Origin of the sequence: Yoonia sp. SS1-5 (genome assembly GCF_038443705.2) — a bacterium.
Lineage (GTDB): Bacteria > Pseudomonadota > Alphaproteobacteria > Rhodobacterales > Rhodobacteraceae > Yoonia > Yoonia rhodophyticola.
Window position 1 is genome coordinate 806,905 of sequence record NZ_CP151767.2, and the last position, 56,024, is coordinate 862,928.

The window sequence follows — 56,024 nt, forward strand, 5'->3', positions numbered from 1 at the left end:
GCCCCACCTATTTCCGCACCGTCAACCCGGCGCCCTGGACGTACGGGGTCATCGAAAGCGCCTCCTCCGCCGCCATAATCATTAACGAGGACGGAACGGAAACCTTCACGCAAGGAGACGCCTGGGAAAAGTACGGCTATTTTTACGCGACGCGGCAATCCAGCCTTTGGGAACGTTTATGGACATTGGCCGAGATTGATCTGGAAGGCGAAAACATCGTGCAGCGCCCCGGCAACTGGGTCCCATACGCCCTGCAACGGCGCGATTTTGAACGCGACTGGTGCAAGACCGAAGGGGTGGCCGATTGCGCCTATAGCCCCGCACAAGCCAAGCAGATGAACGATGAATTCTGGATCCGGCAACGCGCGGCCCTGTCCAGCCTCAAACGGCCCACCTGGCATCGCGTAGACCGGCGCAAACCCGACCTGCGCGGGGCCAACCTGACCGGCGCATTTCTCGCCGGGATCAATCTGAATGGCGCGCGGCTTGATGCGGCACGACTGAATTCTGCCGTGCTGGTTGCGGCCGACCTTCGCGCCACGACCGGGCTGGAGGCAGAGTTGGACTTTGCCGACGCGCAGGGGGCCAATTTCAGCGATGCTGACTTTTCCCTTGCCCGGTTCGCCAGTGCCGGATTGCAACATGCAGATCTAAAACACGCAACCCTGGAACAAGCCGTTTTTGATAAGAGTCTTCTTGGTTTCGACCAATCTATACCTACCAATCTGACCGGCGCGGATTTCGGTGGCGCCAAATTGCGGGATGCCCGCTTTGATGGGGCCATATTGACCGGCAGTACATTTGAAGCCGCCGAATTGGACGAGGTGAATTTTTTCCAAGCAGACCTGCGCGGCGTCAGTTTCCTTTATGCCACCCTGCGCAATGGATCGGTTGCCGAGGCCAATCTGGCGGGCGCCAATCTGTCAGAGATCGTTCTGGATGGGGCAGTCCTGCATGATACCAATCTGGCCGGCGCGAACCTTGCAGGTATTCAGGCCACAGGCGCCGATTTCGCAGGCGCTGATATGACCGGCGCCGATTTCAGCATCGCCTACATCTCCGGACCATCGTTAGCAGGCGAAGAACCGCTGCGCGATGCGATCGTGACTGGCAGCCGCCACGCCGGAGCATTGCGCAATATTGATTTGTCACAAATCCATGAAATGGGTCAACTGGATTGGCGAAATGTATTTATTGATGGCAGCGTCAAGGGCCGCGATAGATTGATGGACGCACTCGGCCTGGATACCCCGCCTTGCCAATGGGCGGACGAGGTGCTTGACAACCAGACATTCCGGGGCCGTTGGGCAGGCTGGATGAACACCGCCATCGAATATGACGACGGCATTTATGTCTCGAACTTCAATGTCGTGAACTTCAATGACCTGTTGCCAAGCGATGTTGCCCCCATCCCCCCGCCCGATGGCTGCGTCTGGTATGATGAGCCGCTGGAAATCATCGTCTTGGAATAGGGCCGCCCTGATCACGGATATCGGCAGTCTGGATCACCCTACTTGCCTTGACGCCCTTGGCGGTTCAGCCTGCCGGGTATGAGCGATGATGCTACGACCCCGCAGGTTTCGGCGGAAGATGCGATTGCCCGCATTGCCGAACTGACCAGGAACACCCGCACGACCTGGTTTTCGTTGCTGGGTGTTTTGTTGTTCGTGGGTGTCACGCTGTTGGGGTTCGACCATATCGACTTTTACGGCTATGACCGACAGACCCAACTGCCCCTGATCGGCGTGTCGGTGCCGACCCGCTTCTTTTTCTGGACCGCTCCGATCCTTGTGGCGGCCAACTACATTTACTTTCACCTCTATTTGATCAGGCTTTGGGATGCGTTGGGCGATGCGCCCCCACAGGTCAAAGGCGCCCCGCTTGGCCGTGCCATCCCACCCTGGCTGGTGGTCGATGCCGCCCTGTGGCTGCGCAACCAGCGGCGCGCGGATGGATGTACAGACCGGCGCCCATTGGAAGGGCTGGCCGCCTTGCTGAACTTTCTGCTGACCTGGGGGCTTGGCCTTGTGATTGGTGTGATGGCCTGGTGGCTTTCGGCGGTGGCCCGGGATCTGATGATGACCGGTCTGGCTGCCATGGCCCTTGCCGCCATGACCTTGACGGCGATTGCCAGCCTTGTGGCCATGTGGCATCGGATGGTGCGAAACCAACCGCCCGGTCGGCCCATTCTGGCCGGATCCGTTGCCGTCCTGATCGCTTTGGCCCTTGCGGCCCCGACCTATTTCCGCACAACCGATCCAGCCCCGTGGATGACCCAGTTGGCAGAGCTGCAGGTGCGCAGCGACGATGGCGACCGCATGGTCAGGAAGTTGCGCGCGGTCCCGACATATGCGCAGCAATCATCCCCGCTTTGGGACCGGCTGTGGACGCTGGCCGAGATTGATCTTGAAGGCGAGGAACTGGTCGAGCGGCCACGGGACTGGTTGCCCTATGATCTGGTCCGCGCTGAGGCGCTGCGCGACTGGTGTGGCAAATCGACTATGCCGGGCTGTGGGACAACGGGCGAATATGATCGGGATTTCAATGCAGAGTTCTGGGACAGGCGCAAATCGGTGCTGGCCCCCCTACGACGACCCGAATGGCACCGGCCCGGCCGCGATAAACCTGATTTGCGTGGTGCCAACCTGCGCAGCACCTTTCTGGCAGGGCTGGATTTGTCACAGACTAATCTGGAAGGGGCCGATCTGCGCAACGCCGAATTGCAGGCCGCCAATCTGCGCGATGCAAATCTGCGATTGGCCGATCTTGGGTCTGCGCAGATGCAAGGCGTTGATCTGGATTGGGCAAACCTGCGTCAGGCGGATCTGCGAAATGTCGCGCTGCACTGGGCGCGTCTGAACCGGGTCGAGGGGCAAGGCGCTTTCTTCGGGGGTGCAAATCTGCGCGGTGCGATGCTGGAATTTGCGGCATTACGCGGCGCGTCATTTCATGGCGCGAAACTGCGCTGGACCCATTTTGACCGCAGCTATCTGACGGATGCCGATTTCGGCCGCGCCGACCTGCAGCTTGCCCGCCTGTCCTCTTTTTCCATGGAAAGGGCAGTATTTGCCCATGCCAGTCTGGAACAAACCTTGATCGAAAAGACGCTACTGGATGGGGGGGACCTTTGGCATCTCTATTCCAACGCACGGCTGAATGGCAGCATCCATCTGGGTGGCGCGTTACGAAACCTTGATTTGCGCCATATTGATCCGCAAAGCCGGGGTTTTGACTGGCGCACTGTGTTTGCGGATGGCAGCGTTCAGGGCCAGACGGCATTTGCACAAGCCATGGGACTGGCCGGACCGCCCTGCCATTGGACCAGCGACATCCTGGACGACGCTACTTTCTTTGGCCATTGGCGCGGCTGGATCGAAGCCGCACCTGAGGACTTCTACCCCTCATGGGGCACGGCCAGCCCGGCTGACTGGCAAGAGGTTGCACCCATTCCACCCCCTGCCGGATGCGTATGGGCAACGACGCCACAGGCGGTTGCAGCCCTGCGCGGGTCGCGCTGAGCACGAAACGCGACACGCCCCTCCCCTTTACGCCGTTCCCTGCAATCCCTATATCTTCACTCAGGAATAAGGATGCCGGATACATGACCGAGACGAATGCCCAGATGGAAGGTGCGCCGCTGATTGCGCCCTCGACCACCGATCATCCGCTGTACGAGGATATCGTGCAGGCCTGCCGTTCTGTCTATGACCCTGAAATTCCGGTGAATATCTACGATTTGGGATTGATCTACACGATTGATATCAAAGAAGATAACGCCGTGAATGTCATCATGACCCTGACCGCACCGGGCTGCCCGGTCGCAGGCGAAATGCCGGGCTGGGTCGCGGATGCGATCGAGCCCTTGCCGGGGGTCAAGATGGTGGATGTCGAAATGACGTTCGAGCCGCAATGGGGCATGGACATGATGTCAGACGAAGCCCGCCTTGAACTGGGGTTCATGTAGCCCCGCGCTATTGGTCACACCGCGCCGGTAACCGGCAGGCAGATAGTCACATCTGCGCGCGATCCCTTGTGCGGGTGCCCACCCTGCCCTAATTACATGGCAAAGGAGATTGGATATGTTCGGCATTCCCGGCAAGCAGGCCGTCAGTATTACCCCAAAGGCGGCGGCACAGATCGCCAAGCTGATGGAAAAGGATGGCCATCAGGGCTTGCGCATCGGCGTCAAGAAAGGCGGCTGTGCGGGGATGGAATATACCATGGACTACGTGACCGAAGTCGACCCGCATGACGAGGTTGTCGAAACCGACGGTGCCCGCGTCATGATTGCGCCAATGGCGCAGATGTTCCTGTTCGGCACCGAAATCGACTATGAAGTGTCCTTGCTTGAGGCTGGTTTCAAATTCCGCAATCCGAATGTCGTGGATGCATGCGGCTGCGGTGAATCCATCAAGTTCGATGAAAGCATCGCCGCAAAATCATGAGCGTCTCTGACGCTGATATTGCCTTTGCTACGGATCTGTTCAGTGACCTGGGTCAAGTCACAACCCGCAAGATGTTCGGCGGGCTGGGCCTGTATCACGCCGGTACGATCTTTGCGCTGGTCAGCAGCGAAGGGCGTATTTATGTCAAGACGACGCCTGACATGGCACAGGCGCTTGCCGAACAAGGCTCTGCGCAATTTCACAATATGCCCTATTGGTCCCTGCCGGATGACGCGCTGGATCAACCGGCCGAGGCCTGCGGCTGGGCGATCAGGTTTCTGCAGCAGGACTAAACGGTGCTGAGATGCACGTATGTTTCCGCGTATCGGGCATCGAGATGCGTGCGTGCGTCAATCACCCGGCCCGAGCCGAGAGGCGCCACATTTGCATCATGATCAGGATTGAAAAATAGCGGAATGGATATCCGTTCAGCAGATGTGCCCACTACCCGGTGCGGCGTGGCCTTGATCCGGCCATTGGTCCACATCTCAAGCATCTCGCCAAAATTGATGATGAACGCGCCCGGTGCTGCGGCAACAGGTATCCAGCCGCCGCCACGCTTGCGCACCTCCAGCCCGTCCGATCCATCTGTGGCCAGCAATGTCAGGCAGCCATAATCGGTATGGGTCGCAATTCCGAAATCCTTTGCGCCGGCCCAGGCAGGACGGGTCGGATAGTAATTTCCCCGCAGCAGCGCCATGGGCGTGCCGAATTTGTCCCGGAAATAGCCCTGATCTTCACCAATCGCCTTCACGATGGCGCAGAGCACATCAAGCGAAAAGGCGCAGGCATCGGTGAAATAGGTCTGCAGCAATGCCGCAAACCCGTCCGGCATTTCCGGCCACTGATTTGGCGCATAGCAGCTTAACGCGGTCAGCGGATCACCCGCCGGCAGTTCCAGCCCACAATCGAAAAACTGTTTGTAGTCGGGGTTCGCGTCAGGATCGACCTGTTCGGCGCCAGACGCCCCCCAGCCCCGGTTTGATCCGGTGCGCGCAATGTTCACCGCCTCTTTCTGCGCTGATGGCAGCGTAAAGAACTGGTGATAAGCCGATAACAGGGTCTGCATGCGCGCCTTTGAGAATGGCGTATTCTCGATGATCAGAAACCCCACATCGCTGGCCGCATCCGCGACAACCTGTTCGACGTCACGCGCGCCTGCCAACAACGCCTTGGCGTCGATCCGGGGGATCGTGGGATCAGTCATGGCCACCCTTTCCGTTCTGCTATGGAGTTGATAGCAAAGGGTGAACCGAAGAACAAAGGATCGCTGACATGCCTCGCAAACTTGCCGCCGGAAACTGGAAGATGAACGGGCTGCGTGCTGATCTGTCCGAGCTGGAAACGCTCGCCTCAGCCCATTCTGACGCGACGGTTGATATCCTGATCTGTCCCCCCGCCACGTTGATCGGGGCGGCACAGGGGACGTTGTTCGATATTGGCGGCCAGGACTGTCATGCAAATGCCAAGGGCGCCCATACCGGTGATCTGAGCGCTGCGATGCTGGCCGATGCCGGTGCCAGCTATGTGCTGACCGGTCATTCGGAACGCCGCACCGATCACGCCGAAACCGATGCAATCGTCGCGGCAAAATCACAGGCGGCCTATGGCGCCGAGCTGACCGCCGTGATCTGCATCGGCGAGACCCTCGCCGAACGTGAGGGCGGCACGACACTTGCCGTGATCGACACGCAATTGGCGGGCTCGGTTCCGGATGCGGCAACCGCCCGGAATACCGTCATCGCCTACGAGCCTGTCTGGGCCATTGGCACCGGCAAAGTCCCGACAGCCGCGCAGATTGCAGAAGTTCACGCCCATATCCGCGCCCGTCTGACAGACAGGTTCAGCGACGGCGCAGAGTTCCGCATCCTATATGGCGGCTCTGTCAAAGGCAGCAACGCGGCCGAGATTTTTGCCATTCCCAATGTCGATGGCGCGCTGGTTGGCGGCGCAAGCCTGAAGGCGGCTGATTTTTCGCCCATCATCAGCGCATTGGAAGCAAGCTGAGGTATCGCAATGCCGGGGACCCGCGCCAATGACGCGGGTCACGCGGTATCGTCAGTTCACAATGATTTCCGGCCCCATGAAGGTGATCGGCAGGAATGTTGAGATCGCCGGGATATAGGTGATCATCAGAAGGAAGACGAACAGCACGGCCAGGAATGGCAGCGCTGCCTTGACCACGGCCATCATCGGCATGCCAGCGACCCCGGATGTCACGAACAGGTTCAGGCCCACAGGGGGTGTGATCATCCCGATCTCCATATTCACCACCATGATGATGCCAAGATGGATCGGGTCGATCCCCAGCTCGATTGCAATCGGGAAGACCAGCGGGGCCACAATGACGATCAGGCCGGATGGCTCCATGAATTGCCCGCCGATCAGCAGGATCACATTGACCACCACAAGGAACATCACAGGTCCAAGACCAGCGGCCAGCATCGCCTCGGCGATATGTTGCGGGATCTGTTCGTCGGTCAGCACATGTTTGAGGATCAGCGCGTTGGCGATGATAAACATTAGCGTGACAGTCAGTTTGCCGCCCTCGAACAGGGTCTTGCGCGTGTCATTGTGGAAAAAGGCCGTCACCAGCGCCCAGGGCTTGCGGAACAGCGAAATCGGGCGTTCCCCCTCGGGCGTGGCCAGCGGCCCCATATCCCGGTAGATGAACGAGGCGACAATAAATGCGTAGACCGCGGCAACCGCTGCCGCCTCGGTCGGGGTGAAGGCCCCCCCGCGCCAGTAAATCAAGCTGCCGCCGTCAAAGCGCACCCAAGGATGGCCGTAGATGCCAGCCATGATGATGATGATCAGCAACAAACCCCAGGCCGCATCGCGAAAACTGTCAAAAATCTCGCCCCAGCCGCGCCATTCGCCTTTGGGCATGTTCCGCATCCGGGCGATGATATAGATCGCCACCATGAGCATCGTCCCGGCCAGAATGCCTGGGATGACGCCCGCCAGAAACATCCGCCCGACGGAAACATCCGTCGCAGACGCATAGACAACCATCACGATGGATGGCGGGATCAGAATGCCCAATGTGCCGGCATTACAGATGACCCCTGCTGCAAACTCCTTGGAATAGCCGACCTGTGTCATTGCGGCGATCACAATGGACCCGATCGCCACAACCGTTGCCGGCGAAGAGCCGGACAAGGCCGCAAACATCATACAGGCCAGAACACCCGCAATCGCCAATCCGCCTTGCAAATGGCCCACACAGGCGATGGCAAAGCGGATAATCCGCTTGGCCACCCCGCCCGTGGACATGAAAGACGAAGCCAGAATAAAGAACGGGATCGCCAAGAGCGTATAATGGCCGGCCATGGCCTGATAGAGCGACTGCGCCACAGAGGCGAGCGACGTATCAGAAAACGCCAGTTGAAAGATGATCGAGGCCAGCCCCAGTGCGACCGCAATCGGCACCCCGATCAGCAAAAGACCGATAATCAGGGCAAAAAGAATGACAACTTCCATTACGCTTCATTCCCCTTGTTCAGCTTTGCAGCCTCTTCAACCGCGTCCTCGGCCTCGTGGCTGACGATCAGGCTGCTTGCCGCGCCGGTCCACACGCGCCAGACCGCCTGACAGATCCGAAACAGGATCAAGAGGGCCGCAATCGGCAGGATCGTATAGGGGATCATCCGGGGCATTTTCGAATAACGCTCACCATAATTGATCCAGTCTTCCAGAAAGCGCAGCCATTCAGGCATCGGGATCTGATCCGTTTCAAAGAAACTGCGGCCTCTGGCGGCTGTGTCAAAACCGGTCGGGAACCAACTCCCTGTTGTGGGGGGAAGATCCGCAAATGGCGCCCAATAATCCCAGGCGCCTTTCAGAAACAACAGGGCATAGGCAATGCAGCACGCACCGGCAATCAGTGCCAGCACCTTGCGCGCGCCTTCGGGCAACAGGTTGGTGATGGCATCAACACCCAGATGCGCGGTGATCTTGAAGCCGTAGGAAATTCCAAAAAGCACCAGCCATGCGAACATGACCAGCACGACCTCCAAGCTCCAGATGATGGACAGGTTGAAACCGTAGCGCAAAACCACATTCACGAAGGTCAAAAGGGTCATCAGCCCCAAAAGAACGGCTATCGCGGTTTCCTCGAACGTATCAACGGCGCGGCCGATGGGACCTGCGGGTTCATATTTCGCGGCCATGTCTGTCCCCCCTTTTTGGATTTTCATACTGGCCCGGCGGTCAGACACCGGGCCAGCACATGCGTTACCGCGCGTTTAGTTGGCGTCGTTGATCGCCTGCGCCGCGTCGATATTCTCCTGCCCGACTTCTTCGGCAAATTTTGCCCAGACAGGTTTCATCGCCGCAACCCATTCGGCCCGCTGCTCGGCTGTCAGCTGGCGGACTTCGCCACCTGCATCAATGATGGCCTGCTTGGCCTCTGCATTGACCTTGGCGGATTCACCATTCCGGGTTTCGGTCACTTCGGCGAGGATGGTCAGGAACTGATCGCGGACATCCGCATCAAGGCTGTCCAGCCAGTCGACCGATGCCACCACAAGATAGTCGATGATCCCGTGATTTGTCTCGGTGATGCCGTCCTGCACTTCAAAGAACTTCTGACCGTAGATGTTGGACCAGGTATTTTCCTGCCCATCCACAACGCCGGTTTGCAAAGCGCCGTAAACCTCGGCAAAGGCCATTGGCTGTGGTGATGCACCCAGTGCTTCCATCTGGGCCACAAGAACGTCGGATGGCTGCACGCGGAACTTTAGCCCAGAGGCATCGGTTGGCGCCATCAGCGGAACATTCGCGCTGATCTGCTTCATGCCGTTATGCCAGAATTGCAGGCCCTGCAGCCCACGACGTTGCATGCTGTCCTTCATCGCCTGCCCGGCCTCGGATGACTGGAACGCATCAACGGCCTCGATGTCTTCGAACATGAATGGCAGATCGAACAGACGGTAGGCTTTTGTGATCGATTCAAACAGCGACAATGATGGGGCGGCAAGCTGAACATCGCCGCGCAGCATCGCCTCGATCACCTGCTCGTCTTTGTAAAGGGTCGAGTTTGGAAAGACTTCCATACACATCGACCCGTCCATTTCGGCATTCACCCGGTCCGCCAGCAAAGAGGCCGCGATGCCCTTGGGATGGCGGTCTGTATTTGTCACGTGGCTGAATTTGACGACGATCTCGCCATCGTCGCAGCCCGCGGCATGGCTGTCTGCCTGCGCAGATGTGGCGATCACGGACATCGCAGCCAATGCGGCTGCCGTTTTTAGAAATTTCATCAGGTCTCCTCCCAGAAGAATATTGTTGCCATAGACAGGCTAACAGAGCCTATCAAAGCGGCATGAAAGTCAAGCTGCAATAGACTTGTCTCGCCGAAAAAAGAATAGGCGCAAAATATTGGAATTATTGAATATTTTTGATGGCGCGTCCTGTCTCGCATTGCAAAACGGGCGGAAACCCACACAGTTTTGGCGCAATCAGACCCGGGAATCCCCGGGGTCAGGCCGCTAGTCGTCTTCGCTTGGGTCTTCGGTGAGAATGCTGCGCAATGTCGCCATGGCACCTTTGATGTCTTTCATCACCGCATCTGCCCCGACCAGACGCTGAATGTCCGGGTAGTGCTGCAGGATGCTGCCAGCCACGACAAGATGCGCCAATGGTTGGGTGATACGCAACGCCAGAACAAGACGAGTCAGCGGTTCGATCATCCGATCGGAATTTGCAACGAGAATGATCGCGCGATAGTGCCGATCCTCGCTTTGTTCGATCAGCGCGTCATGCGATGTGCCGACCGCCATATCAATATCCCAGCCCTCGCGGCGGAACAGATCGGTTGCCATTTCAATCCCCAGCGTGTGGGTCTCGCCGGGGACAAGGGCAAACAGGGCCGGGCGCATTGCACGCCCGTCGATCAGGCTGGATGCCACGATATGGCGCAGCCCGCGGATGATCCGGTACAGCCTGCCGGACGCCAGCGTGACATCCACGAAAGAGACCTGATCCTCTTCCCACATCACGCCCAGCTTGGTGGCGGCACCTGCCACATATCCCAGATAGATCGTCTCGATATTCACGCCGTCACGCCGGGCCGCAAGGATGATCCGGTCGGCGGCATCCTCGTCAGCTGACAGCAATGCGCTGCATAGCAGATCAATTTCGCTGCTGGTGGGTAGATCTTCCTTGCGTACAGTTCTGGGCATCCGGAACGCCAATCGCCTCACGACCTCACTCGCGAGCGCTTGCACAGCGGTCGCGGGCAGTTTTTGTTCGGCCAATCGAAACTGCTGATCAGCTTTGTCATACTCAGAGCGATCGAACGCTCCGTCGTCCATTGGCACGCGGGCCATGAACGCCCCTCCCTATTTGACACCCAAAATCAGCGCTATGGCGATGGCGAAACGCTTCTGACTGATCTCGTTCCCATCGCCATATCACATTTGCGTGCACGGTCGGGCGCGTCAGAAGGTCGCGGACTGCCCAATTTTCAAGCGGCCCTGCTGTGCGATGCGGCATTCGGCAAACCGGTGGTGGCCTTCAGCGCGTCATATCACGCTGATGACAGCTTAGCGGCGATACGCATCCGGGCGCAGCCCATGTTTGGCAAGCTTGTCATAAAAGGTCTTGCGCGGCAGCTGCAGGGATTTAGCGGTCTGTGTGGCCCGGCCCTGATGTCGGCGCAAGGCCGCCACCAGCAACGCGCGTTCCATCTGCGCCATTTGATCCGCAAGTCCCAGCCCCGTCTCAGCCGCCTCCCCTTCGATACCATTGACGAACCGCGTCGCAATATGTTTCAGGGCCAGCGCGTCGCCCTGCCAGTCCTGCATCATCAGATGGGCCATGTAGTCGGGCAGCACATCCGGCACGGACGCCCCCGACCCATCTGCGGCGATCTGCGCATAGTGCTGAAACAGCACCGGAATATCCGGTATCCGGTCTTGCAGTGGCGGCAACCGCACCTGGTGCATTTCAAGGTGACGCAGCAGCGCCGCGTCAAACCCGCCATCGGCCACGTTCTGTGCCAGATCGGAATAGGCCCCCGCGACCAGCCGCGTTGACGCCCCTGCGGTGAGCGCTCCAAGCAACGAAAGCTGCGCCGCGCGGTCCAGACTGGCGATATCATCGACAAACAGGGTGCCACCTGCCGCCGCCTGAAAGACATCCTGATCCCAGATAGCGGCAGAGATTGTCAGAAACGGCCCCTTGCATCCATCCGATAAGGCGTGAAGTGCTTCGGCCACGGTCTGCAGATCAGCGCCGGGGACACCTGTGATCAGAACCGCGCCCGGCATCCTTGCAGCACGCCGCACTTGACCGCGCAGCCCCTCTGCCGGGCGTGATCCCCCCGGCAGCAGGCGCGCCGCTGCGTCAGAGGCAGCAAGTGCCGCCTTGAGCTTGCGGTTTTCAAGCGCAAGGTGCCGGGCCGCCAGCGCCCGTCTGACGGTGGCTACAAAATCCTGCGGGGCGCAGGGTTTTTCCAGAAAGTCATAAGCCCCCGCAGACATCCCGCGTACGGCCATGGGGATATCCGCCTCCCCGGTCAGCAGGATCACCGGCAGGTCCGGGTCAACCTCGCGGACATAATCCAACAGATAAAATCCGTCGCGCCCGGGCATCCGGATATCGGAGACCACCACCCCGTCAAATCCGGGGGTCAAATAGTCCTTGGCCGCAACGAAGGATCCCGCAACCGTCGGGTTGAGGTCGGCAAGTTCAAGCGTCTGGCCCAGCGCTTCGCGAATATCGGCATCGTCATCAACCAAAAGGACCCGGGTGCTCATGCGGCGATCCTCTTGGCGGCGGCATCCAGTTCAATTGTGAATATTGCACCACCGTCAGGGTGGTTCCGTCCGCGGATGTCACCACCAAAGCTTTGAACCAAACCGTAGGAGATCGACAGGCCCAGCCCCATGCCTTCGGCGCTGCCAATCGCCTTGGTCGTATAAAACGGTTCAAAGATTTTCTCGGGCGCGTCAATCCCCGGCCCGGTGTCGCGGATCGACAAGACAGCGCGCTGCCCGGTCTCGGACACTGCAATCTCAAGCACTTTGGGCGCGCTTTCTTCCATCGCATCAATGCCATTGGAAATCAGGTTCAGAATGACCTGTTGCAGGCGAACCTCGCCGCCGCGCACCCAGATTGGCGCGGATGGCCTGGCCCAGTTTATTTCAACATCATCATTCTTGGCACGCGGGCCAACAATTTCCAGCGCGGCCTCTATCGCACTGACCAAATCAACATCTTTCAGCGGCTCGTCCTCTTGCCGGGCAAAGGCCCGCAGGTTGCCGATGATCCGCCCCATGCGACGCGCCATTTCCGAGATGCGCCCGAGGTTCTTGGCCGCCACGTCGGGCTTGTCACGCGCCAGAAACCCCTGCGCGTTTTCGGCAAAAGACCGGATCGCCATCAGGGGTTGGTTCAATTCATGACTTATCCCGGCGGACATCTGACCAAGGGCCGACAGTTTTCCGGCCTGCACCAGATCATCCTGCGCCTTTTGCAAACGATGTTCGGCGGCCGTACGCTCGGCCACCTCGCGGCGCAGATCGGCGTTCAAGGTCTGCAGTGCTGCGGTCCGGTCACGCACACGCCGTTCCAGTTTGGCATTCAGGACTGCCAGCGTGCGGCGGCGTTGGGTGGTGATGAATGACAATAGCCCGAATGCGAGGCAAACAGCCGCAACAACAGCCGCCTGCAGGCTGGCCAATTCGCGGGCCGGACCTGCGTCAACAAGCACCTCGCCAGTCATGTCAATCACCGGAAGATCGAGGGTGAGATGCAGCGCCCGACCCGGAAGATATCGCCCCCCATCCACGCGCCACAAATCATGGCCCGAGACATTGACGCTGTCATGGTTGACGAAGGGGGCCAGCCGCTCGATCGGGTATGCCCCTGCCCTTGCGGCCTGCATCAGGTCATCCAGTCGCAACCGGAAAACCATTTCGCTGCGGTTGGATACGAAGATGACACCATTGCGATCCGAAAAGAACACCGTTGATGCACCGGTCCGCCAGGATGCCTCGATAGCCGCAACATCAGCATATAGGACAACCGCGCCGATGACCGGGCCCTCGGCGGCAAAAACCGGTGCGGCAAAGACAAAAGCCCGGCGGCCAAACGGCGCGCTATAAAGGTTGTAAGAGCCCAAGGCCCCGTCCATGGCCCGCTCGAAATACGGCCGGTTGGCGTGGTCGCGCAGACCGGCCTGAACCGTGCCCAGCAACCTTTGCCCATCCGCATCCAGCAACATGATGTCAATTGCCCCGGTCTTGTCGGCAACCTCCTGAAAGATGGCCTGTATCGCCGTATCGTCGGCGGATTGTCCGGCCAGCATGGGCAATAGGGCGGGATGATCGGCCATGAGCACTGCCGCCTCGCGCAGCCTGCGCACTTCGCTGGTCAAGGTGTCAGAAGCCAGCGCCAGATCGGACTTGGCCCGATCCTCCAACTGGTTCAGCGCAACCCGGTATCCGTACCACCACACGCCCGCCGAAAATGCAGCGACAGCCAACAGAAATGCGATGATCACAAACAAGCGGGGACGAAGAAAAACATGCATAATGCACCAGCTTAATCAGCCCGGCTTGCAATGGCCAGATGGCTGGTCCAATGCTGCGTCATGAAGCGTTACAGCCAAGACCCGACCGACCCCGCCTTTCTGCAGGACCCTTATACGTTCTACGATCAGACCCGCATGGAAGGTGATTTCTTTTATTGGCAGGACTATCAGATGGCCTGCGCCGTCTCACACCAGATGGTGCATGCCATTCTTCGGGATCGCCGGATGGGCCGCCAAGTACCCTCGGAACGGGCGCCCGACATCCCCCCGCTTCAGCAGCCATTTTATGACATCGAAGCCCATTCGATGCTGGAACTCGAAGCACCCCGGCACACCCGGTTGCGGTCCCTTGTCCTGCGCGCCTTTACCAGCCGCACGATCAGCAATCTGGAACCTGCCATGCGGCAGCTTTGTCATGATCTGATCGACACTTTTGATGACGGGCCCTTTGATCTGCTGACCGCCTTTGCCCAACCGGTGCCTGTGATCATCATCTGCCGGCTTCTTGGCGTCCCCGAGGCGCATGCCCCTGATTTGCTCAGGTGGTCCAACGCCATGGTCGCCATGTATCAGGCCCGCAGAACCCGCGAGATCGAAGATGCCGCAGCCCAAGCCAGCCAGGAATTCGCGGCCTTTCTGCGCGATTATATCGCCGAACGCCGCAAACGACCGGGCGATGACCTGATATCGACCCTGATCGCGGCTGAAGAGGCCGGCGAAAAGCTAAGCGAAGCAGAGCTGATCACCACATGTATCCTGCTGCTGAATGCAGGGCACGAGGCCACGGTGCATACCTTGGGCAATGGGGTAAAGACCCTGCTGGAACGCGGTGTGACGCAGATCACGGATGCCGCCGTGGAAGAGATTATTCGCTACGACCCACCGCTGCATATGTTCACCCGCTGGGTCTATGAGGACCTTGAGATCGGCGGTCACCATTTCAAGCGCGGTGATCAGATCGCCTGTCTGCTGGGGGCTGCAAACCGCGACCCCAATGCCTACCCCGATCCCAACCGGTTTGACCCGACGCGCAGCGGCCCCAAGAATGCCAGTTTCGGGGGCGGCATTCACTTTTGCGTGGGTGCGCCATTGGCGCGGCTTGAACTGCGCGTCGCCCTTCAAACCCTCTTTGAACGTTGCCCTTCGCTGCATTTGGCAGGCTCCCCGAAATATGCGGATCTCTACCATTTCCACGGTCTGGAACAGCTGCTGGTGGCCCGCTGAGGCTTGCAAAACCATCAGCACCGCTTAGGTCACATCCAGACATCGAGGGGGCATATGGCCAAAACGCAAAGAAATCACCTGACCCGCCGCCATTTCGTGGCAAGCGGGATGATCATGGCGGCATCGCCCGCCGCTGCCGTTGCGACCGATTGGGACCGGGTCCTTGATCGGGCGCGTGCGCTGGAACAATGCCATGCGCTTGCCGTGCATATCGACGGGGCCGAGATTGTCAGCGCCGCATTTCGTGGCCCTGCCATTGGCCGCCCGGTTCCTGTCAAATCCGTCTCCAAGACGATTGTTGCCGCCCTGACCGGTGCGGCACTTGAACGGGGCGAGTTGCCGTCACTGACAGCGACCCTTGGGGATGTCGCCCCACAACTGATCCCGGCCGGCGCCGACCCGCGCGCAGGCACCATCACCATCGACGATCTGGTCACCATGCAGGCCGGTCTGGAACGGACATCGGGCGCCAATTACGGCGGCTGGGTCAATAGCCCGAACTGGGTCGCCAACGCATTGTCACGCCCCTTTGTCGCCACACCGGGTGCGCGCATGCTCTATTCAACCGGGTCTTTTCACATTCTGGGCGCAGTCCTGGCCGAGGTTTCGGGCAAAAGCCTGCTGACACTGGCCCGCGAACGTCTGGGTGGCCCTCTGGGCATTGATATCCCGGCATGGACCCGCGATCCGCAGGGCCGTTATCTGGGCGGCAATGAAATGTCGCTCAGCCTGCCTGCCATGATCCGTTTTGGCGAGATGTATCGCCAGAATGGCAGCTTCGACGGGCAGCAGGTTCTGTCCGAACGCTGGGTGGCGCAATCACTGCAAACCCATACACGATCACCGTTTTCAGGGCTGAATTACGGATATGGATGGTTTCTGGGGCGCGCAGGCGGTGATGATTTTGCGCTGGCGCGCGGGTATGGCGGCCAGATCATCTGCATCGCACCCAGCTTGGGACTGACGGTCGCGATCACCTCTGATCCGCTGCGCCCGGCGCGCAGCGGCGGCTATTTCGGGGACATCATGCGGCTGCTTGATGGCGAGATCTTCCCCGCCGCACGCGGCTGACCCTAGAACCGGGACACACGATCTGGCGTGATGCGATATGTGGCCGTATCCAGATCATGTGTCTGCATGAAACGCGCGATTGATCCGAAGGTCGCGGTGCCAACGGTATCGCCATGATCAGCTGTCGTCAGCGCTTGTGATGCGACCGGACCAAAAAGGCGCTGCAACCCGTTCAATCGCACGCGTTGCGGGGTGAAATGCGCCGCAATATTGGCCTTGATCTGACGAGGGTCATCCGTGTCATAGAGCGCCGCCATCACCACATCCAATGTATGCTCGGTACAGTTCTGAAACTGCCGAGACCCCGGATTGGCAAGCACGGAATAGGACGGGTTATGCAGTTGCGCATAGGTCGGGCTTGCAATCACGTCCAACAATTTTCGCTGCAATCGGGCATCAGGAATGATGATGCCTGCATCAAGCTTGTGCGCGCCTGCGAAAAAATCCGCCGGACTGTCCTGTACCAGACGGCTGCGGGTCAGGTCACCCTGGGTCTGATACAGGTTGTAGATGCGATAGCCCATGCCGCGGCTGCCATCGGCCCGCGTGATCTGCGAATAGACCCAAAACGCCACATGGGTGTATTGGATACCGTCAGGCAACAGGGCCGGATCGCGCCCCACCCGCGCGACAATCGCGACATTGGCCCCCCGTGATGCAAGATCATGCTGCACGCGATTGGCGAAATTTGCGACCTCGCCAGCAGGCAAGACAGGATTGGCGGCAGAGCTGCTGCCTGCAACTGCCGCATGGGAAAAGCAGATGAGGAAACCCAGAAAAATAGCCTTTATCAAATGTTTCATGGTCAAATCCTCTAGTTCAGTTGCGGCGGGCCATCAGCGACCACACAGGTCCGCTCGCGTTGGCATGTGGCTGTTTCCGCGGGCGTGACCCCTGCGGCAAAAACCTCTGATCCTGCAGTCGCGGACCCGGTTCCGACTTCTTCCAGCGCCGCACCCGTGACGGCCAGCGCCGACCCCACGGCAATGACCGGAACAGCCGCAACAGTCGCGGTCGAGGATGCAACGGCGGCAACACCATGCCCGGTTGCCTGCGCGCTATGATCGACCGAGTCTGTGGCGTGTTGTGCACTTGGCGTGGCGCAGGCCGCCACGGCCCCCAGCAAGGCGACTGATCCGGCAAATTTCTTGAAACACATGATCTTTCTCCAAATATGAACATTGTTCAATTTATTTAGAGACTGCGCCGCCTTCCGTCAATAAAAATGTTGAACGTAGTTCATATTATTTCAGAGATTTATGGAAATCAATGACTTAGAGTGGCAGTGCCACCGTCGATTTGATCTCTTCCATCGACAACAGCGCGGTGACGTTGTGTACTTTCACCTCTGAAATCAGCGCTTGGTAAAACGTGTCATAGGCCCGCGCGTTCTGCACACGGACCTTCAGGATATAGTCGATGTCCCCCGCCAGCCGGTGCGCCTCTTGCACTTCTGCCCGCGACCGCAGCGCATGCAGAAACTTGCCCTGCCATTCTGCGTCATGCTCGGACGTGCGGATCAGGACAAAGAAACAGGCCTCAAACCCCAGTGCTTCGGCATCCAGCAAAACAGTTTGCTGGCCAATGATTCCGGCCTCGCGCATCTTTTTTATGCGATTCCACACAGGGGTCTTTGACGACCCAACCGACCTCGCGATTTCGTCAAGTGACTGGGCTGCATCCGCTTGCAACGCTGCAAGGATTTTCCGGTCTGTGGCATCAATCCGAACCGCCATTCTGCATTCTCCGCATATTGAGGACGGGCGGTCCAAAATGGCCTCAACCCGGAACATGCGTCCTTACTTAGCGCCAAGGGGGCGCAACGGGAAGAACATTATTCTATATTGAACCCAAGAAATCAGAGGTATGCGTTATGAAGCATTTTCCAATCTTCCTGGCCGTCGAAGGCCGCCGCATCGTCCTTTCGGGCGGTGGCGATGCTGCCATGGCCAAATTGCGCCTGCTGATGAAGACCGAAGCACATCTGACCGTCATCGCGGATGATATCGCCGATGACATCCGCAAATGGGCCGATCAGGGCAAATTGCGGATCATTGAACGTGCGATGGAACCCGGCGATGCGCTGTGCGCCGCCCTATTCTACGCCGCAAACGAAGATGACGCAGAAGATGCCCGCGTCTCTGCCATCGCCAATACTGAGGGCGCATTGGTCAACATCGTTGATAACCTCGCCGACAGCCAGTTCATTACGCCTGCCATCGTGGATCGTGATCCCGTCACCGTCGCTATCGGCACCGAAGGTGCGGCCCCCGTCCTGGCCCGCGCGATTAAAGCGGATCTTGAGGCGCGGCTGCCAACACAGCTTGGCGTGCTGGCCCGCATCGGCAAAACCTTCCGCCACGCGGTTGAGGTCCTGCCAATGGGCCGCAAACGCCGCGATTTCTGGTCAGCCTTCTATTTCAACAACGGCCCCAAAGCGATTGAGGACAAAGGCGAAGCCGGCGTTATCCCTGCGTTGGAAACGCTGCTTGATGATCACATCACCACCACAGCCAAAGACGGCCATGTCGATCTGGTCGGCGCTGGCCCCGGTGATCCGGAACTGCTGACACTGAAAGCACGCAACGCGCTGGATAAGGCTGACGTAGTGATCCACGACCGTCTGGTGACCGGTGAAATCCTCGAACTCGCCCGGCGCGAGGCGATCATCATTGACGCGGGCAAAACCGGCTTTGGCCCCTCCATGAAACAGGCAGACATCGACGCGCTGATCGTTCAGCACGCGTTGGACGGACATCACGTTGTGCGCCTGAAAGCAGGCGACCCCACTGTCTTTGGCCGCCTAGACGAAGAAATCGAAGCCATCGAAGCGCATGATATCAGCTACCGCGTGATCCCGGGCATCACAGCCGCCTCTGCCGCTGTCGCCAACATCGGGCAAAGCCTGACAAAACGTGGCCGGAACTCTGCCGTGCGCCTGATCACCGGGCACGACACCAAAGGGTACGCCGATCATGATTGGAACGCGCTCGCCCAACCCGGTGAAGTTGCTGCGATCTACATGGGCAAGAAATCCGCCCGCTTTATCCAAGGGCGCCTGCTGATGCATGGCGCCGATCCGGCAACACCTGTGACCATTATCGAAAACGTCAGCCGCGCCGATCAGCAGATCATCGCGACAACACTCGCCGAACTCGAACCCACCCTCACGCGGGCAGACCTGCAAGGGCCCGCCATCACATTCTACGGTCTCGCCCCCCGCGACGCCGTGGCCCACTCACACCAAATCAAGGAGTTTGCGTAATGTCCCGTGCGTTTACCCCCAAAGTCGTGACCGCCAATGCATTGCTCGAAGGCGATGCTGTTTGGCTGACTGAAGACAACCGCTGGAGCCGTGACATCCGCGAGGCTGAGCTGATCACAGACGAAGCGCATGGCGACCTGCGTCTGCTTGAAGCGCAAGCGCGCGCTGACGAAATCGCTGGTGCCTATCTGGCCGACGCAAAGGCCGGCGAAAACGGCCCAGAGCCGACGCATTTCCGCGAAACCTTCCGCACACGCGGCCCATCCAACTACGCCCATGGCAAGCAAGTGGAGCTTTCAGATGTATAAGTATAACGACTTTGACGAAGGTTTTGTCCGTTCCCGTGTGGCCCAGTTCCGTGGTCAGGTTGAACGCCGCATCGACGGTTCCCTGACCGAGGATGAATTCAAGCCACTGCGCCTGATGAACGGTCTGTATCTACAGCTGCACGCCTATATGCTGCGGGTGGCCGTGCCTTATGGCACGCTGAACAGCGGTCAAATGCGCCAGTTGGCCTATATCGCGGACAAGTGGGACAAGGGCTATGGCCATTTCACCACCCGCCAGAACATCCAGTACAACTGGCCAAAATTGGCTGATGTGCCTGATATGCTCTCAGCATTGGCCGACGTGGAAATGCACGCGATCCAGACATCCGGCAACACCATCCGTAACGTGACGGCCGACCATTTCGCTGGTGCCGCTGCGGATGAAATCGAAGATCCGCGCGCGATTGCCGAACTGCTGCGCCAGTGGTCCACCGATCACCCGGAATTCCAATTCCTGCCGCGTAAGTTCAAAATCGCCGTAACAGGCGCTACTGAGGACCGCGCCGTGACCAAAGCCCACGACATCGGCCTGCGCATGGTGCGCAACGACGCCGGTGAGCCGGGTTTCGAAGTCATCGTTGGTGGCGGCCTTGGCCGAACCCCAATGGTGGGCAAGGTCCTTCGCGAGTTCCTGCCCAAGGCCGATCTGCTGCCCTATTGCGAAGCCATCGTCAGCGTCTACAACCTGCTGGGGCGTCGCGACAACAAATACAAGGCACGGATCAAGATCACCGTGCATGAAAACGGGCTTGAGAAGATCCAGGCGCTGGTGGAAGAGCGTTTTGCATCAATCCGCGAAACATTCTCTGGCCATGACCAAGCGCTGTTGAAAGACATCGAAGCGGCCTTTGCGCCACCGGCTTACGTGGAAAAGTCTACGGACGGGTATGAAGCCGCTCGTCTGGCCAACCCTGCGTTTCGGTCATGGACTGACACAAACCTGTCAGCCCACAAAGCCGACGGTTATGCCATCGTGTCGATCAGCATCAAAAAACATGGGGCGACCCCCGGTGATGCGACATCTGACCAGATGCGCGTCATGGCGGACCTCGCTGAAAAATATGGCCACAACGAGTTGCGGATCAGCCACGAACAGAACGTGATCTTGCCGCATGTGCATAAATCCGATCTGGCCGCAGTCTATGCCGCTCTGCGCGAAGCAGACCTTGCCACGGCAAACATCGGGCTGGTGTCTGACATCATCGCCTGCCCCGGCATGGACTACTGCGCGCTGGCCACAGCACGTTCGATCCCCATCGCGCAGGAAATCGCCACACGGTTTGACGAGCTGAAGATCGAACATGACATCGGTCAGCTGAAAATCAAAATCTCGGGCTGCATCAACGCTTGTGGGCACCACCATGTGGGTCACATCGGTATCCTTGGTCTCGACCGGGCTGGCGTTGAAAACTACCAGATCACACTGGGCGGTGACGGCACACAGACCACATCCATCGGTGAACGGGCTGGCCCCGGTTTCAGCGCCGATGAAATCGTGCCTGCGATTGAACGTCTGGTGACCGGGTATCTGGACCTGCGCACCAACGCCGACGAAACCTTCCTGCAAACCTACCGCCGTTTGGGCATGGCCCCTTTCAAAGCCATCCTTTACCCAGCCGAGGATAAAGCAAATGCCGCTTAAGGAACTGGCCGAGCGCCGCAACATCCTGCACCGGAAATCCGATGCGCAGACCATTGTGAAACACGCGTTGGAAGACGTGCAAATCGGCAAGGTCGCCCTTGTGTCCTCTTTTGGGGCAGAGGCGGTCGTGCTGCTGCATATGGTCTCTGAAATCGACAAGAACACGCCGGTGATCTTTATCGATACCGAAATGCTGTTCCCCGAAACGCTGACCTATCAGCGTGAAGTGTCGGAAAAGCTCGGGTTAACAGACGTGCGCGTCATTGGCCCGGACCGGAGCGAGGTTCTGGAACAAGATGTCGATGGCATCCTGCATCAGGCCGATACCGATGCATGCTGCGACCTGCGCAAAACCCGGCCTTTGGAAAAGGCGCTTGGCGAATTTGGCGGCTGGATCACCGGGCGCAAACGCTATCAGGGTGGGCAACGTGCACAACTGCCGCTGTTCGAAAAGGAAGATCGCAAGATCAAGATCAACCCGCTTGCCAATTGGTCAGCCCAAGACGTGGCCGACTACATGAACCAACATGATCTGCCACGGCACCCGCTGATTGCCCAAGGCTATCCATCCGTCGGGTGCATGCCCTGCACGACACGGGCGAACGTACTTGAAGATCCACGTGCAGGCCGCTGGCGTGACAGCGAAAAAACAGAGTGCGGCATCCACAATGCCCCACGCAAAGGAAAAGCAGCATGAGCGTGATTGTCACCGATAGCGGTTTTCAGACCGATGATTTCGACTGTGGGTTTGTCACCCGGGACGAGGCCGCCGCAAATGATTGCGACTACGGCATCGACCTGCCCTCTGACACAGCACCCGAGGCATTGGCAGGGCTGAACAACGCGCCCATGATCCGCATTGATTTTCCGTCATCCGCTGACGGGCGCGGGTTCACGCTTGCCTCCATGCTGCGCAAAGCCGGCTATAAGGGCCGGCTGCGGGCCAAAGGCCACGTGCTGGCGGACCAATATGCCATGGCACGCCGGTCCGGCTTTGACGAGGTCGAAATCGACGATGCCCTTGCCGCGCGCCAGCCCGAAGAACAGTGGCTCTTCCGCGCTGACTGGCACGCCCATGACTATCAGTCGCGCCTGCGCGGCTAGACTTTCCCCCTGATCCATATCAAAGACGAAACGGAGGGCGCATCTTAACAGGTGCGCCATGATACATATGACCGAGCAAACACCAGTGACAACCGCCACCGCCAAAGCCGTTCCCGCCCTTCCCGACGCACAGACCGTGACCGAGGTAAAGCATTACACCGACCGGCTGTTTTCCTTCCGCGTGACCCGCCCCGCATCCCTGCGGTTCCGGTCAGGCGAATTTGTGATGATCGGGCTGATGGGCGACCCACACCCCGAAACCGGCAAGCAGAAACCGCTGCTGCGCGCCTATTCCATCGCGTCACCATCCTGGGATGAAGAGCTGGAATTCTATTCGATCAAGGTCCAAGACGGACCGCTGACATCGAAACTGCAACACATCCAGCCGGGTGACGAACTGATCCTGAAACCAAAGCCCGTTGGCACATTGGTGCATGACGCGCTGCTGCCCGGCAAACGGATCTGGTTCTTTGCTACCGGCACAGGGTTTGCGCCCTTTGCGTCCCTGCTGCGCGAGCCGCAGACCTACGAAGACTATGATGAGATCATCATCACGCACACCTGCCGCGAAGTGGGCGAGCTGACCTATGGGCGTGACCTGATCGAAAGCCTCAAGCACGACGAATTGCTGAACGAAGTGATCGGCGAAGGCTTTTGGAAAAAGATCAAATACTACCCAACCACAACCCGCGAAGAGAGCCCCAAGATGGGCCGGATCACCGATCTGATGAAATCCGGCGAAGCATTTGCCGATCTTGGCGTGCCGCCCCTGAACCCGGAAAGCGACCGGGCAATGATCTGCGGGAACCTGGCCTTCAACCTGGAACTGAAAGAGATGTTCGAAGGCTACGGGCTGGAAGAAGGTGCGAATTCCAAACCGGCGCATTACGTCGTGGAAAAGGCATTCCTCGACTAACGCAGTCAGGTTCGCAGGACAAAAAAAGGCCGCGCTGGAATGGCGCGGCCTTTGTCGTTTCAAGCGATCAGCTTATTCGAGGCCAAGCGCACTTTTGATGTTGTCCAGCACCGGCTGGAGCAGCGCAGGATTGTCCTTTGCCGCGTTCAACGCATTGCCAAGCGTGGTCTTTTCCAAAGCGGACAAATCCGTGCTGTCAAGAAGCGACAGAACCTGCTCGGCGTCGAAACCATCCACTGTCAGCAGTTCGCCCGCCTGCGCCATCAGGTCAGTGCCTGTCTCTGTGGCCTCGGCGGTTGCGTCCTCTACGGCGGTTTCCGCTTCGGCGGCGGCAGCTTCGGCTTCTTCGGTCACTGCGGTTGCAGCTTCTTCAGCGGCAGCAGCGGCTTCTTCCGTCGCAGCAGTCGCAGCAGCTTCGGCCTCAGCGGCGGCGGCGGCAGCTTCTTCTTCTGCAGCAGCAGCGGCAGCTTCTACCTCAGCGGCGGCAGCAGCAGCTTCTTCCTCGGCAGCAGCAGCGGCAGCTTCGGCCTCAGCGGCGGCAGCGGCAGCTTCTTCCTCTGCAGCAGCAGCGGCAGCTTCTGCTTCAGCGGCTGCAGCAGCGGCCTCTTCCTCGGCAGCAGCAGCGGCAGCTTCGGCCTCTGCGGCGGCAGCAGCGGCTTCTTCCTCAGTAGCAGCAGCGGCAGCTTCGGCCTCTGCGGCGGCGGCAGCGGCAGCTTCCTCGGCGGCAGCAGCGGCCGCTTCGGCCTCAGCAGCGGCTTGTCCGGTCAAAACACTGATCGCCTGCCCCGGCGTGCGGCCATTCGCGGCGTATTCGTACCCGAAAAAGCCCAAAATACCGAGAATGACTAATATGATGATGGCGCGCATTGGTCATATCCTTTCCAATTAAATCGCGATTGGCCCATACTGGACCTTGCAGCTGCATATGTCAGAACTTGGCAGCAAGGGAAAGTCGGCAAGACAACCAAATTGGCCAAAAACCGCCCGTTTTCCGGGTTGAAGACGGCGGGCCGGATGGTTACTTTCCATCGCAGAAATATGTAATGATTCAAGGATAAAGACCATAGGACGCAGACCCCACAACGCGCCGCCGCAGCGCGACACAGGCCCCCGCATCAATGACCGAATTCGTGGCGCTGAGATCCGCCTGATCGGGGCCGACGGCGAAAATGTCGGTGTCGTTTCACCAGAACGCGCGATGGCGATGGCTGACGAAGCGGGACTGGATCTGGTTGAAATCTCACCCAACGCCAATCCGCCTGTCTGCAAGATCATGGATTACGGCAAATTCAAATACGAGACCCAAAAGAAGGAAGCCGAGGCGCGCAAGAAGCAAAAGACAATCGAAATCAAAGAGATCAAGTTCCGCCCGAACACGGATGATCATGATTACGACGTCAAGATGCGCAACGTCTTCAAGTTTCTTGAAAACGGCGACAAGGTAAAGATCACCCTGCGTTTCCGGGGCCGCGAAATGGCCCACCAGGAGCTTGGCCGCCAATTGCTGGAACGTGTCGCAGAAGACACCAAGGAAACCGGCAAGGTCGAAAACTTCCCCAAGATGGAAGGTCGCCAGATGGTGATGTTGATCGGACCATTGGCAAAGTAGATTTTCAAACGCGCGGCCTAAAGCGATCTTCGAAAAACCTGCATCAGGCATTTCGTCAAACGCTGTCGTCGCGCGTTTTTGCCCGTGGCCGTGGCCGTGTCGGCATCTCCTTCAGCAGACCGCCCACGCCCATCGCGGCAAAATCCGCCGCCTGCAAATCGACGCCGCATATGACCCGTTCCAGCACCCAATCTGCCCCGTTCAGGGCGGGGGACCGCGCACAACCCGGAAGACCGATGACCGGTCTGTCACCCACCCGACCGAGGAACAGCAGGTTTCCCGGATCAACAGGCATCCCGAACTGGGTTACGACACCGCCGGCCTGACGCAGCGCAGCCGGCCCCACATCATCAATGTCGGACGTCGCCGATGCGGTCAGCACAAAGACGATATCGCCGGCAGCCGCGGCAATCGCCGCGCCGAGCGTTGCAGTATCGTGATCCACCACAACCCGCCCATCCAGATCAACCCCCAACCGATCCAGTCGTGTCCGCAGCGCGGACCGGCCCTTGATGGCGGGCATGTCGCCAATCCGGGTTTCAATCAAAGTAGCGTTTTTGACGACGGGCTCTGAGAGGCTGATCGCCTCTGCGCCCCTGTCAGCTGCCAGTTGCACATCCGCCGCTGGCACCGCGTAGGAAATGATCTTGATGGTCGCGACCATCGCGCCTTCCGTGACCCGTTGAAACGGGGGCAACGTGGCGACGGTTATCATCGGGTTGACCGCATTAAACGCATCAATCGCCGTCCGGTCGACGCTGACAATACCCGCAGCACGCGCAAACAGATTGGCCCGGCCCGTTGCGGCCTGTCCGACCCGCAGCCCTGGACCGGCAAGCGCCTGCGCCAGTTGTGCGGCAGCGGGATCTTCGGCCAGATCGTCGGGCCCCAGCCGGGCAACGGTGACCGCAGAAATGCCTGCATCGCGCAAGGCATCAATATCCACCGCCGCAAGCACCTGCCCCTTGCGCAATCGCCCCTTTGGCAAGGCCACGGAATGGGCAAGAATGGCCCCTTCCGCTTTTGCAATCGGCACCTCGCCAAAGATCATGTGCGCTGCCGCAGGGTCTGGATGATCTGCGCCATAATACTTACGGCAATTTCAGCCGGCTGACGCCCCCCGATATCCAAGCCCACGGGGGCATGGATGCGGCCAATCTCGGCCGCGGAAAAACCGGCCGCCTGCAGGCGCGCGACCCGTTTTGCATGGGTGCGGGTCGACCCAAGGCAGCCCAGATAAAACGCATCACTGCGCAAGACGGCCATGATGGCCGGATCATCCAGCTTTGGATCATGGGTCAGGGTCACAACCGCTGTCCTTGCGTCCGGCGTCAACTGCGCCATGGCCTCATCCGGCCAGTCATCCACGATGGTCTCGCCGGGAAAGCGCGCGGCAGATCCAAACGCCCCGCGTGGATCAATCAAGATCGGCGCATAGCCACAGGCGCGGGCCATGGCGATCAGCGGCTGGGCAATATGGACCGCACCGACCACCAGCAACCGCAAAGGCGGGTTGTGGATCGCGACAAATGTCCGCCCATCTTCAGCAACGCCCGACTGGTCCATGCGGAACCGGTCAGGATAGTCGGCAGGGCCGCGCAGTTCCGGGTTGCCGGCCTGCAGATCGGTCACATAGGCGACAGGTTCGGCCTTTGCCCGATGGTCCACCAGCGCCCGAAGCACCGAGACAGGCAAAGCTGTCCCCACAGGTTCCACCAGAACCTTGATTTCGCCGCCGCAGGCAAGCCCCACGGCGAATGCCTCGTCATCGCTGACACCAAATTCCAGAATACGGGGTTTGCCATCGGCCAGCGCGTCAATCGCCTCGACGATGACGGCACCCTCGACACAACCACCCGACACGGACCCTTCCATCATCCCGTCTGCATCAATCAAAAGCTGGCTGCCAACAGGGCGCGGGGCGGACCCCCAGGTCTGCACGACCGTCGCAAGCGCCACCGCGCGGCCACCGTTATGCCATTTCAGCGCCAGCGCGGGCAGATCCGTGATATTTTCAGTCATGGTCGTTCCCTCACCCTGCCGCCCGGTGCATATTCATTCCATCATCGCCATCAGACGCGCCTTTTGCCCCACGTCATCCGGGCTGGACAATGCGGCGGCCAGCCCCTCCAGCGCCTCGATATTATGACCTGCGCGAAAGCTTGAACAGTGGGGCAGCATCTCGACAATGCCCTGGGCCTTGGGCGCAAACCCGTCCCAACGCAACAGGGGGTTCAGCCAGATCAATTGGCGGGCGGTCAGGGCCAGACGCTCCATCGCAGCGCCCAGCCCCGCGCCCGGGTCACGATCAAGACCGTCGGTGATCAACAGCACAACCGCACCCTGCCCCATCACGCGGCGCGACCAATCCCTGTTGAACTGCGTCAGACATTCACCGATCCGGGTGCCGCCTTCCCAATCCTGCGCCTCGGCCCCTGCGGCGGCCAAGGCTGCATCCACATCACGCTTGCGCAAATGCCGGGTAATGTTGGTCAGCCTTGTGCCAAAGGTAAAGGCATGTATCTGCGCCCATCCCTGCCCTTCGCGATTTGCGACGGCGTGAAGAAAGTGCAAGATAACACGTGAATATGACGCCATTGATCCGGAAATATCACATATGACCACAAGATTGGGATAACGCGGCCTGCGTCTGCGGGTGGCAAATTCATTGATTTCGCCGCCCCGGCGGATCGCGGCGCGCATGGTCCGGCGCCAATCGGCCAGATCGCCCGGGCGGGCCATGGTCCGGCGGCTCAGCACCGGCGACACAGGCAGCCGCAGGCTTGCAAGCATCCGCTTTGCAGCGGCCATTTCCGCAGTGCTCATCTGCTCGAAATCAAGTGTCTTGAGCCGTTCTTGCGCCGAGATGGTTTGCGACGCGTCGATATCAATTTCAACGGCGTCATCCGCGTCCGGCGGGGCGGGCAGATCGGGCAATTGGCCATCAAGCAATGCCTGGGCCGCCCGTTTTTCGGCGGCCTGCGCTGTGCGTTCTTCCTGCACACCGCGCACGGCGGGCAGCATCATGGCCATCATTTTTTCCATATATTGCGGATCGCGCCAATAAAGCCGAAACATCTGGCCGAAGACTGCACGCTCTTCTGGTTTGGAGACGAAACAGGCATGCAGCACCCAATAGAAATCCCGCTTTTTGGTGAACCCAGCCACCTCAACCGCGCGAATGGCGTCGATCACCCGGCCCGGTCCGATTGGCAGCCCAGCCTTGCGCAGGGCGCGGGCGAAATGGGTGATGTTCTGCGCCAGCTTGGGGTCATCAGGCAGGCTGAGTTCGGGGAGCTTGACCATCAGACCGTCGCCAGATCGGCCTTTGCCTCATCCAGGATGCGCTTGGCCTCGGACCCCTGGAGCTTTTGAATGTCGTCCTGATATTTGAGGATCGCACCCAACGTATCGGCGATCACCTCGGGCGACAGGTTGATCACATCCAGGGCCAACAGGCATTTTGCCCAGTCAATGGTTTCGGCGACGCCGGGTTTCTTGAACAGATCCTCGCCGCGTAAACGCTGCACAAAGGCGACAATCTCGCGCGACAGGTTTGCGGCAGCCTCGGGCGCGCGGGCGCCGAGTATCTCGATTTCGCGCGCGAAATCGGGGTAGTCGACCCAATGATACAGGCAGCGGCGCTTCAGCGCATCATGCACCTCGCGGGTGCGGTTTGATGTCAGAATGACAATCGGCGGCTCTGGCGCGCGGATTGTCCCCAGCTCGGGGATGGTCACCTGAAAATCCGACAGGGCCTCCAGCAGGAAGGCTTCGAAAGGGGCATCTGTCCGATCCAGCTCGTCAATCAACAGAACCGGCGCGCCGCCTGGCTGGGGGCGCATTGCCTCCAGCAAAGGGCGTGCGATCAGGTAGTCTTCGGTAAACAGCTCTGACTTCAGCCCGTCGCGATCTGCCCCGCCTGCGGCCTCTGCTGCCCTGATCGCAATCATTTGTTCGGCAAAGTTCCATTCATAGACTGCCGAATTGGAATCAAGCCCCTCGTAACATTGCAGCCGGATCAGGCGGCGCCCCAGACTTGCCGCAATCGCCTTGGCGATTTCTGTCTTGCCGGTGCCTGCCTCACCTTCCAGAAACAAGGGGCGGCCCAGCTTTTGAGCCAGAAACACCACAGTCGCCAGCGCGCGACCGCAGACATAGTCCTGCGCGCCCAAACGTGCCTGCACCTCGTCGATATCAGCAAAGCTCATCGCTGCCTCCCCTTGCCTGCCAACAACTGCATTCCACGCCCGGCGCGTCAAGGCGACATTGCCCGTCTTGGACCAAAGGCCTAGGCTGCCCACAACGTCGGGAGAACAGCACCATGAATGATTCCACACCAATCAAGACGACAGGCTTTGGCCCTGATCTGGGCCCGTTTGACTGGGCCGACCCGCTGCGGCTGGAGGACCAGCTGACCGAGGATGAGCGGATGTTGCGCGATGCCGCCCGGACATTCGCCACCGATGTGCTGCAGCCGAAAGTCACCGACGCCTATCAGAACGCCACGATCGACCCGTCAGTCTTTGCGCAGATGGGTCAGGCCGGGCTGTTGGGGATCACGATCCCCGAGGAATATGGCGGTCTTGGTGCGGGCTATGTGACCTATGGGCTGGTCGCCCGCGAGATCGAGCGCGTCGATAGCGGCTACCGATCCATGATGTCGGTCCAGTCCTCGCTGGTGATGTACCCGATCCATGCCTATGGCAGCGACGCGCAGCGCGCAAAATATCTGCCCGGGCTGGCGGCGGGGACATTGATTGGCTGCTTTGGCCTGACAGAACCGGACGCAGGCAGCGATCCGGCCGGGATGAAGACGACCGCCAGAAAAACGGATGACGGCTATGTTCTGAGCGGGTCCAAGATGTGGATCAGCAATGCCCCGATTGCTGATGTCTTTGTGGTTTGGGCCAAGTCCGAGGCACATGATGGCAAAATCAGGGGCTTTGTGCTGGACAAGGGGATGCCCGGTCTCAGCGCGCCGAAGATCGGCAATAAACTGTCGCTGCGCGCGTCGGTCACGGGCGAGATCGTGATGGACAATGTGCATGTTGGTGAAGACGCGCTTTTGCCCGGTGTGCAGGGCTTCAAAGGGCCATTTGGCTGTCTAAACCGGGCGCGCTACGGCATTGCATGGGGGGTCATGGGGGCCGCCGAAGCCTGCTGGCACGCCGCGCGGCAATACGGGCTGGATCGCAAGCAGTTCGGCAAGCCGCTGGCGCAAACGCAGCTGTTCCAAAAGAAGCTGGCCGATATGCAAACCGAGATCGCAATTGGCACCCAATCTGCACTGCAGCTGGGCCGCTTGATGGAAAACGGCACCGCAGCGCCCGAGATGATCAGCCTGATGAAACGCAACAATTGCGGCAAGGCGCTGGATATCGCACGCGCCGCCCGGGACATGCATGGCGGCAATGGAATCAGCGCCGAATTTCAGGTCATGCGGCACATGGTCAACCTGGAGACTGTGAACACTTACGAGGGCACGCATGACGTGCACGCACTTATTCTAGGCCGTGCACAAACCGGGCTGCAGGCATTCTTTTAGGCCGCATGCAGGGTCAATAGAGCCCCAATATTGCCCATTTCCGCCGCAAACGTCCCATAGGTAGGTTGGACCGCCGGGATGTCCCCGGCCCGTCCGGAGCTGCGCCAATGAAAGACCCCCAACTGACCATCGAAACCGATCTGACGGACCTGTCCCCAAATGACTGGTTCGCGCAAATTGATGATATCTGCGAGGATTTCGGCTTTTTCGAGCAATTGGGCTGCACACATTTCGCAGGGTTTCTGGAGGCCGGGAACAAGCTGCTGGTCACTTTCGAGAATGTGGAAGACATCCGCGCCCATAACCCCGATGCAGAGCCGCGCGGCTTTGCCTATGCCCGCCATGACGGCTGGTCGCATCTGGCGATTTTTTCCATGTCGCGCAGTTGGTTCCGTGATCGGGCCGTCTATGACTTCTTTGACCGGCTCAGCGATGACGCGTTCTTTGAAGACTTTGAAACAGTCGTTTTTCACGGGGCAAATGAATGTGGCTATGCCGCGGCGGCCTTTTCGGTTGTGGCCCCCGGTGCGACCGTAATCGCCCTCAGCCCGCAAGCCACCCTGGATGCCAGCGTGGCCGGATGGGACCACCGGTATCGCGCGCATCGCCGCCTCGATTTTCAAAGCCGCTATGGCTACGCCCCCGATATGGTCGAAGGGGCCGACGCGGTCTTTATCGCCTATGATCCGCACGAGCCGATGGATGCCATCCATGCAGGCCTGTTTCGCAACAGCAATGTCGCCCTGATGCCTGCCCCGTTGCTGGGCCGCCAATTGGCGCGCAGCTTTGACCGGATGGGCATTCATGACGTGATGATCAAGTTGGCAATGGACGGATCACTTGACAAGAAACGCTTTGCCCAATTGCTGCGGGCCCGTCGCTATGACGAACCCTATATGCGCAACCTGACCCGGCAATTGGTCGCGCAGGGGCACCGGGACCTTGCCTGCGTCATCTGCGAATACATGCTGCGGCGTGGGCAGAACGCGTTCTTCACCAAAACGCTGTCCGGACTACGCGACAAATCAGCCGCCTGACGGCAACCGCCCCAAATGACTATGGCCGCGCATCGTTCAACTGGTGCGACCCGTTTTCCGGATCACTCGGCGGACCGGCTACGCCCTATCACCCCATAGCCAGGCATTTCCGCGACCTTTGCGCCAAGGGTACGGTTGTCGGCTTGCGACAACTGCCATTGGCTTTTCGTCCTGATCCAGCGTGACGGCCCTTCTGCCTTGAACACCATCGTGCAGACGGTCCGGAATGCTTACGGTGGCAGGCCAATCCCGGCGGGGTTTGGCCTCAGGGCTACGGGCTGTTCCCGCGATGATCAAATCCGTTGTCAGCTTGAACGCCGCAATATCTGGCAGACCACCCCATTAAAACGGAAACGCTTCAGTCGAGGTCAAAGATGATCCGTTCCGCCGGACCCAAAGCACCGTCATGCTGCACGGGCCGAACATCGAAGGTGAACGTCTCGAAATCTTCTTCCACCACAAGCAAAGCAGCGGCGCGCGTTACCGTCGCTATACGCTTGGCCAAGAGGCTTAGAAATGCAGGACTCGACCGGTCAGGGACCTGGATGCGCAGCTCGATCACCGGGCCGCGGTTTGAATTGAAAGTCAGGGCTTCGGCCTTGGTTTCGCCATCGGGATCAACAAGCATGAGGTGCCCATCGTCGATCTGTTCGGCTGCATCCGTCCCTATGATTCCGCCCATCGCAGCTTCAATAGACAAATTTGCATCGGGCAGAATCACGATCAGCTCTTCCTGATCCTGATTTGCCGCCACCGCCAGTAACGGCAAAGAAAATAGCAACGGCGCGACCGAAGGCACCGATACAGTATCATAAGTGATATCCCCATCAGCGCCGACTGGCTCGTCATCAGACCGGACAAACAGCCGCGGCCATGTCACCACAAATACATCCACCGAGATGAGCACCTCATCGGTTGCAACATATTTTGTTTGACCCGCAAAGATGCCATCGCCTTCGATTGAAAGCCCCCCAAAGAGCGTCACCTCTTGCAAGTCATCGCGCTCCAACAAGGCAAACGACATGCCCCATTTTTGTGGGTGCAGTGCTGCGTAGATATCAGACAGCGCGGCAAAAAGCGGGCGGTCCTCAGCCGCAAGATCAAAGGAGACGCCATCAGCTTTGGGCACAAATGATGCGCCATCGCGATGGTGATATCCGCCGCCATCCCGGCGCACGGTCTCTAAACGGCCCAAGATGTCGTGCAGCGCGTCCTGTGAGACATCGCTGTCTTGGCCGACGGAAAAGGTGATCAAATATCTGGTCATGGCTGTGTTCAACTTATGCTGTTCTGACGAGGCGCATTCTTGCGGGACGCAACAACGCCGGCAAGGGTCTGGTACCCCGGAATGAACTTCAACACTTGCCTGAGAAAGTAGGGGGCGGTGCGCGTCCTACTGCAAATATAAATGAGCCGCCAATCGGGGATTTCCAAGTCGGCGATTGCTCCGAGGTAATTGTCACCCTGTCCGCGTTCCTGCCGTCACACCTGTTGATACCGTACGTCTTTGGCCGCAAGCTCCGCTTCAATTTCGTCAATCGTCGGGATTGACCAAATTGCGGTCAACCGTCTGATCTCGGCCACGACCTCGTTTTTCTTAACCCGCAGCCAGACAACACCGTAAGGCAGCTCTCGCCCATCAAGCCGGGTCGCGGCCTGACCGAGCGCGATATCCACTTACGAAACGGCCAAACGCGGTTCAAACCAAACGAAAAACATCTTCTTTCTGATCGTCCACTCCGCAATGGGTACGATGCGCAGCACACGCGCTTTTCGCAAATTGACCGCATTGGACCCACCGGCGCTGACGCCCAACTGGCCGCTTGCAAAGGATGCCAGTAACGTAAAGTTTTGCCACCCCACCGCCCCAAACGCCCGGAGCGTCATGACAATCGAGCCAAAGCGCGCCAGAGTGGCCCGGGCCGTGTTTGGAAAGATGAGGGTGTGAAATGACTGGTTTTTTGGCGATCTGCATGCTGACCGCGGGCTATGCGATGATCGCCAAACGTCTGGAGACCACGATCCTGACCGCGCCGATGGTCTTTCTAGGGGCCGGGGCTGTCCTGTCGGTCACCGGTATGGTGGATCATGCAACCAGCGAACGGCTATTGCACCCGCTGGCGGAAATCACACTTGTCGTCTTGCTGTTTCTGGACGCGGCACAAGTTGACCTGCGCGCGCTGCGCCAACGGCATGTGTGGCCCCTGCGCATGCTGCTGATCGGTCTGCCGCTGACGATCGTATTCGGAAGCCTGGCCGGTTTTTTGCTCCTGAGCGGTTGGACACCCGTTGCGGTCATACTCGCTGCGGCCATTCTTGCCCCGACGGATGCCGCATTGGGGCAAGCCGTTGTATCAAATCCCAAATTGCCCGTGCGGTTGCGCCGGGCGCTTACGGTGGAAAGCGGCCTGAACGATGGGCTTGCGCTGCCTGCGGTGCTGTTCTTTGCGGGGCTGACCGCCGCGACAATGCAAAGCAGCGGCGCCTGGGTGCTGTTTGCCGCCAAGCAGATTACCTTGGGTCCGCTGGCGGGGGCGGCGATTGGTGCCGCAGGCGGCTGGATCCTGTTGCGGGCCAAGAAATACAGCACAACTGCCGATATCTATGAAGGTGTTGGTGCGCTGGCGATGGCGGGGGCGGCCTATCTCAGCGCAACACTGATCGGGGGCAACGGCTTTATTGCCGCATTTGTGGCAGGCTTGTTCTTTGGGGCCATGATCAAGGGGGCCTGCAAATTCGTTTATGAGTTCACTGAAAGTGAAGGCCAGCTACTGGTCTGGGCCTCGTTCCTTTTGCTGGGGATCGCCCTGGTGCCAGAGGCCGTCGCGCATCTGACCTGGCCCATGTTCGGGTTGATCCTGGTTAGCCTTTTCATCGTCCGGCCCCTTGCGATCTGGCTATCGCTTGCCGGAACAGATGCCCCGTTTCTGACCCGGTTGTTTTTTGGCTGGTTTGGCCCGCGGGGGCTCGCAACGGCGCTCTTTGCATTGCTGGTCATCGACGAGGTGCCGCATGCGCTGGGTGAGACCATTTTGCATCTGGCCGTCAACACCGTCTGGATCAGCGCATTACTGCATGGGATCACTGCGGCACCTCTATCAAACTGGTATGCGGGACGGATCGCCGTGTCGGATGCGCCGTCCTCTGAAGTGGACCGGAATGCTGCCCCCCTGCCCGGCGACAAAGCCTAGCCCGCCATATGCAGCCAGGGGTTAAGACACCCCGGCCAATCCTGTCCAAGACACTGGGCTTGCTGCGGTGAAAGTGCTCGCGCCGGCGCAAGCCCCTCAAAGCACGACAAACGCTAGCACGTTGTCGGTGCTCGCTTCGCCACGAAATCGCGGCATGAATTGGACTTTGGATGGGTATGATTGGGGCTGTGCGCCAACCAAAAACCCCCGCATCCTTTTGGGGCAGGATGCGGGGGCGAGGCTGATCGGGCCAATGGGCTGGCCCGATCAAGACCACTTTAGGCTGGCAGCAGGCCAGCTTCTGTTGCGACAGCAATCTCGTCAGCATCCAGCAGGCCATCGCCTGTGCTGTCGAGCGCTGTGAATTCGTCCTCTGTCATTTCAGGCATGGCAGCCTGCAGTTCAGGAAAGCTGTACATCCCATCGCCATTCACGTCGATTTCAGCGTTCTGGGCAAAAGCTGGCGCAGCCATTGCAACGATAAGGGCGAGTGGTGTCAGCAGCTTTGTCGTATGGGTCATTTTCGTTCTCCATTTATGAACATATGCGAAGGGGTCATCCCTTCTGCACCCTAGATGGAGGCATCAGGCGGCCCTTTCCATGCCTTGCTGAAAAGAAAAGAAAAATCAGCGCCACCGCGCCAAATCCCACACCCGGACTGCGCCAAACAACGCTGACCATTGCGGGACCGCGGGAACCGGCAAATCCTCTCCGATCCTGATCAGCCCAATCGGCAGACCGGCGCCATATGATGTCGCTGTGAGAAAAACCGCAGTCGCCCGCAGCACAGCAAATTGGCACCGGACATGGGACAATTGGCGCAAGGAGGATGCATATCATGGCAAAGGATATACCTCGGACCGGTCTTGACGCGGTGCAGCAGCCCATAGAGGTCGCACATGGCCTGCCCAACGCACATTATACGGACCCGGACGTCTTCGCGGCCGAGAACCGCGCGCTTTTGCTGCGCAACTGGGCCGGTCTTGCGGTTGCCGCTGATGTCCCTGCGCCGGGGGATGCGAAGCCGATCAGCTTTCTGGGTATCCCACTGCTGCTGATCCGCGACCGGGCCGGACAGGTTCGCGTGTTCGAAAACATCTGCCGGCACCGGGGCATGATCCTTGTCGACGCCCCCCGCAAGATCGAAGGCGCCATTCGCTGCCCCTATCATTCGTGGTGCTACAGTACCGATGGCAAGCTTGTGTCCACCCCGCATGTCGGCGGCCCCGGCCACAATACACATGCGGCTATCGACAAGGATCTGTTGGGGTTGAATGAAGTGCGCAGCCACATTTGGTTCGACATCGTCTTTATCAACATGGACGGCACGGCCCCACCCTTTGCCACGCAGCATGCCACCTTGCTGGATCGCTGGGCTGCCTTTGACCAGCCCCTCTATCATGGCGGGCCGGATAGCCGCTTTACTCTGGACGTCCGGACCAACTGGAAACTGGCGGTCGAGAATTACGCCGAAAGCTATCATCTGCCCTGGGTTCACCCCGGGCTGAACAGTTATTCCCGGCTGGAAGACCACTACCACATCATCGAACCCGGCGCGTTTTCCGGTCAGGGCACACATGTGTATCGGCAATTGAAGGGTGATGATCAGACCACCTTTCCCGACTTTGCCGGGCTTTCGGCGGCTTGGATCGCGGGGGGAGAATATATCTGCCTCTATCCCAATGTGCTGCTTGGGGTGCAGCGCGACCATGCCTTTGTCATCATTCTTGAACCACATGCGCTAGATCACACGACCGAGCATGTGCACCTTTACTATGCCGCCCCACAGACAGATGACAGCTTGCGCGCACGCAACAGCGCCCAATGGAAAGAGGTCTTTAAAGAGGATATTTCCGTCGTCGAAGGCATGCAAAAGGGCCGCCGCGCCCCACAATTTGATGGCGGGCGCTTTAGCCCCGCGATGGACGGTCCAACCCATTGCTTTCATGCCTGGGTCGCCAGCCAGTTATCTGCCGATGCGCAGGGGGCATGACCCTCGACGCGGCCCTGCTTGATGCGCATGCGCGTAACGACCGCCGCGCCTTGGTCACCCTTTATGCGCAAGCAGCCGACGCGGCCCCCGATCTGGATGCATCATGCTTTTTTCTGACGCAGGCCTATATCTTTGCCCTTGAACAGGCGCATGAGGCCACAGGCGCCTTGCATGATCGGCTGCAGCGACACGGGCGGCTCTGATCTCTTGCGTTGACGCATGGGAAAGGACAAATTGGCGGGCGACAAAAAAGGATGGAGCCGCCATGCCCCCCCGCAAGATCATTATCGACACCGACCCGGGCCAGGATGACGCCATCGCGATTCTTCTTGCCCTTGCATCGCCGCAAGAAATTGAGCTTTTGGGGGTGACTGCGGTTGCCGGCAATGCACCGCTGGCGCTGACCGAAAGGAATGCGCGCATCGTCTGCGAACTGGCAGGTCGGCCGGATATCAGGGTCTTTGCTGGCTGTGACGGCCCGCTATCGCGCAAACTGATTACGGCCGAACATGTGCATGGCAAGACAGGGTTGGATGGCCCACCGATGGATGACCCGACGATGCCATTGCAAGACCAGCATGCCGTCGCCTTTCTGATCGAAACCTTGCGGACAGAGCCGCCGGGCACGGTCACGCTTTGCCCTGTCGGGCCGCTGACCAATATCGCGATGGCCTTTCGGGATGCCCCCGATATCATTCCGCGTGTTCAGGAAATTGTTCTGATGGGTGGCGCCTATTTTCAGGTGGGCAACATCACCCCCGCGGCAGAATTCAATATCTATGTTGACCCCGAGGCCGCACAGATCGTCTTTGCCGCAGGCGTGCCGATCACCATGATGCCCCTTGATGTGACCCATAAGGCGCTGACGACAAAGCCAAGGATCGACGCCTTCCGCAATATGGGCACCAAGGTCGGCGATATGGTCGCCGCCTGGACAGACTTTTTCGAACGGTTCGACGTCGAGAAATACGGCTCGGACGGCGCGCCGCTGCATGACCCTTGCACCATTGCCTATCTGATCAATCCCGATCTGTTTGCAGGCCGACATATCAATGTCGAGATCGAGACGACATCGGAGCTGACCCTTGGCATGACGGTGGCTGACTGGTGGCGTGTGACGGACCGGGCACCCAACGCCACCTTTATGCAGGATATCGACGCGGACGGGTTTTATGCGTTGCTGGCCGACCGGCTGGCCCGATTGTGATCATCGCCCGCTTGCAGCCCGGCGCAAAGCCGACGATAGCTGCGGCGAGGCAGGATCGGGGCACATCATGACCAGCGTTTTTGACAATACATATGCAAATCTGCCGCCGCAGATGTTTACACGGCTGCACCCAACGCCGGTCAAGGCGCCGGAACTGATTGTGCATAATGCTGGCCTTGCCGATCTGATCGGCTTTCCCATCACCGACCCGGCGGTTTTTGCAGGCAACCTGATACCCGATGGGGCCGCGCCGCTTTCACAGGTTTATGCCGGCCATCAATTTGGCAACTGGAACCCGCAATTGGGCGATGGTCGCGCCGTGTTGCTGGGCGAGGTTGTCGGGCGCGATGGCATCCGCCGCGACATCCAGCTCAAAGGGTCCGGCCCCACGCCTTATTCACGGCAAGGGGATGGCCGCGCCTGGCTGGGCCCGGTACTGCGTGAATATATCGTGTCAGAGGCGATGCATGCGATGGGCGTGCCCACAACCCGCGCCCTTGCCGCCGTCACCACTGGCGAGGATGTCTACCGCGAAGAGGTCTTGCCCAGTGCCATCGTGACCCGGGTCGCCCAAAGTCATATCCGGGTCGGCACGTTCCAGTTCTTTGCCGCGCGGGGGGATATCGCAGCACTCCAGGCCCTGACCGATCATGTGATCGCGCGCCACTACCCCGATGCGGACGGGCCCGCCGCCCTGCTGGATGCCGTCATCGACCGCTACGCGAAACTGATCGCGCAATGGATGGGTCTTGGCTTTATTCACGGGGTGATGAACACCGACAACGTGGCGATTGCGGGCGAGACAATTGATTACGGTCCTTGCGCCTTTATCGACGCATTCCATCCTGACACGGTTTTCAGCGCCATCGACCAGTTCGGCCGCTATGCCTATAGTAACCAACCCGGCATCGGGGCGTGGAACATGGCGCAGTTCGCCACGGCCCTGATCCCGTTGATGCAAGACCGCGAGGCGGCGATCACAGATTTCACCGCTGCCGTGCATCGGTTTCAGCCCATCTATGAAGATGCGTGGCTGGCGGTTTTCGCCGCAAAGCTGGGGATCAGCGCCCCTGCTGCCGAGGATCAGGCATTGATCAGCGATCTGCTGGACCTGATGGCCAAGGATCAGGCTGATTTCACCAATGTCTTTGCCAATCTGGGATCGGACAAGGCCGGGGATCAGTTTCTGGATCAAACCGCGTTTGCACGCTGGCAGGACCGCTGGGCGTTGCGGCGCGGCGCGGATGCGGACGCGTTGATGTCAAAAACCAACCCGCAGATCATTCCCCGCAACCACCGGATCGAGAAAATGATCACGGCTGCCCGCAATGGCGACTACGCCCCGTTCCACGCCATGCTTGATGCGGTCACTGCGCCCTTTGCGCCGATCACCGACGCCACGGCCCGTTTTGCCCGCCCACCCGGCAATGATGAACGCTTCATGCGGACATTCTGCGGGACCTGACCGGCCAGTTGATCAGAAACAACCCCAATGTCACAAGACCCAGGGCCCCGATCAGATCCGGCCCAATGGCCTCATCCAGCAAAAGCCAGCCAAGGAAGACCGCAAGAACCGGGGTCAGAAAACTGAACGAGGCCACGCCCGATGCCGGGTAAATCGACAAAAGCCATAGCCAGAAGATGAACCCGGCGCTGACCACAATCACAATCTGAAACATCAGCCCCGCGATATGGATTGGCGCAAGCTCGCGGATGAAGGGGCCGAAAAACAGCGCCGCGATCAGCAGGATCGGCGCAGACACGGCGACCTGCCAGAAAAGCTGGATTTCCGGACGCACGCGGGCCAAGGGCGAGGCTTTGGCCAGCAGCGCCGTCAGCGCCCAGCCCCAGGCCGCGGCAAGTGCGGCCATATCGCCCCACAGATTCCCCGCCCCGTCATCACGGCCCAGGATCGCGACGCAGACACCTGCAAAGGCCAGTGTCAGACCAACGGCCTTTGTCGCGGTCATGCGATCATCGGGCATCAGAAAATGGCTCAGCAGTGCCAGCCAGACCGGCATCGAATAAAAGATCACCGCAGACCGGCTGACCGTGGTCAGATCAAGGGCCACAAACATGCACAGGAATTCAAACGCAAAGGTCAGCCCGACCGCCCAGCCCGCCAGATGTTTGCCGGGCGCAAAATGCAGCGGTATCCCCCGCCATTTCAGCCAGAGCCAGATGCACATCACAGCGCCAACTGACCGGATGCCCGCAAAAAACACAGGCTGCAGCCCCTCATTCGTCACCTTGATGACGACCTGATTGAAAGCCAGCAACAACGCAAAGCCCGACAGGGCAATCGCGCCGAACGCGTCTATATGGGGTTTCTTTTCCATCCGCGCACCTGACGGGCGGGACCCGGGCAAGTCAAGCCCGTGATTATTGGCCCAGCATCCAGGCCCCGTCCGGCCAGAAAGCGTGATAGGCAAAGGCGAACATCACGTCATGCGGCACATCCGCCCCCGATGCATCGCGCACCCGCACATTGCCCACATCCCGCCCCTGCCCGATCTGATCCGCATCAAGTGCCGAGGCCTGCCCCGCCGTCCAGGTAAAGGTCAGCCCCGCTTCGACCAGATTGCCCGCCTGCGCAAGACGGGTCATTGGCCACGCCTGATCGCCCACCCGAACCACCCGCGCCAAGGCGGGGATATCATGCGGCGGCAACGCACCAGAATACAGAAATGGCCGGTCAGAGCTGTCATATTGCACATAGGGGTTGGCGCCGTAGTTGCGGGCAAAGTCAGGCTGATCCATGACCAGACCATCTGGATTGCGGGCCAGGAACACCGCCCAGCTTTCCATCCAGGATGGCAGGCTTGTCAGTTCGGTCCCGGTCAATTCGCCAACAATCGCCTCGCCCAGGGCCTGTTGCCACCAGCTTTCGGTTTCGCGGTCAAACATCACCATGTCGGAATTGCGCAGCTTGCCAGATACCCCAAAGCGCAGAACGCCGGCGTCTGTCCGACGATCAAAAGTGATGCCGGAATTGCATAGCGGGCAGAATGTCACGGCGACGGGCATCTCGCCCACGGTGTCGTTCACGATCTCATACCATGTCAGATACCGGATCGGATAGGCGCGCGGGGTCTGCCCGTCCAGCTCAAGGGTGATGACAGGCTCGCGCGGGGTCAGACGCGTCTCGTCCACTGCGGCAATGAACCGGGGATCATCGAGGGCCGGAATGCCATCCCTCGGCGGTCCGCCCGACAGAATTTCCAGCCAGCTTTCGACACTTGTGATCGCGAAATCTGTCCGCGACCATTCATGTTTCCAGAACTCGGGACTGGCCAGCGCAGCACTGGCAGACAGGCAGAAGGCGGCGATCAGGGACATCAGGCGCATCGGTCACTCCTTGGTGGTCACACCAAGATGTCCGGCCTGCGGCGCCCGGGCTACCCCCCTCGCACCAATGTGAGAGGAGGGGCGCATCTTGTTATTGCGCGTTATTCGGTAACGCGGACGGCTGCCATCAGGTCGGGCTTGCCGATCACCGCACCATTTGGGCCTGTGCCACGCTTGATTGCGTCAACGATATCCATCCCGGCGGTGACCTCACCAACAACGGTATATTGACCGTTCAGGAAGTAGCCCGCATCAAACATGATGAAAAACTGGCTATTGGCAGAATTCGGGTTCTGTGCGCGGGCCATGCCAATGATGCCGCGATCAAACGGCTTGTCGGAAAATTCGGCCGGGATATCGGGAAAGTCGGAACCGCCCGTGCCCGCACGCGACAGGTCACCGCCCGCCACGCCATTTTCGACGTCACCGGTTTGCGCCATGAAGCCGTCAATCACCCGGTGAAAGACCACGTTGTCATAATCCCCTGCCGCCGCTATCGCGGTGATCTGTTCGACATGCAAAGGGGCGCTATCCTCGAACAGGTCAATAATGATGGTCCCATTCGCCTCGCCCGCGATGTCGATCTCTAACCCGGTTGAGAATGCGGGCGTGGCAAACAGGGCCAGACAAGCTGCGAGTTTACTGTACATCGGCAGCCACCTTCACGCTGATCATCCGGTCAGGGTTCATCGGCGGCTCACCACGGGTGATCGCATCAACATGTTCCATGCCGGATGTGACCTGGCCGTAGACCGTATATTGCCCGTTCAGGAAATCATTGTCCTTGAAGTTGATAAAGAACTGGCTGTTGGCAGAGTTCGGGTTCTGGGACCGGGCGGCGCCAATGGATCCACGCGCATGGGGGATCTTGGAAAATTCGGCCGGGACATCGGGCATATCAGACCCGCCGGTGCCGGCACGGCCGATGTTGAAATCCTTTTCCATGTTGCCATTGGCCACATCACCGGTCTGGGCCATGAAACCGTCAATCACCCGGTGAAAACAAACATTGTCATAGGCGCCTGCGCGGGCCAGCTCCTTCATCCGGGCCACATGCTGCGGGGCCACGTCGGGCAAAAGTTCGATCGTGACATCGCCATCCTTGAGGGTCATGATGATTGTGTTTTCGGGGTCTTTGATCTCGGCCATGGGGCGCTCCTTGGTGTCTGTGTTGCGCACTGTCATATGGTGCATGACCGCGAATGCCAAGCCGGACCGGTTGACGCGCCCGGCCCATTGCCGCAACTAAGCGGCAAGTTGCAATGACAGGAGGCCACAATGGGCTGGAAGACACTTGATGACATGGATTTTGCAGGCAAGCGGGCGCTGGTGCGGGTCGATATCAATGTCCCCGTTGAGGACGGCAAGGTCACCGACACAACCCGGATCGACCGCATCATACCAACCGTTGATGACATTCAGGCGAAGGGCGGCAAGGTTATCCTGATGGCGCATTTCGGCCGGCCCAAGGGCAAGGTTGTCCCCGACATGTCCTTGGAAATCATCGCACCCGCCGTTGCAGACGTTCTTGGGCTGCCCGTGACATGGGTGAACAGCGACTATGCCGACGCCGTGGCCGACATGGAGGGGGACGAGGTTCTGCTGCTCGAAAACCTGCGGTTTAACCCGGGCGAGGAAAAGAACGATCCGGAATTTGCCAAACGCCTTGCCTCGCTGGGCGATATTTACGTCAATGACGCGTTTTCCGCAGCCCACCGGGCGCATGCCAGTACCGAAGCCATCGCCAAGCTGCTTCCGTCCTGCGCTGGCCGGTTGATGGCCGAAGAGCTGGGCGCGCTGGAAAAGGCGCTTGGCACCCCTGACCGCCCGGTCGTGGCGGTTGTGGGCGGCGCAAAGGTGTCGACCAAGCTGGACCTGCTTGGCAATCTTGTGACCAAGGTGGATGCGCTGGTGATCGGCGGGGGCATGGCCAACACGTTTCTGGCGGCACAGGGGATCAATGTGGGCAAATCACTTTGCGAACATGACTTGGCCGACACGGCCCGCGCCATTGCTCAAAAGGCCGCTGATGCGGGCTGTGAAATCCTGCTGCCCCGCGATGTGGTTGTGGCAAGGGAATTCAAGGCAGGGGCTGACAACGAAACCGTGCCGGTCGAAAACTGTCCGGATGATGCGATGATCCTCGATGCAGGCCCCGACAGCGTGGCCCATATCGCAGCCCTGCTGGAACGGGCCAAGACACTGGTCTGGAACGGCCCGCTTGGCGCTTTCGAGATCACACCATTTGATGCCGCTACAAATGCAGCCGCCAAAAAGGCGGCCGAGATGTCCAAGGCAGGGCAGCTGATTTCCGTTGCAGGCGGTGGCGACACGGTTGCGGCCCTCAATCAGGCGGGCGCGGCCGAGGATTTTACCTATATCTCGACCGCCGGCGGCGCGTTCCTGGAATGGATGGAAGGCAAGACCCTGCCCGGCGTCGCGGCCCTCGCGTAGAACGTCAGACGCCCCTGATCTTTATCTCGCAACACTGACCCAAATTCAGAGAAATCCGTAAGGCTGACCATTACGCAGTTTGCAGCTAAGGTCTGGAGAGAGCCCAAGTTGGACATTTGGTTTTCTACCAATCCTAGGTACGTTGGATCAAATCCCAGCGGTTACCCCATGGATCATTCCAAACTACAACTCGTCCATATGCCTCTGTTCTAGGCTGCTCTTCAAATTTGACGCCAGCTTTTTTAAGTAGAGAATAATCAGCCTCGAAATCATCGGTCTCTAAGAACAGCCAGACGCGGCCACCGCCTTGCTTTCCTACTGTTTGAAGCTGATTCTTCGTGGCTGCTTTCGCCAGCAAAATTTCTGTTTGACTACCCTTTGGAGCGACCCGAACCCAACGCTTACCTTCTTCCAACTGAGTGTCTTCGAGGCATTCAAAGCCGATGCTTGTAAAAAACCGCAAAGCAGCATCGTAGTCAGGAATAAGAATGGCAAAGTGCGCGATGTGTTTTATCATGAGCGTTGAGATACACTGGTTTGCAATCGAAGCCCAGAGTGAAGGGCAGCTTCGTCCGCGTTGCCGTCATTGTCAGCTAGAAAATCTCTCAATGGTGGATTGAAACACTAGATGACCGGATTGAGCCCAAAGACACCAATGCTGCATGGACAACGAATGTCTGCTATGCAGGTTTTGTTAAAAGAGTGGGAGCATTTTTTGATGGCCGATCCGTTCCAAGATGTGGATGCAGCTGGAGAGGAATTCATAGCGGCGTTTGCCGACTCTATGGATGCACGACAGGCAGACCCCGTGATGGAGGGCATTGTCTCGAACTATCTTGCGAAATTGCGGTTTCCAAGTGGCAGCCTGACAGTCGAGGTCGGCGCAGGCGCCGGTGCAGTGACGCGACGAGTTGCGGCCAAAGCCAACCCCGAGCGCGTTGTCGGTTTTGAGCCTTCGGCGGGTTTCGTAAGGGAAGCTAAAGAACGCACGCAACTTCAAAAGAATGTGTCTTTCGAGGTCGCGGATGGGGCCGCGATACCGGTAGACGACAGCTCTGTCCAAAACCTGATTTTGCATACCGTGCTCACGCATGTCGAAAAGCCACTTCGTCTGCTTCAAGAGGCACGGCGTGTATTGAAACCAGACGGACGCCTTGTGGTGTGCGATGCAGATTTTTCAAAGGCCTGCCTGGGTAGTAGCCCCTGCGACCCGCTTGATGTTTGTGCAAAAGCTTTTGTTCGCGAGTTTGTCACTGATCCCCATATCGTTGCCAAGCTGCGCGACTTGATCGCGCAAGCAGGTTTTGTGGTGACCGATTTCGATCTGGTCAGTCGGTCTATCTTAAACAACGACCAGATGCTTCCCTGGGTAGAAGAGTCCGCGAAGAGGATGCTTGCCAGAGGGGAAATTGGGCAGGCACTGTTTGACGGCCTCGTGTCGGAGTACAAGCGCCGCGCGACTGCCGGAAGGCTTTACGGCTACCAGATTTTTGCGACTGCAATCGCAACGCCAAACTAAATTGCTTCATTTTTTGGGGTCACGTGCGTAGCCTGATGGCCCTCGATCGGGCGACAGCAGCAAAAGTCCGGTTTGTCCGCAGCGCCGCCGTCGGCCAAACTCTTGATGCAAGTCCGCTCTTGGTCAGAATTGCCCGACATTTGGACCAGTATCGCTTGAAGCGGCTGGTTGATCAGATTCAAAATTCCTCTGCATCAAATCAAAACCGGGTGACGTTCTACACCTCGACTGATGGAAAAGACTGTTTCGCACTGTTAGCGCCATCATATTTGCATGGTTCCCACCGGTCGCATAGAAGCAAGGCATCCGGGCGCTCGGGTCCGCGCAATGCATTGATTAAGGTGGTTTTTATGTCGAAACAGGAAATGACAACACAAGTTCGCAGCGGCAACGGATTTATCGCCGCACTGGATCAAAGTGGCGGATCCACCCCAAAGGCGCTTGCCGCTTATGGCGTCGACAGCGACGCCTACAGCAATGACGACGAAATGTTCGACCTGATCCATGCCATGCGCAGCCGGATCGTGAACGCCCCTGCCTTCACGGGCGCCAAAATCGTCGGCGCCATCCTGTTCGAGATGACAATGGACCGCGAGATCGGCGGCAAACCGTCGGCGCAATACCTGTGGGAAGACCGCCGTGTCGTCCCGTTTCTGAAGATCGACAAGGGTCTGATGGACGAGACTGACGGCGTGCAATTGATGAAGCCCATGGATCATCTTGACCGGCTTTTGCCGCGCGCGGCCCAGGGCGGCATTTTCGGCACCAAGATGCGGTCGGTGATCAACCAGCCCAACGCGGCCGGCATCGCCGCAAACGTGACCCAGCAATTTGAAGTGGGCCGACAGGTGATCGGCCACGGGCTGGTGCCGATCCTGGAACCCGAGATCAACATCAAGATGACCGACAAGGCCGTCGCCGAAGAAATGCTGCGCGACGAAATCCTTGCCCATCTCAACACGCTGGGACCAAACGAGATCATCATGCTGAAACTGACCCTGCCCGAACAGCCGAATATCTATCAGGCACTGGTCGACCATCCCAACGTGATGCGCGTTGTCGCCCTGTCCGGCGGCTACACCCGGGACGAGGCGAATGCCAAACTGGCCCAGAATACCGGCATCATTGCCAGCTTCTCCCGCGCGTTGACAGAAGGCTTGTCCGCTGATCAAAGTGACGCTGATTTCAATCAGACCCTCAGCACCACGATCGAAGATGTCTTTGCCGCCTCGGTGGCCGGCTGAACCTCTGCGGTAACGCATCGCGCGCGGGTCTGTCAGGACACGCACGCAGATGCGTATCGCCTATTGCCGATTTACGTACCAATACGCATTTTAGGGATTCACAAGCCGAATCAAATATGCGAATCTCGTCGAAAGTTGCGCAACAGACGCGACATTACGGGCAGGCATCACATTGCGACAAAATCGTCCCCCACTTGGCATGGTCTTCTACTTCCTTGGCGCATTGATGCTTGGGATGTATTTTACCTTTGCCGCTGTCCAAGGGGACTACGGGATCTTCAAGCGGATCGAAGTGCGCGCCGAAGGTGCCACATTGGCTGCAAGGCTGGAAACGCTTGAGGCCGAGGTCGCCCGGATGGAAAACCTCACCTCGCGCCTGTCAGATAATTTCCTTGATCTGGACCTGCTTGATGAACAGGCCCGCGACGTGCTGGGCCTGATCCGCGCGGACGAAGTTGTTATCCGCTAGCGACAAAACGGACATGCGCCCAGCGGGTGACTGAGGGTCAATTTGACTCTCGCCTTTGCCAAAGGCATGCTTTAAAAAATAGTTTAACGCTAAACTAGTTTTGGAAGCTGTTGGAGGACCACTGATGCCACCCAAAAAGGCCGCCGCGAAACCCAATGTCTCAGCCGAGGAATTATTGGGGCATTACCGAGAAATGCTGCTGATCAGAAGATTCGAGGAAAAGGCTGGCCAGCTTTACGGCATGGGTCTGATCGGTGGGTTCTGCCACCTGTATATCGGACAAGAGGCTGTTGTCGTCGGTCTGGAAGCAGCGGCCGAGGAAGGTGACAAGCGGGTCACGTCCTATCGCGATCACGGGCATATGCTGGCCTGCGGAATGGACCCCAAAGGGATCATGGCCGAGCTGACCGGTCGTGAAGGCGGCTTTTCCAAGGGCAAGGGCGGCTCCATGCACATGTTCTCGAAAGAGAAACATTTCTATGGTGGCCACGGAATTGTTGCCGCACAGGTTCCACTGGGGGCCGGGCTGGCATTCTCGGACAAGTATAAGGGCAATGACCGCGTGACCTTCGCTTATTTTGGCGATGGGGCTGCAAACCAGGGGCAGGTTTACGAGACCTATAACATGGCCGAGCTTTGGGATCTGCCTGTCGTTTTTGTCATTGAAAACAACCAATACGCCATGGGTACGTCTGTGAAACGATCCACAAAGTCGCCTTCGCTGTGGGAACGTGGCGCAGCCTATGGCATTCCCGGTGAAGAGGTTGACGGGATGAATGTATTGGCCGTCAAAGAGGCTGGCGAACGCGCTGTTGCCCATTGTCGTGCGGGCAAAGGGCCCTACATTCTGGAAGTGAAAACATACCGCTATCGCGGCCACTCCATGTCGGATCCGGCAAAATACCGGACCCGCGAAGAGGTGCAGAAGATGCGCGATGAACGTGATCCCATCGAACAGATCCGCGAAATGCTGCTGACCGGCAAACATGCCTCCGAGGATGACCTCAAGGCGATCGATAAAGAGATCAAGGGCGTCGTGAACGAGGCTGCAGAATTCTCCAAGGAAAGCCCGGAACCTGCCCTGGACGAACTTTGGACAGATATCTACGCAACTGAAATCCCGCAGGAGGCTTGAGCCATGGCAACCGAAATTCTTATGCCCGCCCTCTCGCCCACTATGGAAGAAGGCACATTGGCCAAATGGCTGGTCAAGGAAGGTGACACCGTGTCATCCGGCGACATCATGGCCGAAATCGAAACCGACAAGGCCACGATGGAATTCGAAGCCGTTGATGAAGGCATCGTGGGCAAGATCCTGATCGCCGAAGGTACCGAAGGTGTGAAGGTGAACACCCCAATCGCTGTGCTAGTTGAAGACGGCGAAGACGTGCCTGATGCAACGGCCCCAAAGGCCGACGCAGATACACCCGCCGCCGAACCGGCAGATGCACCCCCGGCCACAGCACCTGCCGCCGCGGCCCCCGATGCCCCCGTCCCCGATGCAACCCCCGATTGGGATGCAGATGTGGAGGTCAAGCAAACCACCGTCCGCGAAGCCTTGCGCGATGCGATGGCCGAGGAAATGCGCCGGGACGAGGATGTCTTTTTGATGGGTGAAGAGGTCGCCGAATACCAGGGCGCCTATAAGATCTCGCAGGGTCTGCTGGATGAATTCGGGGCCAAGCGCGTCATCGACACACCAATTACAGAGCACGGGTTTGCCGGTATCGGCGTTGGTGCGGCCTTTGGTGGATTGAAGCCGATTGTCGAGTTCATGACGTTTAACTTCGCCATGCAAGCCATTGATCATATTATCAACTCTGCCGCAAAGACGTTGTATATGTCCGGTGGTCAGATGGGTGCGCCAATGGTATTTCGTGGCCCCAATGGCGCCGCGGCCCGCGTGGGCGCGCAACACAGCCAAGACTATGCGGCGTGGTACATGCAGATCCCTGGTCTGAAAGTGGTCATGCCCTATTCCGCCGCCGATGCGAAAGGGCTGATGAAGACCGCCATCCGCGACCCCAACCCGGTGATCTTCCTTGAAAACGAAATCCTCTATGGCAAGTCGTTCGACGTGCCTGTGATGGATGATTTCACCATCCCGTTCGGCAAGGCCAGGATCGAACGCGCCGGTGATGACGTGACGATTGTCAGCTTTGGCATCGGGATGACATATGCCTTGCAGGCCGCCGAAAAGCTGGCCGAGGACGGGATCAATGCCGAGGTCATCAACCTACGCTCGCTGCGCCCGATGGATACCGACACGATCCTTGCATCTGTCCGCAAAACCAATCGCTGCGTCACGGTCGAGGAAGGTTGGCCCCAAGGATCCGTCGGCGGCTATATCAGCAGCGTGATCATGCAGCAGGCCTTTGACTATCTGGATGCCCCGGTGATCAATTGCACCGGTAAAGATGTGCCTATGCCATATGCGGCCAACCTGGAAAAACACGCCCTTGTCACCACGGACGAGGTCGTTGCTGCCGTCAAACAAGTGACCTACCGGTAGGGGTGGCCATGAAACACAGCCCCCTTTGCAGCCGGGATGGCGGCGCCGAAATCATGTTCACGGCCAAGGATGGCGATGCCAAATACCGGTTTGTCATGCCCCGCAGCCTGCTGGACACCGCTTGCGGCGCCACAGCCGGGGAAGTTGCCCGCAAGAAATGGGTGACCCGGCATTTGCCTGACATACTTGCCACAAGACATGGGGCATCCACTGCCCCTGCCCCTTTCAATCGTGTCTGCGTCGAGGAGATATCCTAATGCCCACCGAAATCCTGATGCCCGCCCTCTCACCCACAATGGAAGAAGGCACGCTGGCCAAATGGCTCGTCAAGGAAGGCGACACGGTATCCTCCGGCGATGTCATGGCCGAGATCGAGACCGACAAGGCCACGATGGAATTTGAAGCTGTCGATGAAGGCACAATCGGCAAGATCGTCGTTCCCGGAGGCACCGAAGGCGTCAAGGTTAATGACGTGATCGCCGTGCTGCTGGAAGACGGCGAAAGCGCCGATGATATCGGCGATGTCGGCAGCGCGGGCACACCTGCGAAAGCGCCCGCTGATGAACCGGCTGCGGCGCCTGCTGCTGCCGCCGCCTCGCAGCCCGCACCTGCCGCACCGACCAAGGATGGCAACCGCATCTTTGCCTCGCCTCTGGCGCGCCGGATTGCGGCGGATAAGGGGCTTGATCTGGCCGATATCAAGGGCACCGGCCCGCATGGCCGCATCGTCAAGGCCGATGTCGAAAACGCCAAACCCGGCGCCAAGACCAGCGCCGCCGCCCCTGCATCCAAAGCCGAAGCACCAGCAGCTGCTGCAATGGCTGCCGGCCCAAGCACCGACGTGGTGATCAAAACCTACGAAGGCCGCCCCTTCGAAGAGGTCAAGCTGGACGGCATGCGCAAGACAATCGCCGCCCGCCTGACCGAGGCCAAGCAGTCGGTCCCGCATTTCTACCTGCGCCGGGATATCAACCTTGATGCGCTGCTGAAATTCCGCAGCCAGTTGAACAAGCAGTTGGAACCGCGCGGCGTCAAACTGTCGGTCAACGACTTTATCATCAAGGCCTGCGCACTTGCACTGCAGCAGGTTCCCGAAGCCAACGCCGTCTGGGCAGGTGACCGAACGCTGAAATTCGAAAAGTCGGATGTGGCCGTCGCCGTCGCGATTGAAGGCGGCTTGTTCACGCCCGTGCTGAAGGACGCGGATATGAAATCGCTCTCAGCGCTGTCGGCAGAGATGAAAGACCTGGCCGGCCGCGCCCGCGAACGCAAATTGGCCCCGCATGAATACCAAGGCGGCAGCTTTGCAATCTCGAACCTGGGCATGTTCGGCATCGACAATTTCGACGCGATCATCAACCCGCCTCATGCGGCTATTCTGGCTGTGGGTGCAGGCGTGAAAAAGCCCATCGTCGGCGAAGATGGCGAACTGGCGGTGGGCACGGTGATGTCGACCACCCTGTCGGTCGACCACCGTGTGATCGACGGCGCACTTGGCGCCAACCTGCTGCAGGCGATCAAGGACAATCTTGAAAACCCGATGACCATGCTTGCCTGACGACGGAAACCTCATGCCATCGGCCCAGACTGCCGATGGCATGATTTTAGTCGATGAATGCCCTAAAAACTGCATAGTTGCCCTATATTCGGCCCCAAGAGCTTAAGGATTTGGGGCGAAATCAGGGGAATCCGGCCTTGTTGGATGTGTTAAGCAATAGTCTGGGCGGATGGGGCAGCAGGTTGTGGCCTGTCTACCTTGTGACAATGATCGTCATTGCAGCGATCATTTTTGTGCGCAAGAAACCCGCTGATCGCTTCTGGGCCTGGGTGTTTCCCAAGAAAGTCTATCTGCACCCATCGCATTTTGTGGATATCAAACTGTTCGTCATCGGGCGGGTCTTTGCACTGGTCGGGCTATTTCAACTGGTAACTTTCAGCTCGCTGATTGCGGCGCTTATCATCTCTAATCTGGGTGTCGCCGGTTTTGGACTGGCGCTTCACCCGATTGTGGCCACGTTTTTGTTTGTGCTGGCCACTGATTTCGCGGTCTATTGGGTCCACCGGATACACCATGAACACCCGTTCTTCTGGCCGTTTCATTCGGTTCACCACAGCGCCGAGGTGATGACCCCGGTCACCGTCTACCGAAAGCATCCGGTTTACGACATTTTTTCAAATATTCTGAAATCCATCTGTATCGGGACAACCCAGGGTCTGTTGGTCGCGGCATTTACCGGGGATATGTCGCTGACCACGATATTCGGTGCCAATGCGTTCTACTTCCTGTTCAACATGCTGGGATCAAATCTGCGTCACACGCATATCTGGCTAAGCTATGGGCGGGTGCTGGAACATGTCTTCATCTCACCCGCACAGCACCAGATCCACCACTCCATTGAACGGCGCCACTACAACAAAAACTATGGCGAGGTCTTTGCCTTCTGGGACTGGATGTTTGGCACGCTCTACGTCCCGCAGGAAGAAGAGATCATCCGTTTCGGCCTTGGCGACATGGCAGGCCAACGCATCGAACAGCCCCATCCATCGCTGAAAGACGCCTTGCTTGTGCCGTTCAAAGACGCCTTTGGCGTTATCTCTCGAAACAGTCGGACTGCAAGTGAACCGAAAGCCGATATCAAAGAATGAACCGGGGGTTTTCGGTATATATTGACGGGATTCGCGCCGCCGCAGCCCTGGTGGTTCTGCTGTCGCACTTTGCCTACCCGCGCTTTACCGACGGGCGCTATATCTGGATCCGCGATCTTTATCTTGGCAGCGATGCGGTTGTGATATTTTTTGTGCTGTCGGGCTTTGTCATCACCTATTGCGCCAAGACAAAGGAAACCGCGCTGGGAAGCTTTGCATTCGCGCGGGCAAGCCGGTTTTTGTCCGTGGCCATTCCAGCGGTTTTAATCGGCTTTGCGCTCGATAATCTGGGCGCATCCATGTTTCCGGAATTCTATGCAGGCCAGTTCTACAACCCGCTGGCCTTTTGGGAGCAGCTTGCATTCGGTTTGACCTTCGCAAACGAATGGACAGGTCTTGCGACGCGTCTTGGCACCAATGGCCCCTATTGGTCGCTGTCTTACGAGGCCGCCTATTACGCCCTGTTCGCCGTGTTCTTCTTTCTCTCAGGTGCTGTGCGATGGCTGTTGATCGCCGCCATGTGCGTTCTGTTCGGGGTGAACGTTCTGCTACTGATGCCGTGTTGGTTGATGGGGGTCTACCTATACTGGCGCATAGGCACGTCCGGACTGGTCGCAAAGCCGCTGGCCGTCGTCATGGCGGTGTTGCCGCCGGTGATCTACATCGCCCTGTTGATGAGCGATGTCAGAGCCGACCTGACAGACTTCATGCGCGGCTTTCTATCGCCCGCGCAATATCACGGGCTTCGTTTCTCTGACGCGCCTGTCTGGGATTTCATGCTGGCCTGCCTGACGGTGATCCACCTTCTTGGTGTTCATGCGCTCTGCAAGGCCGATGGCGTTGAAACGGGCAGCGCGCGCATTGTGCGATACCTCGCCTCGTGCAGCTTCACGATTTACCTGTTCCATTATCCGCTGCTGCAATTTCTGAAACCATGGCTTGCCAGCTTTGCGGACCTGCCCGCGTCGGACCTGATCTTGCTTGGCGCGACGCTGGTCATCTGTCTGGGGCTTGCGGCCGTTTTCGAACGAACGCTCAAGCAGCAGCGGCAGTTTGTGCGGCGTCTGTTTCTGGCTGGCCCAGCGCTGTCGCGCTAGCGGGCCAGCATTTGATCCATGGTCCGCGACGGTTGCGCGCAGCCCGCCTCGCCCACGATCTTTGCGGGAACACCTGCAACAGTTTTCATCGGCGGAATGTCCTCCAGCACAACCGAACCCGCAGCAATTCTACTGCAATGCCCGACACTGATATTCCCCAATACCTTTGCGCCCGCGCCGATCAGGACGCCATCACCGATTTTGGGGTGGCGGTCATCATCTTCCTTGCCCGTACCGCCAAGGGTCACGGAATGCAGCATCGACACATTGTCGCCAACGACGGCCGTTTCCCCAACAACGATGGAATGGGCGTGATCAATCATGATCCCCTGCCCGATACGGGCGGCCGGGTGGATATCGACGCCAAAGGTCTCGCTGACGCGCATCTGCACGTAATAGGCCAGGTCCTTGCGGTCATTCGCCCACAGCCAGTGACCCAGCCGATATGATTGCACCGCCTGAAAGCCCTTGAAAAACAGCAAAGGCTGCATGAACCGGTGGCAGGCCGGATCACGATCAAAGATCGCAACCAGATCCGCCCGTGCGGCCGCCGGCAATTCAGGGGCCGCCGCATAGGCTGCATCCGCAATCTCGCGCAAAATCTGTTCCGACATCTCGGGCGAGGCCAGCTTCATCGACAAACGATAGGCCAGCGCACGCTCGAACGTGGCGTGATGCAGCACGCCGGCGTGGACAAGCCCGCCCATCAGCGGCTCTGACACAATGGCGGCTTCCGCCTCTTCGCAGATGCGGTGCCAAACCGGGTCAATTTCTGTCAGTGTCGGACGTGGGTCAGCCATAGCAGTGTTCCTTGGTGTGGAACCTAAGGTTTAGTCCAGCTTGGGCCGGTTCGCCAAGTGCAAAGCAGTGATATGACAGATCAGCGCCTGTGATGGATCGCCCTGCGCTCCAAATGGCCCGTGACCACCTGCAAACAGGCCAGATATGCGGGATCAGTGGCAGATGGCCGCGACGCCATTGGTAGGCAATATGCAGCCGACATCAACGTACCATGCCCCAAGACCGGGTGGGCGCGCCCCAATCGCTTGCGATATTTGTCCGCAAGATCGGCAGCATCGCAAAGCTGCGCGATCACCTGATGACGCGCGGCGGGTGCGACAAGGCGCAAGACGCGGGCCGCCGCCTCTATATCTGCAAGTCCAGCATGGCGCATCTGAGGCCTCAGGAGACCGTCATGCCAACCGGCGGCCCCGCCCCGAACCGTGCAGAAATCTGCGCAATTTCAACGCGGTAAGGCGCATTCCCGACCTCTGCGATCCGGTCAGCGTCATCATAAACCCATGTCGGCTCGGCAACGACATCCTGCCGCTGAAGGATGCCGTTCTGGAATACGCGGACCTGATAGGATTCAGTCTCTTCGCCCAGTGGGATATCGCCATCGGCCCAGATGTCGCCGTCGATGCGGCTGCAGCGGATCCAATCAAAACGAACCCCCGCCGCCGATGGCGTGGTCCGCAAATGCACGACCGGATAGGGGCGCAAACCATTGCCGGCAAAGCTGTCTGTGACATAGCGAAAGCTGGGATCGGTGAACGGGCGCTTTGCGGGGCCATAGCGGAAATGCCGTTGTGTGCCGCGCGCCGCTGTCGGAATTGTGATCTGCCGGGGGGTGCCGTCCAGGATCACACATTGGCTTTCAGGGGGCCACAAATCAGGCATCAAGCCGCGACTCCCTGCCTGCCCGCGCAGCAGACCCTGTAATTGGAACCGATTGTCAGGGCGCGGGATCACGTCACGAAACTGGATGATCTCCCATCCATCCGATGTCCCGTCGCCGATTGCACATAGGTTTGCACCAGACAGCAGGGCATCAACCGTCGCACTGCTTAACTCTCCGTTGAGCATGCGCACCTCAAATCCGGCCTGCCGATCCCAAATGCCAACCGGGCCGCGTGCAAGCGGGGTCTGGGTCAGGCCGATCGTTGCGGGCGCATCAAAGATGTCCTGCAAAACATACCCGCTATCCTGCGCGGCGCCATAGACCGCGACACTTCCCGGCCAAGGTTGGCCACCGGTCGCGACATAGGGGCTGGTGGGGTCTTCGTCCCCGGTGAGCAGCGGCAAATCGAGAAACATCAACTCAACCGGGACCGGACCGACGAAAGGCGTCAGGGTCATCTCGTCCTGACCGGTGGCAAGCGGTTCATAAGTCTCTGCGTCGATGCGGGTTGCCTCAGCCAGACGCAGACCAGCCGCCTCGACCCGGTCGATCCGATAGAGGCCGCTATGCATTGCGGTTTCCAGCGAAACGACATCGCCGGCATCCACATCCAATTGTGAGGGGGGCAACGCAAAGCTGGCGCTGTTACGGGCCACGCGCGCCTCTTGCAGCCAACGCGACGCAACATGCTGCCCCTCTCCACGGGTCAGCGCCAGCGAGGTTTCCGACCGCGTCAGTGCAAAGCTTACCGCGTCAGGGTCAACCGCTTCGGACGCAACGGTTTCATAATCACCGTCGGCATTGAGGTAGCTGAGCTGCACACGGCTTGCGATTTCCATCGCGGGCGCGCGTGTCAGCACGACCGATTGATCCTGCTCGGGATCAATGGCCAGCGTGTCATCGGTGATTACATGATCCGTGCGACCATCGCG

58 protein-coding genes (2 of these 58 only partly in view) are annotated in these 56,024 nt (G+C 59.0%); 32 read left to right on the forward strand and 26 right to left on the reverse strand.

All coding sequences use genetic code 11. From position 1 onward, the window contains the following. The 5 genes from AABB31_RS05500 to AABB31_RS05520 form a co-directional block, all read left to right on the forward strand. A protein-coding gene (locus tag AABB31_RS05500) for a pentapeptide repeat-containing protein (RefSeq protein ID WP_342075460.1) crosses the window boundary here: on the forward strand, positions 1-1,472 show its 3' portion. The gene continues 715 nt to the left of window position 1, outside the view; 1,472 of the gene's 2,187 nt are visible here — the last part of the coding sequence; the start codon falls outside the window, past its left edge; the stop codon is at positions 1,470-1,472. A 78-nt stretch (positions 1,473-1,550) separates the two neighbouring features. Continuing rightward, positions 1,551-3,518 (forward strand): pentapeptide repeat-containing protein, encoded by a 1,968-nt coding sequence (locus AABB31_RS05505; protein ID WP_373635509.1) that lies wholly within the window; start codon positions 1,551-1,553, stop codon positions 3,516-3,518. 83 nt (positions 3,519-3,601) lie between these two features. After that, positions 3,602-3,964: an SUF system Fe-S cluster assembly protein gene (locus tag AABB31_RS05510; protein WP_342075457.1), complete on the forward strand. Its 363-nt coding sequence runs from the start codon at positions 3,602-3,604 to the stop codon at positions 3,962-3,964. Between the two features lie 115 nt (positions 3,965-4,079). Further along, positions 4,080-4,445 (forward strand): iron-sulfur cluster assembly accessory protein, encoded by a 366-nt coding sequence (locus AABB31_RS05515; protein ID WP_342075456.1) that lies wholly within the window; start codon positions 4,080-4,082, stop codon positions 4,443-4,445. After that, positions 4,442-4,738: a TfoX/Sxy family protein gene (locus AABB31_RS05520; RefSeq protein ID WP_342075455.1), complete on the forward strand. Its 297-nt coding sequence runs from the start codon at positions 4,442-4,444 to the stop codon at positions 4,736-4,738. Before AABB31_RS05515 ends, AABB31_RS05520 begins: the two co-directional genes overlap by 4 nt. Here the strand turns inward: AABB31_RS05520 and AABB31_RS05525 are convergent. Then, the gene (locus tag AABB31_RS05525; protein ID WP_342075454.1) at positions 4,735-5,652 is read right to left on the reverse strand and encodes a 2-oxoglutarate and iron-dependent oxygenase domain-containing protein; all 918 of its coding nucleotides are present in this window, start codon (positions 5,650-5,652) and stop codon (positions 4,735-4,737) included. The two genes, AABB31_RS05520 and AABB31_RS05525, sit on opposite strands and share 4 nt — an antisense overlap. Before the next feature lie 68 nt (positions 5,653-5,720). Between AABB31_RS05525 and tpiA the strand changes: the two genes are divergently transcribed. Beyond that, entirely contained in the window at positions 5,721-6,452 is a 732-nt protein-coding gene (tpiA, locus tag AABB31_RS05530; protein WP_342075453.1) for a triose-phosphate isomerase, read from the forward strand. Between the two features lie 51 nt (positions 6,453-6,503). Here tpiA and AABB31_RS05535 read toward each other — a convergent pair whose 3' ends face one another. From AABB31_RS05535 to AABB31_RS05560, 6 genes are all read right to left on the reverse strand, one after another. Beyond that, positions 6,504-7,928: a TRAP transporter large permease gene (locus AABB31_RS05535; RefSeq protein WP_342075452.1), complete on the reverse strand. Its 1,425-nt coding sequence runs from the start codon at positions 7,926-7,928 to the stop codon at positions 6,504-6,506. Then, positions 7,928-8,617, reverse strand: coding sequence for a TRAP transporter small permease (locus tag AABB31_RS05540; protein ID WP_342075451.1), 690 nt, complete (start codon positions 8,615-8,617; stop codon positions 7,928-7,930). The genes AABB31_RS05535 and AABB31_RS05540 overlap by 1 nt, the downstream gene beginning before the upstream one ends. Positions 8,618-8,692: 75 nt before the next feature. Beyond that, complete coding sequence (locus AABB31_RS05545; RefSeq protein WP_342075450.1) at positions 8,693-9,709, reverse strand: DctP family TRAP transporter solute-binding subunit; 1,017 nt, start codon at positions 9,707-9,709, stop codon at positions 8,693-8,695. Positions 9,710-9,937: 228 nt separating this feature from the next. Next, positions 9,938-10,630 (reverse strand): B12-binding domain-containing protein, encoded by a 693-nt coding sequence (locus tag AABB31_RS05550; protein WP_342075449.1) that lies wholly within the window; start codon positions 10,628-10,630, stop codon positions 9,938-9,940. A gap of 363 nt (positions 10,631-10,993) precedes the next feature. Continuing rightward, on the reverse strand, positions 10,994-12,208 hold the full coding sequence (locus AABB31_RS05555) for a sigma-54 dependent transcriptional regulator (protein WP_342075448.1): 1,215 nt from the start codon (positions 12,206-12,208) through the stop codon (positions 10,994-10,996). After that, a complete protein-coding gene (locus tag AABB31_RS05560) occupies positions 12,205-13,986 on the reverse strand; it encodes an ATP-binding protein (RefSeq protein WP_342075447.1) in 1,782 nt (593 codons plus the stop codon). The genes AABB31_RS05555 and AABB31_RS05560 overlap by 4 nt, the downstream gene beginning before the upstream one ends. 60 nt (positions 13,987-14,046) lie before the next feature. On the opposite strand from AABB31_RS05560, the gene AABB31_RS05565 reads away from it, so the two are divergent. Together AABB31_RS05565 and AABB31_RS05570 are read left to right on the forward strand one after the other, a co-directional pair. Beyond that, entirely contained in the window at positions 14,047-15,210 is a 1,164-nt protein-coding gene (locus tag AABB31_RS05565) for a cytochrome P450 (protein ID WP_342075446.1), read from the forward strand. Between the two features lie 54 nt (positions 15,211-15,264). Next, on the forward strand, positions 15,265-16,281 hold the full coding sequence (locus AABB31_RS05570; protein WP_342075445.1) for a serine hydrolase: 1,017 nt from the start codon (positions 15,265-15,267) through the stop codon (positions 16,279-16,281). Positions 16,282-16,283: 2 nt separating this feature from the next. Here AABB31_RS05570 and AABB31_RS05575 read toward each other — a convergent pair whose 3' ends face one another. The 3 genes from AABB31_RS05575 to AABB31_RS05585 all read right to left on the reverse strand — a co-directional run bounded on the left by AABB31_RS05575 (position 16,284) and on the right by AABB31_RS05585 (position 18,017). After that, positions 16,284-17,084: a DUF2145 domain-containing protein gene (locus tag AABB31_RS05575; RefSeq protein ID WP_342075444.1), complete on the reverse strand. Its 801-nt coding sequence runs from the start codon at positions 17,082-17,084 to the stop codon at positions 16,284-16,286. An 11-nt stretch (positions 17,085-17,095) separates the two neighbouring features. Beyond that, positions 17,096-17,440 (reverse strand): hypothetical protein, encoded by a 345-nt coding sequence (locus AABB31_RS05580; RefSeq protein ID WP_342075443.1) that lies wholly within the window; start codon positions 17,438-17,440, stop codon positions 17,096-17,098. Between the two features lie 115 nt (positions 17,441-17,555). Next, positions 17,556-18,017 (reverse strand): Lrp/AsnC family transcriptional regulator, encoded by a 462-nt coding sequence (locus tag AABB31_RS05585; protein ID WP_342075442.1) that lies wholly within the window; start codon positions 18,015-18,017, stop codon positions 17,556-17,558. A 137-nt stretch (positions 18,018-18,154) separates the two neighbouring features. Between AABB31_RS05585 and cysG the strand changes: the two genes are divergently transcribed. The 6 genes from cysG (at position 18,155) to AABB31_RS05615 (ending at position 23,537) form a co-directional block, all read left to right on the forward strand. Continuing rightward, positions 18,155-19,546: a siroheme synthase CysG gene (cysG, locus tag AABB31_RS05590; RefSeq protein ID WP_342075441.1), complete on the forward strand. Its 1,392-nt coding sequence runs from the start codon at positions 18,155-18,157 to the stop codon at positions 19,544-19,546. Further along, the gene (locus AABB31_RS05595; RefSeq protein WP_342075440.1) at positions 19,546-19,854 is read left to right on the forward strand and encodes a DUF2849 domain-containing protein; all 309 of its coding nucleotides are present in this window, start codon (positions 19,546-19,548) and stop codon (positions 19,852-19,854) included. The genes cysG and AABB31_RS05595 overlap by 1 nt, the downstream gene beginning before the upstream one ends. Next, positions 19,847-21,517 (forward strand): nitrite/sulfite reductase, encoded by a 1,671-nt coding sequence (locus AABB31_RS05600; protein WP_342075439.1) that lies wholly within the window; start codon positions 19,847-19,849, stop codon positions 21,515-21,517. Before AABB31_RS05595 ends, AABB31_RS05600 begins: the two co-directional genes overlap by 8 nt. Further along, on the forward strand, positions 21,507-22,214 hold the full coding sequence (locus AABB31_RS05605; RefSeq protein WP_342075438.1) for a phosphoadenylyl-sulfate reductase: 708 nt from the start codon (positions 21,507-21,509) through the stop codon (positions 22,212-22,214). Before AABB31_RS05600 ends, AABB31_RS05605 begins: the two co-directional genes overlap by 11 nt. Continuing rightward, entirely contained in the window at positions 22,211-22,621 is a 411-nt protein-coding gene (locus tag AABB31_RS05610; RefSeq protein WP_342075437.1) for a DUF934 domain-containing protein, read from the forward strand. The genes AABB31_RS05605 and AABB31_RS05610 overlap by 4 nt, the downstream gene beginning before the upstream one ends. 67 nt (positions 22,622-22,688) lie before the next feature. Then, a complete protein-coding gene (locus AABB31_RS05615) occupies positions 22,689-23,537 on the forward strand; it encodes a ferredoxin--NADP reductase (protein ID WP_373635786.1) in 849 nt (282 codons plus the stop codon). Between the two features lie 72 nt (positions 23,538-23,609). On the opposite strand, the gene AABB31_RS05620 is transcribed toward AABB31_RS05615, so the two are convergent. Next, complete coding sequence (locus AABB31_RS05620) at positions 23,610-24,404, reverse strand: hypothetical protein (protein WP_342075436.1); 795 nt, start codon at positions 24,402-24,404, stop codon at positions 23,610-23,612. A 196-nt stretch (positions 24,405-24,600) separates the two neighbouring features. On the opposite strand from AABB31_RS05620, the gene infC reads away from it, so the two are divergent. Next, positions 24,601-25,146 carry a translation initiation factor IF-3 gene (infC, locus tag AABB31_RS05625; protein WP_373635787.1) on the forward strand — a complete coding sequence of 182 codons (546 nt, stop codon included), beginning with the start codon at positions 24,601-24,603 and terminating at the stop codon, positions 25,144-25,146. Positions 25,147-25,201: 55 nt separating this feature from the next. Here the strand turns inward: infC and AABB31_RS05630 are convergent, their stop codons facing one another. The 4 genes from AABB31_RS05630 to AABB31_RS05645 are packed head-to-tail and all read right to left on the reverse strand — an operon-like array spanning position 25,202 to position 29,357. Further along, positions 25,202-26,197, reverse strand: a complete 996-nt coding sequence (locus AABB31_RS05630; RefSeq protein WP_342075435.1) for a molybdopterin-binding protein — start codon at positions 26,195-26,197, stop codon at positions 25,202-25,204. Continuing rightward, on the reverse strand, positions 26,194-27,168 hold the full coding sequence (locus tag AABB31_RS05635) for an XdhC family protein (protein ID WP_342075434.1): 975 nt from the start codon (positions 27,166-27,168) through the stop codon (positions 26,194-26,196). The genes AABB31_RS05630 and AABB31_RS05635 overlap by 4 nt, the downstream gene beginning before the upstream one ends. Before the next feature lie 33 nt (positions 27,169-27,201). Beyond that, positions 27,202-28,452, reverse strand: coding sequence for a VWA domain-containing protein (locus tag AABB31_RS05640; RefSeq protein WP_342075433.1), 1,251 nt, complete (start codon positions 28,450-28,452; stop codon positions 27,202-27,204). After that, entirely contained in the window at positions 28,452-29,357 is a 906-nt protein-coding gene (locus tag AABB31_RS05645; protein WP_342075432.1) for a MoxR family ATPase, read from the reverse strand. Before AABB31_RS05645 ends, AABB31_RS05640 begins: the two co-directional genes overlap by 1 nt. Positions 29,358-29,470: 113 nt before the next feature. On the opposite strand from AABB31_RS05645, the gene AABB31_RS05650 reads away from it, so the two are divergent. Further along, positions 29,471-30,694 carry an acyl-CoA dehydrogenase gene (locus AABB31_RS05650; RefSeq protein ID WP_373635510.1) on the forward strand — a complete coding sequence of 408 codons (1,224 nt, stop codon included), beginning with the start codon at positions 29,471-29,473 and terminating at the stop codon, positions 30,692-30,694. Between the two features lie 107 nt (positions 30,695-30,801). Further along, positions 30,802-31,731, forward strand: a complete 930-nt coding sequence (locus AABB31_RS05655) for a phosphoadenosine phosphosulfate reductase (RefSeq protein ID WP_342075430.1) — start codon at positions 30,802-30,804, stop codon at positions 31,729-31,731. A 358-nt stretch (positions 31,732-32,089) separates the two neighbouring features. Here AABB31_RS05655 and AABB31_RS05660 read toward each other — a convergent pair whose 3' ends face one another. Together AABB31_RS05660 and AABB31_RS05665 are read right to left on the reverse strand one after the other, a co-directional pair. After that, positions 32,090-32,998 carry a hypothetical protein gene (locus AABB31_RS05660; RefSeq protein WP_342075429.1) on the reverse strand — a complete coding sequence of 303 codons (909 nt, stop codon included), beginning with the start codon at positions 32,996-32,998 and terminating at the stop codon, positions 32,090-32,092. Positions 32,999-33,213: 215 nt separating this feature from the next. Further along, on the reverse strand, positions 33,214-33,408 hold the full coding sequence (locus AABB31_RS05665; protein ID WP_342075428.1) for a hypothetical protein: 195 nt from the start codon (positions 33,406-33,408) through the stop codon (positions 33,214-33,216). 272 nt (positions 33,409-33,680) lie between these two features. Here AABB31_RS05665 and AABB31_RS05670 point away from each other — a divergent pair, with 272 nt between their 5' ends. Next, a complete protein-coding gene (locus AABB31_RS05670; RefSeq protein ID WP_373635511.1) occupies positions 33,681-34,922 on the forward strand; it encodes a cation:proton antiporter in 1,242 nt (413 codons plus the stop codon). A gap of 278 nt (positions 34,923-35,200) precedes the next feature. Here AABB31_RS05670 and AABB31_RS05675 read toward each other — a convergent pair whose 3' ends face one another. After that, positions 35,201-35,443 carry a hypothetical protein gene (locus AABB31_RS05675; protein WP_342075426.1) on the reverse strand — a complete coding sequence of 81 codons (243 nt, stop codon included), beginning with the start codon at positions 35,441-35,443 and terminating at the stop codon, positions 35,201-35,203. Between the two features lie 317 nt (positions 35,444-35,760). Between AABB31_RS05675 and AABB31_RS05680 the strand changes: the two genes are divergently transcribed. From AABB31_RS05680 to AABB31_RS05695, 4 genes are all read left to right on the forward strand, one after another. Next, positions 35,761-36,915, forward strand: coding sequence for an aromatic ring-hydroxylating dioxygenase subunit alpha (locus AABB31_RS05680; RefSeq protein WP_342075425.1), 1,155 nt, complete (start codon positions 35,761-35,763; stop codon positions 36,913-36,915). After that, a complete protein-coding gene (locus AABB31_RS05685; RefSeq protein WP_342075424.1) occupies positions 36,912-37,118 on the forward strand; it encodes a hypothetical protein in 207 nt (68 codons plus the stop codon). Before AABB31_RS05680 ends, AABB31_RS05685 begins: the two co-directional genes overlap by 4 nt. 62 nt (positions 37,119-37,180) lie before the next feature. Continuing rightward, positions 37,181-38,122 carry a nucleoside hydrolase gene (locus tag AABB31_RS05690; protein WP_342075423.1) on the forward strand — a complete coding sequence of 314 codons (942 nt, stop codon included), beginning with the start codon at positions 37,181-37,183 and terminating at the stop codon, positions 38,120-38,122. A gap of 67 nt (positions 38,123-38,189) precedes the next feature. Further along, the gene (locus AABB31_RS05695; protein ID WP_342075422.1) at positions 38,190-39,587 is read left to right on the forward strand and encodes a protein adenylyltransferase SelO family protein; all 1,398 of its coding nucleotides are present in this window, start codon (positions 38,190-38,192) and stop codon (positions 39,585-39,587) included. Here AABB31_RS05695 and AABB31_RS05700 read toward each other — a convergent pair. The 4 genes from AABB31_RS05700 to AABB31_RS05715 all read right to left on the reverse strand — a co-directional run bounded on the left by AABB31_RS05700 (position 39,562) and on the right by AABB31_RS05715 (position 42,619). After that, positions 39,562-40,461, reverse strand: a complete 900-nt coding sequence (locus AABB31_RS05700) for a DMT family transporter (RefSeq protein ID WP_373635512.1) — start codon at positions 40,459-40,461, stop codon at positions 39,562-39,564. The genes AABB31_RS05695 and AABB31_RS05700 overlap by 26 nt on opposite strands. A gap of 43 nt (positions 40,462-40,504) precedes the next feature. Next, positions 40,505-41,470, reverse strand: a complete 966-nt coding sequence (locus tag AABB31_RS05705; protein WP_342075420.1) for a DUF3179 domain-containing protein — start codon at positions 41,468-41,470, stop codon at positions 40,505-40,507. A gap of 101 nt (positions 41,471-41,571) precedes the next feature. Continuing rightward, a complete protein-coding gene (locus AABB31_RS05710) occupies positions 41,572-42,120 on the reverse strand; it encodes a peptidylprolyl isomerase (RefSeq protein WP_342075419.1) in 549 nt (182 codons plus the stop codon). Next, positions 42,110-42,619, reverse strand: a complete 510-nt coding sequence (locus tag AABB31_RS05715; RefSeq protein ID WP_342075418.1) for a peptidylprolyl isomerase — start codon at positions 42,617-42,619, stop codon at positions 42,110-42,112. Before AABB31_RS05715 ends, AABB31_RS05710 begins: the two co-directional genes overlap by 11 nt. Positions 42,620-42,748: 129 nt before the next feature. On the opposite strand from AABB31_RS05715, the gene pgk reads away from it, so the two are divergent. Then, positions 42,749-43,924 (forward strand): phosphoglycerate kinase, encoded by a 1,176-nt coding sequence (gene pgk, locus AABB31_RS05720; RefSeq protein ID WP_342075417.1) that lies wholly within the window; start codon positions 42,749-42,751, stop codon positions 43,922-43,924. Between the two features lie 133 nt (positions 43,925-44,057). Here the strand turns inward: pgk and AABB31_RS05725 are convergent, their stop codons facing one another. Then, positions 44,058-44,441 (reverse strand): VOC family protein, encoded by a 384-nt coding sequence (locus AABB31_RS05725; RefSeq protein ID WP_342075416.1) that lies wholly within the window; start codon positions 44,439-44,441, stop codon positions 44,058-44,060. A gap of 111 nt (positions 44,442-44,552) precedes the next feature. Between AABB31_RS05725 and AABB31_RS05730 the strand changes: the two genes are divergently transcribed. From AABB31_RS05730 to AABB31_RS05770, 9 genes are all read left to right on the forward strand, one after another. Further along, complete coding sequence (locus tag AABB31_RS05730; RefSeq protein ID WP_342075415.1) at positions 44,553-45,443, forward strand: methyltransferase domain-containing protein; 891 nt, start codon at positions 44,553-44,555, stop codon at positions 45,441-45,443. 350 nt (positions 45,444-45,793) lie between these two features. Then, positions 45,794-46,687: a fructose bisphosphate aldolase gene (locus AABB31_RS05735; protein ID WP_342075414.1), complete on the forward strand. Its 894-nt coding sequence runs from the start codon at positions 45,794-45,796 to the stop codon at positions 46,685-46,687. Between the two features lie 199 nt (positions 46,688-46,886). Beyond that, a complete protein-coding gene (locus tag AABB31_RS05740; protein WP_342075413.1) occupies positions 46,887-47,156 on the forward strand; it encodes a septum formation initiator family protein in 270 nt (89 codons plus the stop codon). A 124-nt stretch (positions 47,157-47,280) separates the two neighbouring features. Continuing rightward, positions 47,281-48,291 (forward strand): pyruvate dehydrogenase (acetyl-transferring) E1 component subunit alpha, encoded by a 1,011-nt coding sequence (pdhA, locus tag AABB31_RS05745; RefSeq protein ID WP_342075412.1) that lies wholly within the window; start codon positions 47,281-47,283, stop codon positions 48,289-48,291. A 3-nt stretch (positions 48,292-48,294) separates the two neighbouring features. After that, positions 48,295-49,668 carry a pyruvate dehydrogenase complex E1 component subunit beta gene (locus AABB31_RS05750; RefSeq protein WP_342075411.1) on the forward strand — a complete coding sequence of 458 codons (1,374 nt, stop codon included), beginning with the start codon at positions 48,295-48,297 and terminating at the stop codon, positions 49,666-49,668. 8 nt (positions 49,669-49,676) lie between these two features. Continuing rightward, entirely contained in the window at positions 49,677-49,925 is a 249-nt protein-coding gene (locus tag AABB31_RS05755) for a hypothetical protein (RefSeq protein WP_342075410.1), read from the forward strand. Beyond that, positions 49,925-51,226 (forward strand): pyruvate dehydrogenase complex dihydrolipoamide acetyltransferase, encoded by a 1,302-nt coding sequence (locus AABB31_RS05760; RefSeq protein ID WP_342075409.1) that lies wholly within the window; start codon positions 49,925-49,927, stop codon positions 51,224-51,226. Before AABB31_RS05755 ends, AABB31_RS05760 begins: the two co-directional genes overlap by 1 nt. Before the next feature lie 206 nt (positions 51,227-51,432). Beyond that, on the forward strand, positions 51,433-52,314 hold the full coding sequence (locus AABB31_RS05765) for a sterol desaturase family protein (protein ID WP_342075408.1): 882 nt from the start codon (positions 51,433-51,435) through the stop codon (positions 52,312-52,314). Further along, positions 52,311-53,411, forward strand: a complete 1,101-nt coding sequence (locus AABB31_RS05770; RefSeq protein WP_342075407.1) for an acyltransferase — start codon at positions 52,311-52,313, stop codon at positions 53,409-53,411. Before AABB31_RS05765 ends, AABB31_RS05770 begins: the two co-directional genes overlap by 4 nt. Here AABB31_RS05770 and cysE read toward each other — a convergent pair. The 3 genes from cysE to AABB31_RS05785 form a co-directional block, all read right to left on the reverse strand. After that, positions 53,408-54,211, reverse strand: a complete 804-nt coding sequence (gene cysE / locus AABB31_RS05775) for a serine O-acetyltransferase (RefSeq protein WP_342075406.1) — start codon at positions 54,209-54,211, stop codon at positions 53,408-53,410. The genes AABB31_RS05770 and cysE overlap by 4 nt on opposite strands. An 80-nt stretch (positions 54,212-54,291) precedes the next feature. Continuing rightward, positions 54,292-54,585 (reverse strand): hypothetical protein, encoded by a 294-nt coding sequence (locus AABB31_RS05780; RefSeq protein WP_342075405.1) that lies wholly within the window; start codon positions 54,583-54,585, stop codon positions 54,292-54,294. An 8-nt stretch (positions 54,586-54,593) separates the two neighbouring features. Further along, a protein-coding gene (locus AABB31_RS05785) for a glycoside hydrolase TIM-barrel-like domain-containing protein (RefSeq protein ID WP_373635513.1) crosses the window boundary here: on the reverse strand, positions 54,594-56,024 show its end. It continues 2,469 nt past the right edge of the window; only the last 1,431 of its 3,900 coding nucleotides appear in the window; its start codon lies off the right edge, out of view — the gene reads right to left on this strand; the stop codon is at positions 54,594-54,596.

Bases quoted from the DNA above. Each gene is read 5' to 3' on its own strand.
- AABB31_RS05505 (WP_373635509.1), top strand. From the start codon at position 1,551: ATGAGCGATGATGCTACGACCCCGCAGGTTTCGGCGGAAGATGCGATT.
- AABB31_RS05510 (WP_342075457.1), top strand. From the start codon at position 3,602: ATGACCGAGACGAATGCCCAGATGGAAGGTGCGCCGCTGATTGCGCCC.
- AABB31_RS05515 (WP_342075456.1), top strand. From the start codon at position 4,080: ATGTTCGGCATTCCCGGCAAGCAGGCCGTCAGTATTACCCCAAAGGCG.
- AABB31_RS05520 (WP_342075455.1), top strand. From the start codon at position 4,442: ATGAGCGTCTCTGACGCTGATATTGCCTTTGCTACGGATCTGTTCAGT.
- AABB31_RS05525 (WP_342075454.1), bottom strand. From the start codon at position 5,652: ATGACTGATCCCACGATCCCCCGGATCGACGCCAAGGCGTTGTTGGCA.
- tpiA (WP_342075453.1), top strand. From the start codon at position 5,721: ATGCCTCGCAAACTTGCCGCCGGAAACTGGAAGATGAACGGGCTGCGT.
- AABB31_RS05535 (WP_342075452.1), bottom strand. From the start codon at position 7,928: ATGGAAGTTGTCATTCTTTTTGCCCTGATTATCGGTCTTTTGCTGATC.
- AABB31_RS05540 (WP_342075451.1), bottom strand. From the start codon at position 8,617: ATGGCCGCGAAATATGAACCCGCAGGTCCCATCGGCCGCGCCGTTGAT.
- AABB31_RS05545 (WP_342075450.1), bottom strand. From the start codon at position 9,709: ATGAAATTTCTAAAAACGGCAGCCGCATTGGCTGCGATGTCCGTGATC.
- AABB31_RS05550 (WP_342075449.1), bottom strand. From the start codon at position 10,630: ATGCCCAGAACTGTACGCAAGGAAGATCTACCCACCAGCAGCGAAATT.
- AABB31_RS05555 (WP_342075448.1), bottom strand. From the start codon at position 12,208: ATGAGCACCCGGGTCCTTTTGGTTGATGACGATGCCGATATTCGCGAA.
- AABB31_RS05560 (WP_342075447.1), bottom strand. From the start codon at position 13,986: ATGCATGTTTTTCTTCGTCCCCGCTTGTTTGTGATCATCGCATTTCTG.
- AABB31_RS05565 (WP_342075446.1), top strand. From the start codon at position 14,047: ATGAAGCGTTACAGCCAAGACCCGACCGACCCCGCCTTTCTGCAGGAC.
- AABB31_RS05570 (WP_342075445.1), top strand. From the start codon at position 15,265: ATGGCCAAAACGCAAAGAAATCACCTGACCCGCCGCCATTTCGTGGCA.
- AABB31_RS05575 (WP_342075444.1), bottom strand. From the start codon at position 17,084: ATGAAACATTTGATAAAGGCTATTTTTCTGGGTTTCCTCATCTGCTTT.
- AABB31_RS05580 (WP_342075443.1), bottom strand. From the start codon at position 17,440: ATGTGTTTCAAGAAATTTGCCGGATCAGTCGCCTTGCTGGGGGCCGTG.
- AABB31_RS05585 (WP_342075442.1), bottom strand. From the start codon at position 18,017: ATGGCGGTTCGGATTGATGCCACAGACCGGAAAATCCTTGCAGCGTTG.
- cysG (WP_342075441.1), top strand. From the start codon at position 18,155: ATGAAGCATTTTCCAATCTTCCTGGCCGTCGAAGGCCGCCGCATCGTC.
- AABB31_RS05595 (WP_342075440.1), top strand. From the start codon at position 19,546: ATGTCCCGTGCGTTTACCCCCAAAGTCGTGACCGCCAATGCATTGCTC.
- AABB31_RS05600 (WP_342075439.1), top strand. From the start codon at position 19,847: ATGTATAAGTATAACGACTTTGACGAAGGTTTTGTCCGTTCCCGTGTG.
- AABB31_RS05605 (WP_342075438.1), top strand. From the start codon at position 21,507: ATGCCGCTTAAGGAACTGGCCGAGCGCCGCAACATCCTGCACCGGAAA.
- AABB31_RS05610 (WP_342075437.1), top strand. From the start codon at position 22,211: ATGAGCGTGATTGTCACCGATAGCGGTTTTCAGACCGATGATTTCGAC.
- AABB31_RS05615 (WP_373635786.1), top strand. From the start codon at position 22,689: ATGACCGAGCAAACACCAGTGACAACCGCCACCGCCAAAGCCGTTCCC.
- AABB31_RS05620 (WP_342075436.1), bottom strand. From the start codon at position 24,404: ATGCGCGCCATCATCATATTAGTCATTCTCGGTATTTTGGGCTTTTTC.
- AABB31_RS05630 (WP_342075435.1), bottom strand. From the start codon at position 26,197: ATGATCTTTGGCGAGGTGCCGATTGCAAAAGCGGAAGGGGCCATTCTT.
- AABB31_RS05635 (WP_342075434.1), bottom strand. From the start codon at position 27,168: ATGACTGAAAATATCACGGATCTGCCCGCGCTGGCGCTGAAATGGCAT.
- AABB31_RS05640 (WP_342075433.1), bottom strand. From the start codon at position 28,452: ATGGTCAAGCTCCCCGAACTCAGCCTGCCTGATGACCCCAAGCTGGCG.
- AABB31_RS05645 (WP_342075432.1), bottom strand. From the start codon at position 29,357: ATGAGCTTTGCTGATATCGACGAGGTGCAGGCACGTTTGGGCGCGCAG.
- AABB31_RS05650 (WP_373635510.1), top strand. From the start codon at position 29,471: ATGAATGATTCCACACCAATCAAGACGACAGGCTTTGGCCCTGATCTG.
- AABB31_RS05655 (WP_342075430.1), top strand. From the start codon at position 30,802: ATGAAAGACCCCCAACTGACCATCGAAACCGATCTGACGGACCTGTCC.
- AABB31_RS05660 (WP_342075429.1), bottom strand. From the start codon at position 32,998: ATGACCAGATATTTGATCACCTTTTCCGTCGGCCAAGACAGCGATGTC.
- AABB31_RS05670 (WP_373635511.1), top strand. From the start codon at position 33,681: ATGACTGGTTTTTTGGCGATCTGCATGCTGACCGCGGGCTATGCGATG.
- AABB31_RS05675 (WP_342075426.1), bottom strand. From the start codon at position 35,443: ATGACCCATACGACAAAGCTGCTGACACCACTCGCCCTTATCGTTGCA.
- AABB31_RS05680 (WP_342075425.1), top strand. From the start codon at position 35,761: ATGGCAAAGGATATACCTCGGACCGGTCTTGACGCGGTGCAGCAGCCC.
- AABB31_RS05685 (WP_342075424.1), top strand. From the start codon at position 36,912: ATGACCCTCGACGCGGCCCTGCTTGATGCGCATGCGCGTAACGACCGC.
- AABB31_RS05690 (WP_342075423.1), top strand. From the start codon at position 37,181: ATGCCCCCCCGCAAGATCATTATCGACACCGACCCGGGCCAGGATGAC.
- AABB31_RS05695 (WP_342075422.1), top strand. From the start codon at position 38,190: ATGACCAGCGTTTTTGACAATACATATGCAAATCTGCCGCCGCAGATG.
- AABB31_RS05700 (WP_373635512.1), bottom strand. From the start codon at position 40,461: ATGGAAAAGAAACCCCATATAGACGCGTTCGGCGCGATTGCCCTGTCG.
- AABB31_RS05705 (WP_342075420.1), bottom strand. From the start codon at position 41,470: ATGCGCCTGATGTCCCTGATCGCCGCCTTCTGCCTGTCTGCCAGTGCT.
- AABB31_RS05710 (WP_342075419.1), bottom strand. From the start codon at position 42,120: ATGTACAGTAAACTCGCAGCTTGTCTGGCCCTGTTTGCCACGCCCGCA.
- AABB31_RS05715 (WP_342075418.1), bottom strand. From the start codon at position 42,619: ATGGCCGAGATCAAAGACCCCGAAAACACAATCATCATGACCCTCAAG.
- pgk (WP_342075417.1), top strand. From the start codon at position 42,749: ATGGGCTGGAAGACACTTGATGACATGGATTTTGCAGGCAAGCGGGCG.
- AABB31_RS05725 (WP_342075416.1), bottom strand. From the start codon at position 44,441: ATGATAAAACACATCGCGCACTTTGCCATTCTTATTCCTGACTACGAT.
- AABB31_RS05730 (WP_342075415.1), top strand. From the start codon at position 44,553: ATGACCGGATTGAGCCCAAAGACACCAATGCTGCATGGACAACGAATG.
- AABB31_RS05735 (WP_342075414.1), top strand. From the start codon at position 45,794: ATGTCGAAACAGGAAATGACAACACAAGTTCGCAGCGGCAACGGATTT.
- AABB31_RS05740 (WP_342075413.1), top strand. From the start codon at position 46,887: ATGGTCTTCTACTTCCTTGGCGCATTGATGCTTGGGATGTATTTTACC.
- pdhA (WP_342075412.1), top strand. From the start codon at position 47,281: ATGCCACCCAAAAAGGCCGCCGCGAAACCCAATGTCTCAGCCGAGGAA.
- AABB31_RS05750 (WP_342075411.1), top strand. From the start codon at position 48,295: ATGGCAACCGAAATTCTTATGCCCGCCCTCTCGCCCACTATGGAAGAA.
- AABB31_RS05755 (WP_342075410.1), top strand. From the start codon at position 49,677: ATGAAACACAGCCCCCTTTGCAGCCGGGATGGCGGCGCCGAAATCATG.
- AABB31_RS05760 (WP_342075409.1), top strand. From the start codon at position 49,925: ATGCCCACCGAAATCCTGATGCCCGCCCTCTCACCCACAATGGAAGAA.
- AABB31_RS05765 (WP_342075408.1), top strand. From the start codon at position 51,433: ATGATCGTCATTGCAGCGATCATTTTTGTGCGCAAGAAACCCGCTGAT.
- AABB31_RS05770 (WP_342075407.1), top strand. From the start codon at position 52,311: ATGAACCGGGGGTTTTCGGTATATATTGACGGGATTCGCGCCGCCGCA.
- cysE (WP_342075406.1), bottom strand. From the start codon at position 54,211: ATGGCTGACCCACGTCCGACACTGACAGAAATTGACCCGGTTTGGCAC.
- AABB31_RS05780 (WP_342075405.1), bottom strand. From the start codon at position 54,585: ATGCGCCATGCTGGACTTGCAGATATAGAGGCGGCGGCCCGCGTCTTG.